Source organism: Pseudomonas sp. 91RF (assembly GCF_003576265.1).
Classification (GTDB): Bacteria; Pseudomonadota; Gammaproteobacteria; order Pseudomonadales; family Pseudomonadaceae; genus Aquipseudomonas; species Aquipseudomonas kribbensis.
On record NZ_QWFC01000023.1, the window covers coordinates 55375 to 111100 of the forward strand.

Genomic DNA, 55726 nt, shown 5'->3' on the forward strand with positions numbered 1-55726 from the left:
CGCACCGCCGAGGAAATCCACCGCCAGCCCCGAATCGTCGGCCAGCGCCGGCAGCCCGGAGATGCGTGCGGCATTGCGGGCCTTGAGGATCGCGTTCTCGACGAACGACAGACCGGTTTCTTCCGGCTCCACGCTGCTGAACTCGCCGATCGAGCGCAATTGCACCGATTCGCCGAGCATGGCCTGGAGTTCCTTGAGTTTGCCGGCGTTATGGCTGGCCAGTACGAGTTGCTTGAGGTTCATCATTCGCCGGGGAAAAGCTCTTGGTTGAAATTGATGGTGTTGATCTTGTCACCGTTCTGCACCTTGATTTCAAAGGTGCGGGTTTCCTGCTGTTCCACCGGGTACTGGGCGATGTAATAGATCGCGCCCTGTTCGGTGACCTGGCGGAAATTCAGGGTCACGGTCTGGCTGGTCAGATCTTTCACCGTGCCGGTGACATTGGCGATCAGCGGCTTGCCGTCCTTGATCACCGAGACATTGATCACGCCCTGATTCTTGCTGCGGATCAGCTCGGCAGCCTTGGCGATGTCCGGTTGCAGGTAGGTCGAGTTGAAAGTGTTGTAGTGCACCGTCACGTCGCCGAAGGTTTCCTGGCGCTCGCTCTTGATGGCATCGGCTGCCACGGCCGACAGGCTCAGGCAGGCGGCCAACAGCGTGGTAATCAGGCGTCCCATGTTCGTTCTCCTCGCAATGTCGTGGTTCAGACCGCGATTTTGTGATCCTGCAGCCCCGGGCTGCTGACGCGGTAGATACCGATCTCACCTAACAGATTAGGCCATAGCTTACTGGCCCACCCGTGGCGGTGCTGTTGATCCACGGCAAGCCGATCAATGACCTTCGCCTCACGTTCGCGACAAAGTTCTTCAAAGTCTTCGAAGGTGCAGAAGTGAATGTTCGGCGTGTTGTACCAGGTGTACGGCAGGAACTCGGACACCGGCATCCGGCCCTTGCTCGCCAGGTACCAGCGGCAGCGCCAGTGGCCGAAGTTGGGGAAGGTGATGATGCACTGGCGACCGACCCGCAGCATTTCGTCGAGGATCTTGTCCGGGTAGTGCACGGCCTGCAGGGCCTGGGTCATCACGACCACGTCGAAGCTGTTGCTGGCGAAGTTGCCCAGGCCCTTGTCCAGGTCCTGTTCGATGACGTTGATGCCATTGGCCACGCACTCGGCAATGTTGTCCGGGTCGTTTTCCAGGCCATAACCGGTGACCTGCTTGTGGTCGCGCAGCCAGGTCAGCAACTCGCCGTCACCGCAACCGAGGTCGAGCACGCGGCTGCCGGCGGGGATCCATTCCTGGATGATTTCCAGATCAGCTCTCATGGCTAGTTCACACCGTAATTCGGTTCATGTAATTGCCGAACGCCTGCAAATAACGCGGGATCGGAATCAGGAAGGCGTCGTGGCCCTGGGGTGCGTCGATTTCCAGGTAGCTGACGTCCTTGCGCGCAGCCATCAGTGCGTCCACCAGTTCCCGCGAGCGGGCCGGGGAGAAGCGCCAGTCGGTGGTGAACGACATCACGCAGAACTTGGCTTTCGCACCTTCGAAGGTTTTCGCCAGGTTATCGTCGAAGTTCGCCGCCGGATCGAAGTAGTCCAGCGCCTTGGTCATCAACAGATAGGTGTTGGCATCGAAGCGCCCGGAGAACTCTTCGCCCTGATAGCGCAGGTAACTTTCGACCTGGAACTCGACGCTGTGGAAGTCGTAGTTGAGTTTTTCGCTCTTCAGTCCACGGCCGAATTTCTCGCCCATGGAGTCGTCGGACAGGTAGGTGATGTGCCCGACCATCCGCGCCAGCATCAGACCGCGCTTGGGGATCACGCCTTGTTCCTGGAACGAGCCGCCGTGGAATTCCGGGTCGGTGAGAATCGCCTGGCGCGCCACTTCGTTGAAGGCGATGTTCTGCGCCGACAACTTGGGGGCCGAGGCGATGGCCAGGCAGTGGCGAACGCGATCCGGATAGGTGATGGTCCATTGCAGCGCCTGCATGCCGCCGAGGCTGCCGCCGATCACCGCGGCCCACTGGCCGATGCCGAGCAGGTCGGCGAGGCGCGCCTGGCTGTGCACCCAGTCTTCCACGGTCAGTACCGGGAAATCGGCGCCGAACGGCTTGCCGGTGTCCGGGTTGAGGCTGCTCGGGCCGGTGGAGCCGTTGCAACCACCGAGGTTGTTCAGGCTGACCACGAAGAACCTGTTGGTGTCGATCGGTTTGCCGGGGCCGATGCAGCTGTCCCACCAACCGGGCTTGCGGTCGTCGACGCTGTGATAACCAGCGGCATGGTGGTGGCCGGACAAGGCGTGGCAGATCAACACGGCGTTGCTCGCTTGCGCGTTCAGCGTGCCGTAGGTTTCGTAGATCAGGTCATAAGCGGCCAGCGAACGGCCGCAGGCCAGGGCCAGCGGTTCGCTGAAGTGCGCCGTTTGCGGCGTCACCAGACCAACAGAATCGGGGGGAAAGGCAGCTGGCATCGACCCTGCTCTCGTTGAAATGAGGCGTAAGTCTAAAGACCGCTGCCCCCAGCGGCAAGCAACGATCAGGCCTGATTGGTTCGCTCTTGATCGAGGTGCGGCCATTCGCGAGCAGGCTCGCTCCCACAGGGGATTTGTATTGAACACAGATCTAATGTGGGAGCGAGCCTGCTCGCGAATGAGACGACTCGGTGGATCAGGCTGGACGCGCCAAATCAGGCAAATCCGGCAACTTCTTCGGCGAGCAGATCTTCACCCGCTTCTGCCGGTTCAACTCACCACTGATCAGACTCACCTGACTCTTGGAAACCCCGAATGCCTTGGCCAGAAACCCCATCAGATAGGCATTGGCCTTGCCCTCGACCGGCGGCGCGGTCAGGCGGATTTTAAGGCGATCACCGTGCAGCCCGGCGAAGTCATCGCTGCGGGCTGCCGGTTGCAGGTGACACTCGAGGATCAGGTCGTCCCCGTCCCAACGGAACCAGCTCACATCAACAGGCGCAGGATTTCCGGCATCATCGTCATCGCCGCGAGGTTGTTGATCACCAGCATGTCGATCAGCTTCAGCGCGAGGAAGGCGAAGATCGGCGACAGGTCCAGGCCGCCCATGCTCGGCAGGAAGCGGCGGAACGGCGCCAGGGCCGGTTCGCAGATCTGGTTGACCAGTTCGGCACCCGGGTTATGGCTGCCCGGAGCGACCCACGACAGGATCACGCTGATGATCAGGGCGAAGAAGAAAATCTTCAGGAACAGCGCGGTCACGCCGATGATCGACCAGATGAACAGTTGCAGCGGGTTGCCGGTGGTGCCGTAGGTCAGCAGCAGGGTCAGTGCCATCAGTGCCAGTTGTACGAGGATTGCCAGCACCAGCGAGGACATGTCGAGGCCGAACAGGCTCGGGATGATCCGGCGCAGTGGCTTGAGCAACGGCTGGGTGGCCTTGACCACGAACTGGCACAGCGGGTTGTAGAAGTTCGCCCGTACCAGTTGCAGGACGAAACGCAGCAGCACGATCAGCAGGTACAGGCTGCCGAGGGTTTGCAGCACGTAGACCGCTGCGGTGTTCAATCCAATCATGTAAGGCTCCTTATTTGCCCAGTTGTTCGGCCATCTCGGCCGAGCGGTGCGCGGCGGCGCCGAGTGCTTTTTCCACCAGGGCTTCGAAGCCGCCGGCCTGGAACGATTTGATTGCGGCTTCCGTGGTGCCCGCTGGCGAGGTCACGCGGCGGCGCAGTTCGGCGGCGTCGACGTCGCTGGAAACCGCCATGTGCGCGGCGCCCAGCGCAGTTTGCAGGGTCAGTTGCTCGGCGGTTTCCTTCGGCAGGCCGAGTTTGACGCCGGCGGCGGTCATGGCTTCGATCAGCAGGAAGAAGTAGGCCGGGCCGGAACCGGAGACAGCGGTGACCGCGTCCAGTTGCTGCTCTTCGTTCAGCCACAGGGCGATGCCCACGGCGGACAGCAGCTCTTCAGCCTGCTGGCGCTGTTCGGCGCTGACTTCGCCGGTGGCGTACAGACCGCTGACGCCCTGACGCAGCAGCGCCGGGGTGTTGGGCATGCAACGCACGATCGGCTGCTCGCCAAGCCATGCAGTCATGCTGGCGCAGGTGATGCCGGCGGCGATGGACACCACCAGTTGATTCGGTTTCAGGCTCGGGCGAATCGCTTCGCACACGGCCTTCATGGCCTGCGGCTTGACTGCCAGCACGACAACGTCGGCGCCGTCGATGGCCTGGGCGTTGTCGGCGAAGGTTTCGATGCCGTGCTCGGCGCTGACCCGGTTGCGGGTCTCTTCGCCCGGATCGCTGGCGCGGATGTGTGCGGCTTCCAGGCCCTTGGCCCGCAGGCCGCCGATCAGGCTGGCGGCCATGTTGCCGGCACCGATAAAGGCAATACGCGTGTTGCTCATGTCAGGTCCTTATCTGGAAATCATCAAGATTGGGAGTAGTCGCGAGCGCCAAACAGGGCCGTACCGATACGGACCCAGGTGGCGCCCTGGGCAATGGCCGACTCGAGGTCGTGGCTCATGCCCATGGAAAGTGTGTCGAGCGGCAGATCGAGGCCGGCCTGCAATGTCTGGACGGCGGCGAATGCGGCATCCTGCTCGGCGCGATCTTCGGTCGGCTCGGGAATCGCCATCAGCCCGCGCAACTTCAAGCGCGGCAGGGCGCTGATGGCTTGGGCCAGCGCCGGCAGGTCGGCCGGGGTGCAGCCGGACTTGCTGGCCTCACCGCTGACATTGACCTGAATGCAGATGTTCAGTGGCGGCAGGTTCGCCGGGCGTTGTTCGGACAGGCGTTGGGCGATTTTCAGACGGTCCACGGAGTGCACCCAGGCGAAGTGCTCGGCAATCGAGCGGGTCTTGTTCGACTGAATGGGGCCGATGAAGTGCCAGATCAAGGGCAGGTCGGCCAGTTCGAGCTGTTTGCCCAAGGCTTCCTGCAGATAGTTCTCGCCAAAGTCGCGCAGGCCGGCCGCGTACGCTTCGCGCAGGGCTTCGGCGGGTTTGGTCTTGCTCACGGCCAGCAGCTGGACGCTGTTTTCATCGCGGCCGGCGGCAGCGGTGGCGGCATGAATGCGTGAACTAACGAGGGCAATGTTGTCTGCTATCGTGGACATCAAGAGGCGCCAGCGGTCTGAAGGTTCGCGGCATTCTACTGGAATTGAGGGACGCTATGGATATCACTGAACTGCTGGCCTTCAGCGCCAAACAGGGCGCTTCCGACCTGCACCTGTCGGCCGGACTGCCGCCGATGATCCGCGTGGATGGCGATGTGCGGCGGATCAATCTGCCGGCGCTGGATCACAAGCAGGTGCACGAACTGATTTACGACATCATGAACGACACCCAGCGGGTGGAGTTCGAGAAACATCTGGAAACCGACTTTTCCTTCGAAGTACCGGGTGTGGCGCGCTTCCGGGTCAACGCCTTCAACCAGAACCGTGGCGCCGGCGCCGTGTTCCGCACCATCCCGTCGAAAGTGCTGAGCATGGAAGACCTCGCCATGGGCGACGTCTTTCGCAAGATCACCGACGCCCCGCGCGGGCTGGTGCTGGTGACCGGGCCGACCGGTTCGGGGAAATCCACCACCCTGGCGGCGATGATCGATTACCTCAACACCCACCGTCATCACCACATCCTGACCATCGAAGACCCCATCGAATTCGTCCACGAATCGCGCAAATGCCTGATCAATCAGCGTGAAGTCCACCGCGATACCCGCAGTTTTGCCACGGCACTGCGTTCGGCGCTGCGGGAAGACCCGGACGTGATCCTGGTGGGTGAGATGCGCGACCTGGAAACCATCCGCCTGGCGCTGACCGCTGCGGAAACCGGGCATCTGGTGTTCGGCACGTTGCACACCACATCGGCGGCCAAGACCATCGATCGGGTGGTGGACGTGTTCCCGGGGGACGAGAAGTCCATGGTGCGCTCGATGTTGTCGGAGTCGTTACTGGCCGTGGTCTCGCAGACGCTGATCAAGAAGATCGGCGGCGGCCGGGTGGCGGCCCACGAGATCATGCTGGGAACGTCGGCGATCAGGAACCTGATCCGCGAGGACAAGGTGGCGCAGATGTATTCGGCGATTCAGACCGGCGGGTCGCTGGGGATGCAGACACTCGACATGTGCCTGAAGGATCTGGTGACCAAGGGCCTGATCAGCCGCGAGCATGCGCGGGAGAAGGCCCGAACGCCGGATAATTTCTAGTGTCGAAAAAAAACGCAGCCCGAGGGCTGCGTTTTTTGTGATCTGCAAGGATCAGCGCTGTACGACGCGCATCTGCTTGCCGCCCGGTTCTTTCGGCAGCACGCGCTTGGCAACCACGTAATGCTGTTCCCAATACGGCTTGTTCAGCGTATCGATGCTCACCGCTTTGCCACGGCGCGGTGCGTGGATGAAGCGGTCGTTGCCCAGGTAGATGGCAACGTGATTGACCCGACGGCTCTTGATGTTGAAGAAAATCAGGTCGCCAGGCTTCAGATCCTTGCGCTCGACTTTCTCGCCGTGACCGCTGGCCATGGCATTGGAGGTGCGCGGCAGGTCGAACGTGGCGTCGTTGAACGCGTATTTCACCAGACCGCTGCAGTCGAAGCCTTTACTCGGGCTGCTGCCGCCCCAACGGTAAGGTGTACCGAGGACGTTCACCGCACGACTGAGGACGTTGCTGCTTTCCTTGTTCGCCATCGGTGGAACCAGCTTGCCGTGACCTTTGCTGGCGAGCGTGGTGTGTTTCGTTTGTTTGCCTTTGTTCGAAGGAGCAGAGGCATGGGATTTGGGGGTGAAGCCGTTGACGTTGGGAAGACGTTGCTCACGATTGGTGGCGTGGGCGGCCAGTGGCATTAATAGGCAAATAGTTAGCCATGTCTTGAAAAATGGACGCATTAGGCAGGGCTCTTATGTGTTAGCGCGCAACTTTATAACAGCTTTTTTGTCCCTTCCGAGGCCGTTGGTCGATTCAAAAGGCGGGCAACGGAACCAAACAAGCGGCAAATAGACGCAATTGTCGGACAGAAGTCAGGTGCTATAAGGCTTTGACGGACCACAAGGTAGCATTTGCCGTACGTCGGGTACCTGTAAAAAAGTCACAAAGAATTAAAGAAAATTTATCTATCGCGTGTATCGAGGTCTTCATGAACCGCTATCAACTGCCCCGTGTGAAGGAAAAGGACACCCATAGCAAGGTGATCGGTTACCTGTTGTGGATCTTCGGTTTTACCGGGTCGCACCGCTTCTATTACGGCAAGCCGGTGACCGGCACGATCTGGTTTTTCACCTTCGGCCTGCTGGGGATTGGCTGGCTGATCGACGTGTTCCTGATCCCGGCAATGGACCGGGAAGCGGACCTGCGCTTTGCGGCGGGGCCGATCGAATACAACGTGGCGTGGATTCTGCTGACATTCCTCGGTGCGTTCGGCGTGCACCGGATGTATCAGGGCAAGTGGATCACAGGTTTGCTGTACCTGCTGACCGGCGGGTTGTTCTTTCTGGGCGTGCTGTATGACTTCTGGACGCTGAATGATCAGGTGTCGGTGCGTAATGCCGAAGGGCGGGGCGCTTTTCAGTAAGTGATGGCGAGGGGAGAACCGCCGGCGCAGTTCGTGCGCTGGCAGGCCCCCCTTCGACTTCCGGTTTTGCATCTGTGCTATTTCGATTGCGCGAAGGTTTGCATTTGGAAAGCGACAAACGTAACGGCAGTGACACCATAAAGTATTGCAATGACGGTGTGATGGGGCATGGACCAGTACACAATCCTGTCAACCAGAATCAATAGCGATAGTGTCGCTATCAAGTAGGCTGATATTTTTAATAACAGACCTCTGAGCGAGTTGGTGTGTGCCCAGCCTAATAGGAGAATCTGCAGTAGGTGCATTAGTGCAAGTGTCAGGAAAATTATCAGCGTCACACCAATGGGCAGGCTGATTGAATCCTGGCTTATGTCATAAGTTTCTGATTTGAGATTTTCTATTAGTACGAGCACTCCTGTGCCAGATGTAAGTACGAGAACGATCGGGTATAGATATCTCAATAATCTGCAGGTCCTGTCCATTCGCTCTCCATCGTTCGGATGTCTGTAAGAATGCTGAAACTTACTGGGCAGGATTAAACCCAGTTCCGCTTAGCCTTATTTTATGCTCACCAAAAATGTCGATTTCGTAATGTGTTCCAGAAAATACTCTGCCTGCTGTCGTTAATAACTCAAGGGCAGTTGGTCTGTTGCTTGCGTCGAAGTCATAAGTGTCAGTATATGCTCTGATAACGCCATCGAAAACCCAGGATCCTGTGTTGTCTCTGATGAAGTTTCCCTCCATCTTTATCGTTATTCTTCCTAGATAAGCTCCGGTGACGTTGCTGTCATTGATGGTAGCGTAAGGGATCCTGGGGTCGGACAAGTAATAAGTACCAGTTTCTCGAGTGCTTGCAATAGAGCTTGCCAGTAATGGCAGTTCATTGGCTCTGACGTTCAGGCCAATGTTGTTGATGTTGACCCTCATCCTCTCACCATTTCCCCAGAGATAATGAGCGAAGGCTTTGATCGGGCTGAAGGTACCTCCGGAAAGCTCGGTTGTGAGCGTTTCGTAATTCAGGTTGTACGGAGCCGTCGCTGCGACTTTGATCAGTGCTTCTATGGGGCTTAGTTTTTGCTGTGCCGCAAATGAGTCAGCCAAGCTGAAGTTAATGACTTTGTTCTTGAAGTAACCATGGCTGATAATGGTGGAACTGTTCAATAAGTAGTTGTCGCTTTCCGTGATCCTCCAGAGGTCGCGGATTCCACCCAGAGCATCGTTGTTAATTGCCTTGTTCACCATTTGCAGTTCATAGATGAAGGGATTCCGGATTTCATCTCAAGCCAGGCATGAAACATATCCATTTCTGCTGAGGTTATTACGGGACCATTGCTCAGTGGTAGTGAATAGGTTTGACCGTCATGGGTGATGATGGCCTCTCCTGCGCCCTGCCAATCTGCTGTTGCATAGGTCCCCCATCTGAATCCGGAGTCGACTGTAAAACCGCCAGAGTTTCCTGTTGTACCTCTGGTGATAATAGGGGGAAGCGTAAGTCCATTTTTCATGTGCTCATCCTTGTGGGTATTAGTTATCCTTCTGACGGTTTTATGTTAATGACTCTATGTAGATGTTACCTACGAGAACTTTGTAGGCTGTTTCTGATTGTTTCGCGGCTGTTTTTACAGGGTGGGTGTAAAACGTCGGAGATTTCTTTATGGCGGGTAGCCGCTTTCCTGCGCCACTTGGTGCAGATCTAACGGCAGAAGACCGGTGAGGGAGATTTGACGTTGCGAACAGTGACTTTGAGCGAAACTTTTCCAATAAGGATGTTTGTCGCTATCAAATGAAGTTCAAGAGGTAGCAGGCCATTGCAGCCTGCTACCTCCAGTCTTCATGCCTGATGGCTGATCCGGCCATCCACCAGGGTGTAACGCACTACACCCGGCAGGCTGTGACCGAGGAACGGGCAGTTCTCGCCCTTCGACAGCCAGCTCTCGCCGGCCACGGTCGAAGCCTTCGGATCGAACAGCACGATATCCGCCGCGCCGCCCACTGCCAGCTTGCCTGCCGGCAGGCGCAGGGCCTCGGCCGGGCCGGCGCTCAGACGTGCCAGCAGGGTCGGCAGGTCCAGCAGACCATCCTCGACCAGCGTCATCGCCAGCGGCAGCAGCAGTTCAACGCTGCTGATGCCCGGCTCGGTCGCGCCGAACGGTGCCAGTTTGGCATCGCGCTCATGGGGCTGGTGATGGCTGGAAATCGCCGAAACCACCCCGGACTTCACCGCTTCACGCAGGCCGTCGCGATCCGCGCGGGTGCGCAGCGGTGGTTGCACGTGATACAGGCTACTGAAGTCGATCAGCGCTTCATCCGTCAGGATCAGCTGATACAGGGCCACATCCGCCGTGACTTTCAGGCCACGGGCCTGGGCTTGGGCAATCAGCGCAACGCCACGAGCGCTGGTCAGCTGACTGAAGTGCGCACGCACGCCGGTCTGCTCGACCAGCAGCAGGTCCCGGGCCAGGGCCACGGTCTCAGCGGTTTCCGGGATACCCGGCAGGCCGAGGAAGCTGGCGGTGGCGCCTTCGTGGGCCAGGCCGCCGTCGGCGAGGTCGTGATCCTGGGAGTTGAAAATCACCGTCAGGTCGAAGGTTGCCGCGTAGTCCAACGCCCGGCACAGGGTACGGGTGTTGCGGAAGCTCTCCAGACCGTTGCCGAACGCCACGCAACCGGCGTCGCGCAAGGCAACGAGCTCGGCCAGCTGCTCGCCGTCCAGGCCTTTGCTCAGGGCGCCGATCGGGAATACTTTGGTGTTGCCGGCCTCGCGGGCGCGGTCGAGGATCAGCTCGGCCACGGCGGAGGTGTCGAGCACCGGTCTGGTCTTCGGCGGGCAGCACAGGCTGGTCACGCCACCGGCCGCAGCGGCGCGGGTTTCGCTGGCGATGGTGCCTTTGCGGCTGTAGCCCGGTTCGCGCAGGGCGACGTTCAGGTCGACGAGGCCCGGAGCGGCGACAAGGCCTTGGGCGTCGATGGTTTCGACGGCGGTAAAACCGGCCGGTGCCGCGCCGAGGGCGACGATCTTGCAGGCTTCAACGTGAATATCGGTGATTTGATCCAGGCCGCTGCTTGGATCGATGACGCGGGCGCCGAGAATGCTGAGCTTCACTGGGCGTTCTCCTGCTCGAATTGACGCTGCGCGGTTTGTCCGCTCATGGCCATGGACAGCACGGCCATACGGATCGCGATGCCGTAGGTGACTTGATTGAGGATCACCGAGTGCGGGCCGTCGGCCACCGCCGACTCGATCTCCACGCCACGGTTGATCGGACCCGGGTGCATGACGATGCAATCGGGCTTGGCGCCGGCCAGGCGCGCGGTGGTCAGGCCGAACAGGCGGTAGAACTCGCCCTCGCTCGGCAGCAGGCCGCCGGTCATGCGCTCGCGCTGCAGGCGCAGCATGATCACCACGTCGACGTCTTTCAGGCCTTCGGTCATGTCGGTGTAGACCTTAACGCCGTATTGCTCGATGCCGATCGGCAGTAGGGTTTTCGGCGCGATCACGCGGATGTCCTGGCAGCCGAGGGTCTTCAGGGCGAGCATGTTCGAGCGCGCCACCCGCGAGTGCAGGATGTCGCCGACGATGGCCACCGAGAGGTTTTCGAAGCTGCCCTTGTGCCGACGGATGGTCAGCATGTCGAGCATGCCCTGGGTCGGGTGGGCATGACGGCCGTCGCCGCCGTTGATGATCGCCACCTGCGGGCAGACATGCTCGGCGATGAAGTGCGCGGCGCCCGAGTCACCGTGGCGCACGACGAACATGTCGGCGGCCATGGCTTCGAGGTTGCGCAGGGTGTCGAGCAGGGTTTCGCCCTTGCTGGCCGACGAGGTCGACACGTTCAGGGTGATCACGTCCGCCGACAGCCGCTGGGCCGCCAGTTCGAAGGTGGTGCGGGTGCGGGTGGAGTTTTCGAAGAACACGTTGCACACGGTCTTGCCGCGCAGCAACGGGACCTTCTTCACGGCCCGGGCACCGACTTCGAGGAACGAGTCGGCGGTGTCGAGGATTTCCGTCAGCAACTCGCGGCGCAGGCCGTCGAGCGAGAGGAAGTGGCGCAGCTGGCCCTGATCATTGAGCTGCAGCGGGCGCTTGGTATCTAGAGGCGTCATCGCGAAGGGGACTCTCAATAGGGCGGATTAAAGGGCAAGGTCTTGCAGTTCGAGGGCCAGCTCCGGGCCGGACAGCTTGACCCGCTCGTGGGCGGCCAGCGACAGGGTCGCGCCGACCACGTTCGGGCGGATCGGCAGTTCGCCGGCGTCCAGGTCCAGCAGGCAGACCAGCGTCACGCTGGCCGGGCGGCCGTAGTCGAACAGTTCGTTCATGGCGGCGCGGATAGTCCGGCCGCTCATCAGTACGTCGTCGATCAGCACCAGATGCTGGCCTTCGATTTCGAAGGGCAGGGCGGACGGGCGCACTTGCGGGTGCAGGCCGTTCTGGCTGAAGTCGTCGCGGTAGAAGGAAACATCCAGCGTGCCCAGGGGCGCATCGCTGCCCAGCTCTTCGAGCAGGGCCTGGGCGACCCAGACGCCGCCGGTGCGGATGCCGATGTAACGCGGTTCGCTGATACCACGCTGGGCCAGGTGCGCCTTGAGGCGTGTCGCCATCTGGCTGATCAGATCGGCGGGATTGGGCAGGCTCATGGTTGCTCCTTCTCGGGGTCGAGCCGGTTCTCGCGAACCGGGGCTCGGGTTGTAGCCAAAAGAAAAGCGCCGTAGCGCTTGTCAGGATTCAAACAGTGCGGTGTTTTCATCGAGCCAACCCTGCAGCAGCAGGGCAGCAGCGATGGCATCCACCGGGTTGTCGCGGTAACTGCCCTTCTGTCCGCCGCGCACCAGTCGCTCGCCCTTGGCTTCGAAGGTCGTCAGGCGCTCGTCGTGGGTATAGAAGGGCAGGTTGTAGCGGCCGTTGAGGCGGCGGGCAAATTTTTCGGCGCGCACGCACATCTCGCTGGGCGTGCCGTCCATGTTCAGCGGCAGGCCGACCACCACGGCATCGGGTTTCCATTCCTTTATCAGGGCTTCGACCTGATTCCAGTCCGGCACGCCGTTTTGCGCCTTCAAGGTGCACAGTTCGCGGGCCTGGCCGGTAATCACCTGGCCGACCGCCACGCCGATCTGTTTGGTGCCGTAGTCGAAGCCGAGGATCAGGCGCAGGGCCATCAGGCGTGCCCTGCCTGGCTGGTCAGCAGGTTGAGGTTGATCCCCAAGTGCCTGGCCGCCGCTTCCAGGCGCAGTTCGCTGCTGGTGTTGAACAGGATGTCGGCGTCGTACGGGCAGGTCAGCCAGGCGTTGTCGGCCATTTCAGCCTCCAGTTGCCCGGCTTCCCAACCGGCGTAACCGAGGGTGATCAGGCTTTTTGCCGGGCCCACGCCGTCGGCGATGGCGAACAGCACGTCTTGCGAGGTGGACAGTGCAAGGTCACCCTCCAGCTCGACGGTGGCCTGGAAGGTCTTGCCCGCCGGATGCAGCACGAAACCGCGATCGGTCTGCACCGGGCCGCCGATGAAGATCGGTACATGCTGGCACAGCGCTGGCGGATCGATGTCCGGGCGCAGTTGCTCGAGGATGTCGGCCAGATTCAGTTCTTGCGGTCGGTTGACCACCAGCCCCATGGCCCCATTGGCCGTGTGCTCGACGATGTAGGTCAAGGTGTGGGCAAAGTTCGGGTCGGCCATGTGTGGCATGGCGATCAGGAAGTGATGCTTGAGGTAGCTGGGGCTGACGTTTTTCATGTGCGGTAGTGTGGCGTTCGGGGGGCGAACTGACAAGCTGGAGATGCAAGCAACACATCGATCCATCGTGGGAGCGAGCCTGCTCGCGAAAGCAGTGTGTCATTCAATATTCATGTAGCTGATCCACCGCATTCGCGAGCAGGCTCGCTCCCACAGGGGTTCCGCGGGGGTCAGTTACTGGAGAGCTTGTCGCCCCGGGCGAATTTCCAGGTGCGGATGATTTCCAGCCGGTCGATGTCCGACAGGTCGCCGGTAAACGGTGCGAAAGGCGCCGCCAGCCGCACGATGCGCTGCGCCGCCTGATCCAGCAGCGGCTGGCCGGAGGATTCCAGCACCAGCACTTCATACAGCGAGCCGTCGCGGTTGATCGACACCATCAGGCGCAAATTGCCGTAAATCTGCTGGCGCCGGGCTTCTTCGGGGTAATTGAGGTTGCCGATGCGCTCGACCTTCTTGCGCCATTCGTCCTTGTACCAGGCGCCCTTGTCGCGCATGGTCGAGGCCGCGCTCAGGCGGTGAATGCGCGGACGCTTGGCGTACAGCTGTTGTTCGTTGGCCAGTTCGGCTTCGAGGCTGGCGATGTCGCTGGAGAGCTGCGAACTGTCGAAAGTCGGGGCATCGACCGTCGGTTTGGTCTCGGTCTTGGCTTCTTCTTTCTTGGTCGGCGCCTTTTTCGGTTTCGGCGCGACGGTGGTCACCGCAGCCTTGGGCGCGGCTTCCTGCACTTCCGGCTTGGCGGCCGGCGGCGGGGTGACTTTCTTGACCTGATTGTCCTGGAACGGCGCGACCTCGGTGGTCTTGGGGATCGCCTTCTTGTCGAGGGTGCCGCTGCCTTCCTGGTTTTCCTGGGCGAGGAAATCGGCCTTCTTGGGCTTGGTTTCGCTCTTGAAGGTGGCGAGGGTGATTTCCAGGGTTTTGCTGATCTGCTTGGGCTCGACCATGGTGAAACCCACGCCGAGCAGCAGCGCCAGATGGATCAGCGCCGCGAGAAACAGGGTAAATCCGAGGCGATCGACCGGGCGCACGCCGCGGTGGGCGAGTTCAGCAGGCAGATCGGACGGAAGTGTCATGACAAGAAAACCAACATCGCGTTTTTCACAGGCCGCGCATGATAACGCAATGTTGGTTTCACGCCTTGGGCTTCAAGCATCAAGCGACAGGCTGCATGTGACACACATCAACCTTGCAGCTTTTTCTCGATGGCATCCATCAGCATTCCGCCGATGTCGGTGCCGAAAGCGTTGTCGATCTCGCGGATGCAGGTCGGGCTGGTGACGTTGATTTCGGTCAGGTGCTCGCCGATCACGTCGAGGCCGACGAACAGCAGGCCCTTCGCGCGCAAGGTCGGGCCGACCTGAGCAGCGATCCAGCGATCCTTGTCGGTCAACGGACGGGCTTCGCCACGGCCGCCGGCGGCGAGGTTGCCACGGGTTTCGCCCTGGGCCGGAATCCGCGCCAGGCAGTAATCCACCGGCTCGCCGTCGATCATCAGGATGCGCTTGTCGCCGTCCTTGATCGCAGGCAGGTAGGCCTGGCCCATGATCTGCTGGGTGCCGAGGGCGGTCAGGGTTTCGAGGATCACCGACAGGTTCGGATCGCCGACGCGGTGACGGAAGATCGACGTGCCGCCCATGCCGTCCAGCGGCTTGAGGATCACGTCGCCATGTTTGGCGGCGAACTCACGCAGCACGTCGGCCCGGCGGCTGACCACGGTCGGCGGCGTGCACTGCGGGAACAGCGTGGCGAACAGCTTTTCATTACAGTCGCGCAGACTCTGCGGCTTGTTGACCACCAGCACGCCGGCGGATTCGGCCTGTTCGAGCAGGTAGGTGGAGTAGACGAACTCCATGTCGAACGGCGGATCCTTGCGCATCAGGATCACGTTCAGGTCGCTCAGCAGGGAATCCTGTTCGGCGCCCAGTTCGAACCATTTTTCCGGGTTGGCGAAGACTTTCAGCGGCTTCATCCGTGCCCGTGCCTGACCTTCGCCCTGATAAAGGTCTTTCTGTTCCATGTAGAACAGTTCCCAGCCGCGCTTCTGCGCCGCCAGCAGCATGGCCAGCGAGCTATCCTTTTTATAGGAAATGCTGGCGATTGGGTCCATGACTATCCCGACGCGAACGCTCATTGGGTTTTCCTCGAAAATTGGCTACCGGATCGGTATGAAAAAAGTGCCGCCAGAGTGGCTCCGGGCGGGTTTTCGGTCAAGGAAAAACCCGTCGATAGATTGCGTCAGGAGACTGTGCTAAAAAGGCTGCCATATCGTGCTGGCCCTTGAGCATCAAGGGTTTCCGGCCATTACGCATCGCAAAACGGACAAATTGATTCGCAAAGGCGACGGTAGAACCCCCTTATGGAACAGCAGTCCAGCGCCTTGAAGGTCATGGTGATCGACGACTCGAAAACGATTCGTCGCACCGCCGAGACCCTGTTGAAAAATGCAGGGTGCGAAGTCATCACGGCGATCGACGGTTTCGACGCCCTGGCGAAGATCGCCGACAACCACCCCGGGATCATTTTTGTCGACATCATGATGCCGCGTCTGGATGGTTATCAGACCTGCGCTTTAATCAAGAACAACAGTGCCTTCAAGGCGACACCGGTGATCATGCTGTCGTCCCGCGACGGGCTGTTCGACAAGGCCAAGGGGCGGATTGTCGGTTCCGATCAATTTTTGACCAAACCTTTCAGCAAGGAAGAACTGCTCGACGCGATTGCGGCCCATGTTCCGGGCTTTGCCGCTGATTTGCCGCAGTAAGACACGCACAGTGACGCTCGGCCAGCGGGCCCGGTGTCGACAAGAAAAAATGGGGAAGACCATGGCACGTATTCTGATCGTCGATGACTCGCCGACCGAAATGTACAAACTGACCGGCATGCTGGAAAAGCACGGCCACGAAGTGTTGAAAGCCGAAAACGGCGCCGACGGCGTGGCCCTGGCCCGTCAGGAAAAACCCGATGCCGTGTTGATGGACATCGTCATGCCCGGCCTCAACGGTTTCCAGGCGACCCGCCAACTGACCAAGGACGCTGAAACCAGCCATATCCCGGTCATCATCATCACCACCAAGGATCAGGAAACCGACAAGGTCTGGGGCACCCGCCAGGGCGCCAGGGACTACCTGACCAAACCGGTCGACGAAGACACGCTGATCAAGACCCTGAACAACGTGCTGGCCGGTTGATCGCGCCGCCATGAGCGAGTCGCTGACCGCGTTCGAACTGTTGTGGCAGATCGACCAGCGCTGTCGCCTGCTGGCGGCGGACCTGCCGTCGCAACCGGCGCGCCAGGATCGCTGGAGCGGCATCGGCTTTCGCCTGGGCGAACACTGGTACGTCGCGCCGATGGGCGAGGTCAGCGAAGTGCTGCCCGAACCGCGCTTCACCCAGATGCCGGGGGTAAAGCCCTGGGTCAAGGGCGTCGCCAATCTGCGCGGGCGGTTGTTGCCGATCATGGACCTGTGCGGATTCTTCGGCCATGAGCTGTCACCGATGCGCAAGCAGCGGCGGGTATTGGTCGTGGAGCATCAGGACGTGTTTGCCGGTGTGCTGGTCGATGAGGTTTTCGGCTTGCAGCACTTCGAGCAGGACAGCTTCGAACCCGTCTCGATCCGCAAGCGGCAAGGCTCCAAGGGCGAGTTCGTCAAAGGCTATTTCCGGCGCGAGCAGAACTGGCGGGTTTTCAGCCTGTTTGCGCTGGCGCAGTCACCGAGTTTCATGCACGTCGCAATTTAGCAGCAACACCAGAGAACCCCCTGTGGGAGCGAGCCTGCTCGCGATTGAACGATAACGCGGTGAAACAGTGCCACCGCAGGGCCTGAATCGCGAGCAGGCTCGCTCCCACAGGTTCTTCGGCAAGTATTGGAAGGTGCGGATGATCAAAGCAAAAACCAGCAAGCCCGCAGAAGGCTCGCGCAGCCGCTCGCAGATCATCGTGCTGTTCATCGCGCTGATCGTGTTCATCATGCTGCTGTTCGCCAATTTCGCTTACCTCAACACCCAGGCCAACTACGACAAACAGTACATCGGTCACGCCGGCGAGCTGCGGGTGCTGTCGCAGCGGATCGCCAAGAACGCCACCGAAGCCGCCGCCGGCAAGGCTGCCGCGTTCAAGCTGCTCAGTGATGCGCGCAACGATTTCGCCCAGCGCTGGGGTTATCTGAAGAAGGGCGACCCGGCCACCGGCCTGCCGCCGGCACCGTCCACCGTGCGCCCGGAAATGCGCGCCGTGCAGCTGGACTGGGAACGCCTGCTGAAAAACACCGACGCCATCCTGTCCAGCGAACAGACCGTGCTATCGCTGCATCAGGTCGCCGCAACCCTGGCCGAAACCGTGCCGCAGTTGCAGATCGAATACGAAAAAGTCGTCGAGATCCTCCTGCAACGCGGCGCCCCGGCGGCGCAGGTGGCCATGGCCCAGCGTCAGTCGCTGCTGGCCGAGCGGATTCTCGGCGCGGTCAACACCGTGCTCTCCGGCGATGAAAACTCGCAACAGGCCGCCGATGCCTTCGGCCGTGACGCCACACGTTTTGGTCAGGTGCTCAACGGCATGCTGCAAGGCAACCCGACGCTGAAGATCAGCCAGGTCGAGGACCGTGATGCCCGTGCGCGCCTGAGCGAAATCGCCGAGCTGTTCCAGTTCGTTTCCGGCTCGGTGGATGAAATCCTCGAAACCTCGCCAGAGCTGTTCAAGGTCCGCGAGTCCGCCACCAATATCTTCAGCCTGTCGCAGACCCTGCTCGACGAAGCCTCGCACCTGGCCACCGGTTTCGAAAACCTTGCCGGCGGGCGCAGTACCGACACCATCGGCGGTTACGTGCTGGGCCTGCTGGCGCTGGCATCGATCATCCTGATCGGTATGGTCATGGTCCGGGAAACCAACCGTCAGTTGCGTGAAACCGCCGAGAAGAACGAGCGCAACCAGAACGCGATCATGCGTCTGCTGGACGAAATCGAAGACCTCGCCGACGGCGACCTGACGGTGACCGCCTCGGTGACCGAAGACTTCACCGGAACCATCGCCGACTCGATCAACTATTCCGTCGACCAGTTGCGCGACCTGGTGGCGACCATCAACCTCACCGCCGGCCAGGTCGCCGCCGCCGTGCAGGAAACCCAGGCCACCGCCATGCACCTGGCCCAGGCCTCGGAGCATCAGGCCCAGCAGATTTCCGAAGCCTCGACGGCGATCAACGAGATGGCCCAGTCCATCGATCAGGTGTCGGCCAACGCTGCCGAATCCTCGGCGGTGGCCGAGCGTTCGGTGGAGATCGCCAACAAGGGCAACGAGGTGGTGCACAACACCATCCACGGCATGGACAACATTCGCGAACAGATCCAGGACACCGCCAAACGCATCAAGCGCCTGGGTGAGTCGTCCCAGGAAATCGGCGACATCGTCAGCCTGATCGACGACATTGCCGACCAGACCAACATCCTCGCCCTCAACGCGGCGATTCAGGCATCGATGGCCGGTGACGCCGGGCGCGGTTTTGCCGTGGTGGCCGACGAAGTGCAACGGCTGGCCGAACGTTCGTCCGCCGCGACCCGGCAGATCGAGACGCTGGTGCGGGCGATCCAGACCGACACCAACGAAGCCGTGATTTCCATGGAACAGACCACCACCGAAGTGGTGCGCGGCGCGCGGCTGGCGCAGGATGCCGGTGTGGCCCTGGAAGAAATCGAAGGCGTGTCCAAGACCCTCGCGGCGCTGATCCAGAGCATTTCCAACGCGGCGCAGCAGCAGACGTCTTCGGCCGGGCAGATTTCCCTGACGATGAACGTGATCCAGCAGATCACCTCGCAGACCTCGTCCGGCTCCACGGCCACCGCCGAAAGCATCGGCAACCTGACGAAAATGGCCAGCCAGTTGCGGCGTTCGGTGTCCGGGTTCACCTTGCCGGCGGCGGCAACGCCCGCCACGGGCAAGGCGTGAGGCCTGCGGGCGAGATCATGTCGAGCGGAGTGGTTATGGGCGACCGGCACGACTACGTGGCCCTCGAATGGGTCAAGGGCGAAATTGCCGAAACGCTGAGGCAGGCGCATCAGGCCATCGAAGCCGTGCTCGACGATCCGCAGTCGGTGCCCGGCCTCGACGAGTGCCTGGCCTGTATCCATCAGGTCCACGGCAGTCTGCAGATGGTCGAGTTCTACGGCGCGGCCTTGCTCGCCGAAGAGATGGAACGTCTGGTCGAAGCCCTGCAAAACGACCGCGTCAGCCACCGCGACGAAGCCTTGCACCTGTTGTTGCAGGCCTTCGGCCAACTGCCGACCTACCTCGACCGCGTGCAAAGTGCACGCCGTGACTTGCCGCTGGTGGTGCTGCCGTTGATCAACGATCTGCGCAGCGCCCGGGGCGAAAGCCTGTTGTCCGAGACCAGCCTGTTCAGCCCGCAATTGCCGGAGTTGCCGCCGCTGAGTCAGGACACGCTGGCCCTGTTGGAACCGGCCGATTTACCCAATGTGCTGCGCAAGTTGCGGCAGATGTTGCAGATGGCGCTGGTGGGTTTGCTCCGCGAACAGGACGACCAGACGCACCTAGGTTACCTGAGCAAAGTCTTCACCCGCCTCGAAACCTTGAGCGGCGATTCACCCTTGAGTCCGCTGTGGCAGGTCGCTTCGGCACTGGTCGAAGGCATGCGCGAAGGCCGGATCGCCAACAGTCCGGCCCTGCGCAGCCTGTTCAAGGACGCCGACAAGGAACTCAAGCGCCTGCTCGAACAAGGCATGGCCGGCCTCAACCAGCCACCGCCACCCGAGCTGTTCAAAAGCCTGCTGTTCTATATTGCCAAAGCCGAACATCCCACCGGGCAGATGCTGACCATGAAAGATCGCTACTCTCTGGACGACGCGTTGCCCGACAGCGCGATGGTCGACGAAGAACGCGCACGTCTGGCCGGCCCCGACCGCGATGCCATGCGCTCGGTGCTTGCGGCGTTGTGTGAAGAGCTGGTGCGGGTCAAGGAACGCCTCGACCTGTTCGTGCGCAGCGACCGCCAGCACACCTCGGATCTGGACAGCCTGCTGGCGCCGTTGCGGCAGATCGCCGACACCCTCGCGGTGCTCGGTTTCGGCCAGCCGCGCAAGGTCATCATCGATCAACTGGCGGTGGTGCTCAGCCTCGCTCAGGGCCAGCGCGAACCGAACGACGCCACGCTGATGGACGTCGCCGGCGCCTTGCTCTACGTCGAAGCGACGCTGGCCGGGATGGTCGGCACGGTGGAACCGGAAAGCCCGGAAGACTCGCGCCTGCCCACCACCGACCTGACGCAGATCCATCAGATCGTGATCAAGGAGGCGCGCATCTGCCTGCAACAGGCCAAGGACATGATCGTCGACTACATCGACGCCGACTGGGATCGCCAGCAACTGCAACCGTTGCCGGCGCTGCTGACCCAGGTGCGCGGTGCGCTGGCGATGATCCCGTTGGCGCGTGCGGCAAGCCTGCTGGAAGCCTGCAACGGCTTCATCCGCGAGCATCTGTTGCTCGATCCCCACGAGCCGGGCTGGCAGCAACTGGACAACCTCGCGGATGTCATCACCAGCCTCGAGTATTACCTCGAACGCCTGACCGATGACCCGCAGGCACCGAGCGAGCAATTGCTGGATGTCGCGCAAAAGAGCCTGGCCCGTCTCGGCTACTTTCCTGACGAGCCGCCCAGCGATCAGCATGTGCCCGTGCTCGAGGATGTGCTCAGCCCCGGCGAAGCGCTGGTGATGCAGGACCTGCAGGAACTCGATGACCCGCAAATCGCCCAGTCGCTGGCCGATGTGCTGGCCAGTCCGGTGTCGGCGGTGAACCCGCCGGCACTGACTACGCCCGGCAGCTTGCTGCCGCCGCCCGCCGATGAAGAACCGGTGGACGATGAGTTGCGTGAAGTGTTCCTCGAAGAAACCGAGGAAGTGCTCGATGTCCTGCGCGACTACCTGCCGCGCTGGACTGCCGATCCGCAGGACCGTGCAGCCCTGAGCGAACTGCGTCGCGCCTTTCACACCCTGAAAGGCAGCGGACGCATGGTCCGTGCGCTGGTACTCGGCGAACTGGCCTGGGCGGTGGAAAACCTGCTCAACCGTGTGCTGGAACACAGCGTCGAACCATCGCCAGCGGTGCAGCAATTGCTCGCCGATACGCTGCTGTTGCTGCCGGACCTGATCGCCGAATTCGCCATCAATGGTCAGCGTCAGCGCCAGGACGTCGATCAGCTGGCGGCCCGCGCCCACGCCTTGGCCAAGGGCGACACGCCGCTGCCGGCCGAAGACGTGGAAGACGTTGCCGCGCTCGATCCGCTGTTGCTGGAGATTTTCCGCAACGAGGCCGAAACCCACCTCGCCAGCCTCAACCGCTTCCTCGATCAGGCCGCCGAACACGTGCCGTTGCAGGCCAGCGATGAATTGCAGCGAGCGCTGCACACCCTCAAGGGCAGTGCGTCGATGGCCGGCGTATTGCCGATCGCCGAACTGGCAGCGCCGCTGGACAAACTGGCCCGGGAGTTCAAGGCCCACCAACTGGCGCTAGACCTCGACGAAGTGGAGTTGCTACTGGAAGCCGAAGGCCTGTTCCGCGTCGGCCTGCGCCAGCTCAAGCACGACGCGCTGGCGCCGATTGTCGGTGCGCAGTCGCTGATCAAACGCACCGAAACCCTGCTGAGCGAACGCCTCGAATCCATCCTCAATGCCCCTAGCAGCAGTTTGCGGGTCAAGCGCGATCCGCAACTGATCAACAACTTCCTGGCCCAAGGCATGGACATCCTGCTCGACGCCGAGAACCTCTTGCAGCGCTGGCAGCAGCATCCCGGCGAGCGTCAGGAGCTCAGTGCGCTGCTGGATGAACTGACGACCCTCGGCGAGGCCGCGCACCTGGCGGATCTGCTGCCGGTGGACGTGTTGTGCGAAGCCTTGCTGGATCTGTATGGCGCGGTGGAAGAAAGCAGCCTGGCCGTCAGCGAGCGGTTTTTCCATGAGGCGCAGCAGGCCCACGAAGCGCTGATCAACATGCTCGACGAACTGGCCGCCGGCCAGGAAATCACCCCGCAACCCCAGCGCATCCGTGCGCTGCACGAACTGCTCGACGAAGGCCTCGACCCGTCGGCCATGGGCCTGATCCGCAGCGACGGCAGCCGTACCCTGAGCATTTCCGAACTGGGCAGCGCCACTGCCGAACTGCAAAAAAGCACCAGCGGAATCGGCGCGGATGACGAGATCGTCGAGATCTTCCTCGAAGAGGCGGTGGACATTCTCGACAGCGCCGGACAAGCCTTGCAGCGTTGGTTGAACGACCCGGAAAACGGCGCGCCGCTGTCGTCGCTGCAACGGGACCTGCACACCCTCAAGGGCGGTGCACGCATGGCCGAGGTCGAGGCGGTCGGCGACCTGGCCCAGGAGCTGGAAAATCTTTACGAAGGTCTGGTGGATCGCCGCTACAACCACAGCGACGCACTGGGCCGACTGTTGCTGCAAAGCCATGAGCGACTGGCGTTCTACCTCGATCAACTGCATGACCATCAACCGCTGAAACCGGCGCCGGACCTGATCGACGCGATCCGCCAGTTCCGTCAGGGCCAGGCCGGCAGTCCCGAGGCGCCGCCGGAGGCCGCCAGCCATGATGGCGCCGGACACGACCCGGAGCTGCTGGAAATCTTCCTCGAAGAAGGTTTCGACATCATCGAAAACTCCGGCGCCGCGCTGCTGCGCTGGCAGGCCGAACCCGGCAACCGCCAGGAAGTGGAAACCCTGCTGCGCGATCTGCACACCCTCAAGGGTGGCGCGCGGATGGTGGAAATCGGCCCGATTGGCGACCTCGCTCATGAGCTCGAATACCTTTACGAAAGCCTGTCCTCCGGCACCCTGCAAAGCAGCGCCGAACTGTTTGCCCTGTTGCAGCGCGGCCACGACCGGTTGGCGCAAATGCTCGATGCGGTGCGCGCCGGCCAGCCATGCCCGCCGGCGGATCGGCTGATCGGCGCGATCCAGAATTTCAGCCACCCGGTGGCGGTGGAAACGCCTGCGCCGATATTGCCGGTGCCCTTGAAGACCGAACCCGCCGTACCCGCTGCCGAGGCCGGTGCGGACATGGTCAAGGTCTCCGCCGAGCTGCTGGATGAACTGGTCAACCTTGCCGGCGAAACTTCGATTTTCCGTGGGCGTATCGAGCAGCAGGTCAGCGATGCACAGACCGCGCTGAACGAAATGGAAACCACCATCGAGCGTATGCGCGACCAGTTGCGTCGGCTCGACACCGAAACCCAGGGGCGGATTCTCAGTCGTCAGCAAGTGGACGCCGAACGCCTGGGCTACGAAGAATTCGATCCGCTGGAAATGGATCGCCATTCGCAGTTGCAGCAATTGTCCCGGGCCCTGTTCGAATCCGCTTCCGACCTGCTCGATCTCAAGGAAACCCTCGACCGCAGCACCCACGACGCCGAGAACCTGCTGCAACAGCAAGGCCGGATCAACACCGAACTGCAGGAAGGCCTGATGCGCACGCGCATGGTGCCGTTCGAGCGCATGCTGCCGCGACTCAAACGCATCGTCCGTCAGGTGGCCGAAGAGCTGAACAAGGACGTGGCCTTCACCGTCGGCAACGCTGAAGGCGAGATGGATCGCAACGTTCTCGAACGCATGGCGGCGCCGCTGGAACACATGCTGCGCAACGCCGTCGACCATGGTCTGGAACCCGCCGAGGTGCGACTCGCTGCCGGCAAGCCGGCTCAAGGTCAGATATCCCTCGACCTGTCCCGCGAGGGCGGCGACATCGTGTTCGACATCCGCGACGACGGCGCCGGGGTGCCGTTGGACGCCGTGCGACGCAAAGCGGTCAAGCGCGGTCTGCTGGCGCCGAACGCGGAAATCAGCGATCGCGAAGTGTTGCAGTTCATCCTTCAGCCGGGCTTCTCCACCGCCGAAAAAATCACCCAGATTTCCGGGCGCGGCGTGGGCATGGACGTGGTCCACGAAGAAGTACGGCAACTGGGCGGCACCATGAGCATCGACTCGGTGCCGGGGCAGGGCGTGCATTTTCGCATTCGCCTGCCGTTCACCGTGTCGGTCAACCGTGCGCTGATGGTGCAGTGCGGCGAGGATCAATACGCGATTCCGCTGAACACCATCGACGGCATCGTTCGCGTGTTGCCGAATGAACTCGACGGGCATTTCCGTCACGATCCGCCGCGCTACGAGTACGCCGGCCAGCGCTATGAACTGTGCTACCTGGGCGAGCTGCTGAAAACCGCGCCACGGCCGAAACTGCTCGGCCAGAGCCTGCCGCTGCCGGTGCTGCTGGTGCAATGCAACGAACGGCACATCGCGGTGCAGGTCGACGCCATGGCCGGCACCCGCGAGATCGTGGTCAAGAGCCTCGGCCCGCAGTTCGCGTCGGTGCAGGGCGTGTCCGGAGCGACGATTCTCGGCGATGGCCGGGTGGTGCTAATCCTCGATCTGCTGGCGCCGATCCGTGCGATGCAGGCGCGGTTGCCGCAGCGTCCGGCCGGTCACGAAATCGAGAGCGAGCCGCAAAAACCGCTGCTGGTGCTGGTGGTCGACGACTCGGTCACCGTCCGCAAAGTCACCAGCCGCCTGCTCGAACGCCATGGCATGAACGTGTTGACCGCCAAGGACGGGGTCGATGCGATGTTGCTGCTGGAAGAACACATGCCGGACCTGATGCTGCTCGACATCGAAATGCCGCGCATGGATGGCTTCGAAGTGGCGACCCAAGTGCGCCAAGATGAACGCCTGCAACACCTGCCGATCATCATGATCACCTCGCGCACCGGGCAGAAGCACCGCGACCGCGCCATGGCCATCGGCGTCAACGACTACCTCGGCAAGCCGTACCAGGAATCGGTGCTGCTCGAAAGCATTGCCCTGTGGAGCAAAAAACATGCATGAGCGGCGTCATAACCAGCGCAGCAGCCAGCTCACCGGGCTGTTGCTGCCGCTGGCCGACCGGAATCTGATCCTGCCCAACGTCGCCGTCGCCGAGTTGATCGACTACCAGTCCAGCGCCTTCGACCTCGATACACCGCCGTGGTATCTGGGCCGGGTGACCTGGCGCGAGCGGCAGATACCGCTGCTGAGTTTCGAGTCGGCGTGCGGCAACAAGATCGTCATCGGCGAACGGGCACGGATCGTCATCCTCAATGCCCTCGGGGGATTGCCGACGCTGCGTTTCATTGCCTTGCTGGTGCAGGGGATTCCGCGCTCGTACAAGCTCGACAGCCAGTTGAGTTATGTCGACGTGCCCCTGTGTGCGCTGGAGCAGGCAGCGGTGCAGGTGGGGGAACAGGTGGCGAAGGTGCCGGATCTGCTGGCGCTGGAGAAGTTGTTGGTCGACGCGGGACTAGTTCATTGATCCAGAGTCTGCAGTGTTCGGTTTGGCCTCATCGCGAGCAGGCTCGCTCCCACATTTGAAATGCGTTCCCCCTGTGGGAGCGAGCCTGCTCGCGATAGCGATTCCAACCATTACGCTGACCGTAATGATTCACCGCCGCGCTTGATTGATGCCCCCACCCGACACTCCTAAGGTAGCTCCACGACAGCGAACCCCGTGGAGTGAGCATGACAACAACAATTTCCCCCGACTCGCGCTGGACGCGGCGGCGCGACGAGAAACAGCGTCGCCTCGACAAGGTGCGCGGGCTGGCCGACGGTGCGGTGTTGCCCACCGACAGGATCGTCGCGGCGCTTGAGGCGCTGATCCTGCCCGGCGACCGTGTGGTGCTGGAGGGTAACAACCAGAAGCAGGCGGATTTTCTTTCCCGTGCTTTGGCCAAGGCCGATCCTGAAAAGCTCCACGACCTGCACATGATCATGCCCAGCGTCGGTCGCTCCGAGCATCTGGACCTGTTCGAACGCGGCATCGCCCGCAAGCTCGATTTCTCATTTGCCGGCACTCAGAGCCTGCGTATCAGCCAGTTGCTCGAAGACGGCCTGCTGGAGGTCGGCGCGATCCACACCTACATCGAACTCTACGCCCGGCTGGTGGTGGACCTGATCCCCAACGTCGTGCTTTCGGCCGGGTTCATGGCCGACCGGGCCGGCAACATCTACACCGGCCCGAGCACCGAAGACACTCCGGCGCTGATCGAGCCGGCTGCGTTCAGCGATGGCATCGTCATTGTCCAGGTCAATCAACTGGTGGACGACGTCAGCGAGCTGCCTCGCGTGGACATTCCCGCATCGTGGGTGGATTTCGTGGTGGTGGCGGACAAGCCGTTCTACATCGAGCCGCTGTTCACCCGCGACCCTCGGCACATTAAGCCTGTGCACGTGTTGATGGCGATGATGGCGATTCGCGGCATCTACGAAAAACACAATGTGCAGTCGCTGAACCACGGCATCGGTTTCAACACCGCGGCCATCGAACTGATCCTGCCGACCTACGGCGAAGCCCTCGGCCTCAAGGGCAAGATCTGCCGCAACTGGACCCTCAATCCGCACCCGACCCTTATTCCGGCCATCGAAAGCGGCTGGGTCGAAAGCGTGCATTGCTTCGGCACCGAACTGGGCATGGAAAACTACATCGCTGCCCGTCCCGACGTGTTCTTCACCGGCCGCGACGGCTCGCTGCGTTCCAACCGGATGTTCTGCCAACTGGCCGGGCAATACGCGGTGGACCTGTTCATCGGCGCTACCCTGCAAGTCGATGGCGATGGCCATTCCTCCACCGTTACCCGAGGCCGCCTCGCCGGTTTCGGCGGCGCACCGAACATGGGCCACGACCCGCGCGGCCGGCGTCACGGCACCCCGGCGTGGCTCGACATGCGTCATGACGATTCGCAGCAACCGATGCTCGAACGCGGCAAGAAACTCGTGGTGCAAATGGTCGAGACCTTCCAGGAGGGCGGCAAACCGACCTTCGTCGAAACCCTCGACGCGGTAGAGGTGGCGAAGAAAAGCGACATGCCGCTGGCGCCGATCATGATCTACGGTGACGACGTCACTCACCTGCTGACCGAAGAAGGCATCGCCTACCTGTACAAGGCGCGCTCGCTGGAAGAGCGTCAGGCGATGATCGCTGCGGTGGCGGGCGTCACCGCCATCGGCCTGCGCCACAACCCGAAAGACACTGAACGCATGCGCCGCGAAGGGCTGATCGCCTTGCCCGAAGACCTCGGCATCCGCCGCACCGACGCCACTCGCGAACTGCTCGCAGCGAAAAGCGTGGCCGATCTGGTCGAGTGGTCCGGCGGCCTCTACAACCCGCCCGCCAAGTTCAGGAGCTGGTAATGCACGCACTCAACCTGCAACCGAAAACCATCACCCTCGCGGAGCGGCTGGCGGATCTGGCGGTGGACGCGCTGATCGACGAAGCCGACCTGTCGCCGAAACCGGCGCTGGTCGACCGCCGTGGCAACGGTGCGCACACCGACCTGCACCTGGGATTGATGCACGCCTCGGCGCTGGCGTTGTGGCCAGCGTTCAAGGAAATGGCCGAGGCCGCGCTCGAATTCGGCGAGATCGACTCGCCGCTGCGCGAAGCGATCGGCCGTATCGGACGGGAAGGCGAGCAAGCGATGCTCGCTACCACCCACGGGGTGAACACCCATCGCGGTGCGATCTGGGCTTTGGGCCTGCTGGTTACGGCCGCTGCGCTGGAGACGAAATCCACCAGCGCCGGCGCCGTTACCCTGCGCGCTGCACGTCTGGCGTTGCTCGATGACCGTCATGCGCCGCGCCCGCTGAGCCACGGCGCGCAAGTTGCCCAACGCTACGGCGCTCGCGGTGCCCGGGAAGAAGCGCAGCTCGGCTTCCCCTCCGTGGTGCAGCGCGGACTGCCGCAGCTCAAGCGCAGCCGCGCCGCCGGCCATGGCGAACAGAACGCCCGGCTCGATGCCTTGCTGGCGATCATGACCGACCTCGCCGACACCTGCGTGCTGTACCGCGCCGGCGAACCGGGCCTGCACGCCATGCAGGACGGCGCCCGAGCGGTGCTCGACGCCGGTGGCAGTGCCAGCCTCACCGGTCGCCGCCGCCTGCACGAACTTGATCAACAACTCATCGCATTGAATGCCTCGCCCGGTGGCGCCGCCGACTTGCTCGCCGCCACGCTGCTGCTCGACCGGATCGAGCGCGACGGCATCCTTCAGGGAGCGTTTTGATGGAAACCTTATCCTTTGAATTCCCCGCCGGGCAGCCGCCACGGGGTCGGGCGCTGGTCGGTTGTGTCGGTTCGGGCGATCTGGAAGTGCTGATCGAACCGGGCCTCGCCGGCAAGCTGACCATCAATGTGCAGACCTCGGTCAACGGTGCGCAGCAGCGCTGGCAGCATCTGTTTGCGCGGATGTTCGACGGCACCACGCCACCGGCGATGGCCATCGATATCCACGACTTCGGCGCGACCCCGGGCGTGGTGCGCCTGCGGCTGGAACAAGGCTTCGAGGAGATCGGCCATGACTGACACCTCGGCACTTTTGCACAAACACAGCTTCGTCGAACTCGGCGCACGGCAGCGGGCGAAATCCTTGCTCGACGCCGGCACTTTCCGCGAACTGCTCGACCCGTTCCAACGCGTCATGTCGCCATGGCTGGAGCGTCAGGGCGTGGTGCCGCAGGCCGATGACGGTGTGGTGATCGCCAAGGGCAACCTCGACGGTTTGCCGGTGGTGATCGCGGCGATCGAAGGCGCGTTTCAGGGTGGCAGCCTCGGTGAAGTCGGCGGTGCGAAGATCGCCGGCGCGCTGGAACTGGCCGCCGAAGACAACCGCAAAGGCATTCCGACCCGCGCCATTCTGCTGCTGGAGACCGGCGGCGTGCGCTTGCAGGAAGCCAACCTCGGGCTGGCGGCGATTGCCGACATCCACGCGGCGATTGTCGACTTGCAGCAGTACCAACCGGTGGTCGGCGTGGTGGCCGGCAGCGTCGGTTGCTTTGGCGGCATGTCGATTGCCGCCGCCCTGTGCAGCTACTTGCTGGTGACCCAGGAAGCACGCCTCGGCCTGAATGGCCCGCAGGTGATCGAGCAGGAAGCCGGGATCGAGGAATACGACTCCCGCGACCGGCCGTTCATCTGGAGCCTGACCGGTGGCGAGCAACGTTTCGCCAGTGGTCTGGTGGATCGTTATGTCGCCGATGACGTGGCGCAGATTCGCCAGCAGGTCAGCGAGTTGTTGCAACAGGGCTTGCCGAAACAACCGCGCAGTCAGCGGGCCGAGTGGTATCTGCAACGGCTGGAGAGCCTGGACACTGACAAGCAAATCGAGCCTTCGGCGGTTCGCGATCTGTATCAAGGAGAGCGCTCATGAGTGGTTATTCCCTGCGCGGTTTGAACTGGTTCAACGCCTTGAGCGCCGGGGCGAATGCCGTTGAGGGTTTGCCGCCATCGTTGAAGGTCGCCGACGGTGAGCTCGGGCGTTTTATTGCGGTGGTCGCCGATCCGGACAACCGCTTCCCTCGCGCTCGCAACGGCGAAGTGGGATTGCTCGAAGGCTGGGGACTGGCCAAGGCTGTGGATGACGCGATCACCGCCGACCGCGACCAAACGCAAAAACGCCCACTGATCGCCATCGTCGATGTGCCGAGCCAGGCCTATGGTCGCCGCGAAGAAGCCCTCGGGATTCATCAAGCCTTGGCCGGTGCGGCGGACGCTTATGCCCGGGCTCGTCTGGCCGGGCATCCGGTGATTGCGCTGCTGGTGGGCAAGGCCATGTCCGGGGCGTTTCTGGCCCATGGTTATCAGGCCAATCGCTTGATCGCCCTGCGCGATCCGGGGGTGATGGTGCATGCGATGGGCAAGGCGTCGGCGGCGCGGGTGACTTTGCGCAGTGTCGAAGAACTGGAAGCCCTGGCCTCCAGCGTGCCGCCGATGGCCTATGACATCGACAGTTATGCCAGCCTCGGATTGCTCTGGGAAACCTTGTCGGTGCAGCAGATCGATCAGCCGACCGCGGAGGACCTGGCGCGGGTCGGCGAATGCCTGAAGCAAGCCATCGGCGATATTGACGCGACGGATTTGAGCAATCGTCTCGGCGCTAAAAACCGTGAAGCCTCCAGCCGGGTGCGTGAGCTGCTGAGGGCGCAGTGGTGAACAGCTTTCTCGCCCACGACCTGCTGTGGGGCATGACGCCTGAACAGTTGCCGGCGGATGCGCCGCAGTGGGCGATTGATTCGCTGGCGGCCGGGCAACCGGTGGTGGTGCGGCGGGCGGTGAGCACTGAAGGTCTGATCGCGGTGGGCGTACGCGGTGTGTTGCGCGAACAGCGGCTGGCGGCGTTCATGCCTGTCGATTCGATTGCCTGTCGGGTCACTCCCGAGGCGCTTTGTCATGTCGAGAGCGAACGTGATCTGCCGGTCATGCAGGCGCTCCGGCAACTGCGGCCGGTGCTCGATGATTGTGGTTGGATCTGGGGCGTCAGTGGCAGTGCCGGGTTTGAACTGGCGAGCGGGTTTGCAGCCATGCACGAGGCCAGCGATCTCGACTTGATCCTGCGTACACCGCAACTCATCACCCGTAATCAGGCACGCAAACTGGTTGCGGTTTTCGATCAGGCGATCTGCCGGGTCGACATGCAATTGCAGACGCCATTCGGTGCCGTCGCTCTGCGCGAATGGGCCGGAAACGCTTCGCGGGTGCTGCTGAAAAACGCCCATGAAGCCAGTCTGGTATCTGATCCGTGGAATCCGCAGGAGCAGGCAGCGTGAGCAGCCTGCTGGTGTTTCCCGGCCAGGGCGCGCAGCAGCCCGGCATGCTCCAGCGTTTGCCTCGGGAAACGCTGGTCGAGGCCAGCGACAGCCTCGGTGAGGATGTCTTGCGCCTGGATTCCAGCGAAGCGTTGCGCAGCACCCGGGCGGTTCAGCTTTGCTTGCTGATCGCCGGCGTCGCGGCCTCGCGGCAGTTGCTGCAGGACGGACTCGCCGCCGATTACGTCGCCGGCCTGTCCATCGGTGCCTACCCGGCAGCGGTGGTCGCCGGCGCGTTGAGCTTCAGCGATGCGTTGCATCTGGTCAGCCTGCGCGGCGAGTTGATGCAGCAGGCTTATCCACAGGGCTTCGGCATGACCGCGATCATCGGTCTGCAATTATCCACCGTCGAAACGCTGCTGGCGCAGGTGCACGGCGCAGAAACGCCGGTGTACCTGGCCAACATCAACGCCGATAACCAGGTGGTGATTGCCGGCAGCGACAAGGCAATGCAAGCGGTCGCCGAGCTGGCGCGCAGTCGTGGCGCCGGGCTGGCGAAACGTCTGGCGGTCAGCGTGCCGTCGCACTGCCCGCTGCTGGATGAACCTGCGCAGACACTCGCCGAAGCGTTCGCCAAAGTGGAAATGAAAACACCAAAAATCGCTTACCTGAGCGGCAGCCGCGCAAGGCCTGTGACCAAGATCGAAGCGCTGCGCGACGATCTCGCCTTCAACATGTGTCGCGTGGTGGACTGGCGCGGCACCGTGCAAAGCGCCTACGAGCGCGGCGTGCGACTACAGATCGAACTGCCGCCCGGTGCGGTGCTGACCGGGCTGGCGCGCCGGGTGTTCGAACAGGGGACCGTCACTGCCTTCGACAGTGCCCGGCTCGACACCTTGCAAGCGCTGTTGCGAGAGGAGGAGGGCCGACGACCCTAAATCACCGACTCAGGCTTCGAACAACAAAAACAACATTCGACGATGCACTTTGAGGACTACAACAATGATTATTTACGGTGTGGCGCTGCTGGCGATCTGTACGCTGGCAGGGGTGATCATGGGTGACCTGCTCGGCGTGTTGCTGGGGGTCAAATCCAATGTCGGCGGGGTCGGCATCGCGATGATCCTGTTGATCTGCGCGCGGCTGTGGATGCAAAAACGCGGCGGCATGACCAAGGACTGCGAGATGGGCGTCGGCTTCTGGGGCGCCATGTACATTCCGGTGGTGGTGGCGATGGCCGCGCAACAGAACGTCGTCACCGCCCTGCACGGCGGCCCGGTGGCGGTGCTGGCGGCAATCGGTTCGGTGGTGGTCTGTGGCTGCACCATTGCCCTGATCAGCCGCACCCACAAGGGTGAACCCTTGCCCGACGAGCCGGCAGAAGTCTCCCCGGTCGGCACACCCGTAGGAGGTCGCTGACATGTGGGATCTCATTGAAAAAGGTCTGGAACACAACGGTCTGATCACTGCGTTCGCCTTCGTCGGCGTGATCATGTGGGTCTCGGTGATTCTCTCCAAACGCCTGACGTTCGGGCGGATTCACGGCTCGGCGATTGCCATCGTCATTGGCCTGGTGCTGGCCTGGGTTGGCGGGACCATGACCGGCGGACAGAAAGGCCTGGCGGATCTGTCGCTGTTCTCCGGCATCGGTTTGATGGGCGGCGCGATGCTGCGGGATTTCGCCATCGTTGCCACGGCTTTCGAGGTGCAGGCGACCGAGGCGAAGAAGGCCGGTTTGATAGGCGTGATCGCGCTGCTGCTGGGCACGATCCTGCCGTTCATTGTCGGCGCGTGCATGGCTTACGCGTTCGGTTATCGCGATGCCGTGAGCATGACCACCATCGGCGCGGGGGCGGTGACTTACATCGTCGGCCCGGTGACCGGCGCGGCGATTGGCGCGACCTCGGATGTGATGGCGCTGTCGATTGCCACCGGGCTGATCAAGGCGATTCTGGTGATGGTCGGCACCCCGGTGGCGGCGCGCTGGATGGGCCTGGATAACCCGCGTTCGGCGATGGTGTTTGGCGGGCTGGCCGGGACCGTGAGTGGTGTGACGGCGGGGCTGGCGGCGACGGATCGGCGGTTGGTGCCTTATGGGGCGTTGACGGCTACGTTCCACACCGGATTGGGTTGTCTGCTTGGGCCTTCGTTGTTGTTCTTCGTTGTTCGCGGGATTGTGGGCTAGGTTCGGATATTGAGTTGTCTGGGCTGACGCTTTCGCGAGTAGGCGCGCTCCCACATTTGGAATGCATTTCCCTGTGGGAGCGAGCCTGCTCGCGAAGGGCGCGACGGGGTGTCAGGTCTGGCGATTGGCATACATCCGACACTCCGCCAACAACGCCAGCAGATTCGGATCCCGCTCCTTGGCCTTCAAAAACACCACGCCAATGTGCTGCTGCAACCGGTACTTCTCCTGCAACGGAATCAGCTTCACCCGGTTCTCGTACACCGCTGCAATCCTCCCCGGCAGCAACGCATAACCCACCCCCGAGCTGACCATGCTCAGCAGGGTGAAGATGTCGTTGACCTGCATCGCCACCTTCGGCTCGAACCCCGCCTGCCTGAACACCCGGATGCCGTCCTGGTGGGTGGCGAAGCCCTGGGTCAGGGTGATGAAGGTCTCATCGCGCACCTCCGCCAGATCCACTTCGTTGCGTTGAGCGAAGCGCGAATCAGCCGGAGTGGCGAGGAAGATGTCGTCGGAGAACAGTGGAATCTGCTCGCAGTCCGGGTCGTTGACGCTGTCGTCCAGCGACACCAGGATCGCGTCGACTTCCATGTTTTTCAGCTTGTAGAGCAGGTCGATGTTCGAACCGAGGATCAAGTCGATGTTGAGTTCGCTGCGGCGGATCTTCAAACCCATGATCAGCTGTGGCACGGTTTTCACCGTCAGTGAATACAGCGAACCGAGCTTGAAGCGTTCAGCCGAGAACCCGGCGGCTTCGCGGGTCAGGCGCACGCTTTCGACCACGTCCTGGATCAGCTTCTGCGCCCGCTCTTCGAGTACGTAGGCGCTCTCCAGCGGCGTCAGGTTGCGTCCTTCGTGCTTGAACAGCGGGCAGCGCAGGGCGCTTTCCAGCGAATGGATTGCGCGGTGCACGCTGACGTTGCTGGTCTGTAGCTCGGCGGCGGCGCGGGCGAGGTTGCCGGTGCGCATGAAGGCGAGGAACACCTCGAGTTTCTTCAGGGTCAATTCTTCGTCGATCAGCATGGCGCGGACTCTTCTTGGTATCGGTCGATTGTGCCCAAATATCAGGACAGGTGCAGGCCCGCGTTGAACGGAAACATTGCGCTTTTACGCTCAAGGCCCGAGCCTTGCGCGCTGCGGTAATGAAATCGAGGTGTGCGACACATGTATCACGGAGAAAAACTGAACGCCTGGACGCATCTGGTCGGGGCGGTGGCGGCGTTTGTCGGGGGCGTCTGGATGCTGGTGATTGCCAGCCTCGACGGCAGCCCCTGGAAGATCGTCAGCGTGGCGATTTACGCCTTCACCTTGCTGGTGCTCTACAGCGCATCCACCGTGTATCACAGCGTGCGCGGGCGCAAGAAAGCGATCATGAAGAAGGTCGATCACTTTTCGATCTACCTGCTGATCGCCGGCAGTTACACGCCGTTCTGTCTGGTGACCCTGCGCGGGCCGTGGGGCTGGACGCTGTTCGGGATTGTCTGGGGGCTGGCGCTGATCGGCATCCTGCAAGAGATCAAACCGCGCTCCGAGGCGCGGATCCTGTCGATCGTGATCTACGCGGTGATGGGCTGGATCGTGCTGGTGGCGGTCAAGCCGCTGATCGACGCGCTGGGGACGGCGGGGTTTGCCTGGCTGGCGTCGGGCGGCGTGCTGTACACCGTGGGGATCATCTTTTTTGCCCTTGATCACCGGTTGCGGCATGCCCACGGGATCTGGCATCTGTTCGTGATCGCCGGGAGCCTGCTGCACTTTGTGGCGATTCTGTTTTACGTCCTTTAAGGGCGCATCAGTCGGTCGAGTTGTTCCCGGGCGCGCTGACTGAAGATCTGCAGCAAATCATTCAAGGTGTGGGGCGGCGGTTCGGTGGCGCGAGTCACGGCGTACAGCGTGATCGGCAGCGGCGGGGCGAGCGGGCGAATCACGGTGCTGGTCGGCGAAGCACCGAGTGCCGTGAACGGGTCGATTACCGCCACGCCGGCCCCGGATTCAACCATCGCTCGCGCCAGCGAATACGTCTGCACGGCAATCCGCACCCGAGGCGGTGGCTCGACCGCTTCCAGATAACTGTCGAGGCGCGCAGCCAGCGGATCGGCGCTGGACAGCCCGATCAGCGGCGCTCCCGCCAACGCCATCAGTGGCAACGGCTGGCCGGCGTCTTCCTCCGGCCAATATCCTTTCGGCGCCAGCGCTACCAACACACCCGCTGCCAATGCCTGCGCTTTCAGCCCCGGATGATCCGGCAACTGCAACGTCAGGGCCACGTCCACTTCGCGCATCAGCAGGTTCTGCATCAGCTCGCGGCTGTGGGCGCTGGACAGTTCGCAGGCGATGTCCGGGAACTGCGCCGTCCATTGCCGGATCGCCGGCGGCAGCAACGACAGCGCCAGCGCCGGGGTCGCGCCGATCCGCAGACTGTGGCCGGGCTCGCGGCGCAGGCTCTGGGCCAGACGCCGCACGCCTTGCAGGCTTTCCGTGACCTTGTCGACTTCGCGCTCCAGCTCCAGCGCTTCCGGGGTCGCCTGCAACTTGCCGCGCACCCGCAGAAACAATGGAAAGCCCAACTGCTGCTCGGCGTGCTGCAGCACTTTGGTCACCGCCGGTTGCGAGACGTGCAGCAATTGCGCAGCGGCGCTGACCGAACCGGTCTGGCGAATGGCCTGGAAAATCTCGATGTGGCGAAGGCGCATGGCGAGTCCATAACCTTTGTTTATAGGTCTGGCATCTTTATTCATTGTTCGACGCCTGTCACCTCATCCTAACCTCAGCCCCGTCTTCAAATAGAAATAAGGACGGACATGGCTCAGCGTGTGTGCATCATCGGCGGCGGTGTGATTGGCCTGGCAACGGCCTACGCGCTGGTGCGCGACGGCTTCGAGGTGACGGTGGTCGAGGCGCGGCAGTCGCTGGGCAGCGAAACCAGTTTTGCCAACGGCGGTCAGTTGTCCTATCGCTATGTGGCGCCGCTGGCCGATGCCGGCGTGCCGTTGCAGGCCATCGGCTGGATGCTGCGCGGCGATTCACCGCTGAAGCTGCGCCCGCGTCTGGACCCGGCGCAGTGGCGCTGGATGGCGTCGTTTCTCACTGCGTGCCGTACCTCGGTCAACCGTGAAAATGCGGCGCATCTGTTGCGTCTGGCGCTGTTCAGCCAGAGCACATTGAAGCGCTGGCGTGAGGACGACGGACTCGCCGGCTTCAACTGGCGGCGCAACGGCAAACTGGTGACCTTCCGCAACATCGCCAGCTTCGATCATGCGCGCCAGGGCCTGGCCGATCCGCAGCAACAGCAGGTGTTGTCCGCCACCGAATGTGCGCAACTGGAACCGGCACTGGCCGATGCGCCGTTTGTGGGCGCGATCTACACGCCGGATGAAGAAGTCGGCGACTGTCACGGGTTCTGCCAACAGTTGGCGGCGCGATTGAAAGCGTCGGGCCACTGCGAGTTTCGCCTCGGTCAGGCAGTCACCGGCATTCGCCACAGTGACGGCGCTGTCGCCGCAATTGAGCTTGGCGACGAAGTTCTGCCGGTCGAACAACTGGTAATCGCCGCCGGCCATCGCAGTCCGTCGCTGGCGCTGCCTGGTCTGCGCCTGCCGCTGTATCCGCTGAAGGGCTACAGCCTGACCGTGCCGATCGGCAACGAGCACCGGGCGCCGGACGTGAGCATCACCGACTACGACCGCAAGATCGTCTACGCGTGCATCGGCGAACAACTGCGCGTGGCGGCGATGGTCGACATCGTCGGTTTCGACCCGGCAGTGGATCCCGAGCGGCTGGCACTGATCAAGCGTCAGGCCCGCGACACCTTTCCCGATGCCGGCAACTACGACGCCGCCGTTGAATGGGCCGGCATGCGCCCGGCCACCCCGACCGGTGTTCCGCTGCTGGGCGCCACGGCGTATCGCAATCTGTGGCTCAACCTCGGCCACGGCGCATTGGGTTTCACTCTGGCCTGCGGTAGCGGGCAGTTGCTCAGCGAGCTGATCGGCCAACAGCGCGCATCCATTGATCTGCACGGGTTCAATCCCCGTGCGGCGTGACGGTCTCTGCTAAAACACCTCACCCACAACGGAGAATAACAATGCAAAAAATCACGTTGCTCGGCTGCACACTGGCGCTGTTCATAGGCGCACAGGCTCAGGCCAATGAAGTGCCGCTGACCGGTACGCTCGGCAAGATCGCCAGCGCCAACAGCATCACCCTGGGTTATCGCGATGCGTCGGTGCCTTTCTCGTATGTGGGCGACCACACCGGGCAGCCGATGGGGTATTCGGTGGAGCTGGCGGGCAAGATTGTCGAGCGCATCAAGCAGCAGCTGGCGCTGCCGGAGCTGAAGGTGAAGTACAACCTGGTGACATCGCAGACGCGGATCCCGCTGGTGCAGAACGGCACGGTTGATCTTGAGTGCGGCTCCACCGGGGTGACCGCCGAGCGGCAGAAGCAGGTCGCGTTCTCCTACGGTTTCATCTACGTCAAAGGCCAGTTGTTGACCGCCAAGGACAGCGGCATCCACAGCTTCGACGATCTGCGCGGCAAGAACGTGGTGACCACCGCCGGCACTACCAACGAGCGCTATCTGAAGAGCTACAACCTCGACCACAAACTGAACATGTTCGTCATCAGCGCCAAGGATCACGGCGAGGCGTTCCAGATGCTGCAATCGGGGCGCGCGGCGGCGTTCTACATGGACGACGCATTGCTCTACGGCGAGCGGGCCAAGGCGCGGGATCCGCACAACTGGGTCGTGGTGGGGGAGGAGCAATCGCGGGAAATCTACAGCTGCATGGTGCGCAAGGATGATCCGCAATTCCTCGCGCTGGTGAACGGCGCGCTGGCCGATCTGTACAGTTCGGGGGCGATCAACGGGATCTACCGTAAGTGGTTCGAACAGCCGATCCCGCCGAAGGGTTTGAACCTTGAGTTCCCGATGACCAGCGAACTCAAGGCAATCATCGCCAGACCGATCAGTGATCCGGTGCAGTGATGGTTTAGAAATCCCCCCACAGTTGCTGCGCCACCGCCAGCGCCACAACCGGCGCCGTCTCGGTGCGCAGCACGCGCGGGCCGAGGCGGGCGGCGTGGAAACCGTTGGCCTTGGCTTGCTCGACTTCGGCGTCGGACAGGCCGCCCTCGGGGCCGATCAGGAACGCCAGGGTCGATGGCTTGGCATGGCTGACCAGCGGCTCGGCCACCGGATGCAGGACCAGTTTCAGTTCGGCTTCGGTCTGTTTCAGCCAGTCGGCCAGCAGCACCGGCGGATGAATCACCGGCACCCGTGAACGACCGCATTGCTCGCAAGCGCTGATCGCCACCTGACGCCAGTGCAGCAGGCGTTTGTCGGCGCGTTCGTCCTTGAGGCGGACTTCGCAGCGTTCGCTGAAGATCGGGGTGATTTCGTTGACACCCAGCTCGGTGGCTTTCTGGATCGCCCAGTCCATCCGCTCACCCCGTGACAGACCCTGGCCGAGATGGATATGCAACGGTGATTCGACCTGACCGGCAAACTGCTCGTCGATCTGCACCACGACACGCTTCTTGCCGACTTCCACCAGCGATCCGCGAAACTCGTGGCCGGAACCGTCGAACAACTGCACCGCATCGCCCTCGGCCATGCGCAGCACGCGGCTGATGTAATGCGCCTGGGCTTCCGGCAGTTCGTGTTCGCCGGTGCTGAGCGGGGCGTCGATAAAGAAGCGGGACAGTCTCATTCGGAGTCTCTGAAAAGGATCGTTGTTCGTTGTGCAACTTTGTGGGAGCGAGCCTGCTCGCGATTGGATCGGCGAGATATATCAGACAGTCCGCGGCATCCGCATCGCGAGCAGGCTCGCTCCCACATGAAAGCAATCAGCCCGGATCGCGGAATCCGGGATGGAAATCCTTCGGCACCGCTACGCTGACGCTGTCACGGGTGGCGATGTCGATGCCTTCGCTGGCGACTTCGGCGAGGAAGTCGATCTGCTCCGGGGTGATCACGTACGGCGGCAGGAAATACACCACGCTTCCCAGCGGACGCAGCAACGCGCCACGCTCCAGCGCATGCTGGAACACTTTCAGGCCGCGACGTTCCTGCCATGGGTAGGCCTCTTTCGTGGCCTTGTCCTTGACCATTTCGATGGCCAGCACCATGCCGGTCTGACGGACTTCCGAAACATTCGGATGATCCACCAGATGCGCGGTCGCAGACGCCATGCGTTGCGCCAGCGCCCGGTTGTTCTCGATCACGTTGTCCTGTTCGAAAATATCCAGGGTCGCCAGCGCCGCCGCACAGGCCAACGGGTTGCCGGTGTAGCTGTGCGAGTGCAGGAAGGCGCGCAGGGTCGGGTAATCGTCGTAGAACGCGCTGTATACCTCATCGGTGGTCAGGCACGCCGCGAGCGGCAGATAACCGCCGGTCAGGGCTTTGGACAGGCACAGGAAGTCCGGGCGGATGCCGGCCTGTTCGCAGGCGAACATGGTCCCGGTACGACCGAAGCCGACGGCGATTTCGTCGTGGATCAGGTGCACGCCGTAGCGGTCGCAGGCTTCGCGCAGCAGCTTGAGATACACCGGGTGATACATGCGCATGCCGCCGGCGCCCTGGATCAGCGGCTCGAGGATCACGGCCGCAACGCTGTCATGGTTTTCCGCCAGCGTCTGTTCCATGGCCGCGAACATGTTGCGCGAGTGTTCTTCCCAGCTCATTCCCTGCGGGCGCAGGTAGCAATCCGGGCTCGGCACTTTGATGGTGTCCATCAACAGGGCTTTGTAGGTTTCGGTGAACAGTGGCACGTCGCCGACCGCCATCGCCGCCATGGTTTCGCCGTGGTAGCTGTTGGTCAGAGTGACGAAGCGTTTCTTGTTCGGCTGGCCGCGGTTGAGCCAGTAGTGAAAGCTCATTTTCAGCGCGACTTCGATGCAGGACGAACCGTTATCGGCGTAGAACACCCGGTTCAGGCCTTCCGGCGTCATCTTCACCAGACGCTCGGACAGCTCGATCACCGGCTGATGGCTGAAACCGGCCAGAATCACGTGTTCCAGCTGATCGACCTGATCCTTGATGCGCTGATTGATGCGCGGATTGGCGTGGCCGAACACGTTGACCCACCAGGAACTGACGGCATCCAGGTAGCGCTTGCCTTCAAAGTCCTCAAGCCACACGCCTTCACCGCGCTTGATCGGGATCAGCGGCAGCTGTTCGTGGTCTTTCATCTGGGTGCAGGGATGCCACAGCACCGCGAGATCGCGTTGCATCCACTGGTTGTTCAGGCCCATGTTCAGTCTCCTCGAGGCGGCTCGCGTCAGGCGCGGGCAAACAATCGCGCAAGCCTATGCAATGCGTCGCGCCGGGACAACCCATTGCGTCGATTGAGCTACTTTGTATGGGCCGATAGACGTCGCTGGCGGCGTTTTGATGGCTGACGTATTCTTCGCGGTTCTTTGGGTCGTCTGACCCGCAAAACTGCTTTTTCCTACGTGTTTTTCCGGAGTTCGCTGAATGTCTGTCGGTTGGCTGCGCGCCTGTGCGCTTGTGGTGTTGGGGCTTTTCAGCGTTACGGCGCTGGCCAAGGATAAAACCGCGATCGTGATCGGCGGCGGCCTGTCGGGCCTGACCGCGGCTTACGAACTGCAGAACAAAGGCTGGCAGGTCACGCTGCTGGAAGCCAAACCGAGCCTGGGCGGTCGCTCGGGCATGGCCACCAGCGAGTGGATCGGCAACGACAAGGCTCAGCCTGTGCTGAACAAGTACGTCTCGACTTTCAAGCTGAGCACCACGCCGGCCCCTGAATTCGTGCGTACCCCGGGTTACCTGATCGATGGCGAGTATTTCTCCGCCGCCGACCTGGCCACCAAGCAACCGGCCACCGCGCAGGCGTTGAAAACCTTCGAGAAAACCCGTGACGATCTGGCGCGTTCGATCGACGATCCGCAGAACCCGGCGGCGACGAACACCCTGCACGCGTTGGACCAGATCAACGTGTCGAGCTGGCTCGACAAGCAGAACCTGCCCGCCACTGCGCGTCAGCTGATCAACCAGGATATCCGCACCCATTACGACGAACCGTCGCGTCTGTCGCTGCTGTACTACGCACAGCAGAGCCGCGTTTATCGCGGCGTATCCGACCGTGACATGCGCGCTTCGCGTCTGGTCGGTGGCAGTCCGGTGCTGGCCCAGGCCTTCGTCAAACAGCTGAAAACCATCAAGACCGGCTCGCCGGTTTCCGCGATCGTCCAGGACAAGGACGGCGTGACCGTCAAGGTCGGCGGCGTGGGCTATCAGGCAGACTACGTCGTGTTGGCGGTGCCATTGCGCGCCCTCGACAAGATTCAGCTGACCCCGGCCCTGGATGCCCAGCACCTGGCCGCGATCAAAGGCACCAACTACGGCTGGCGCGACCAGATCATGCTGAAGTTCAAGACGCCGGTCTGGGAAAGCAAGGCGCGGATGTCCGGCGAGATCTACAGCAACACCGGGCTGGGCATGTTGTGGATCGAGCCGGCCCTGAAGGGCGGCGCCAACGTGGTGATCAACCTGTCCGGCGACAACGCCCGCGTCATGCAGGCCTTCGGCGACAAGCAGATGGTCGATCAGGTGCTGATTCGTCTGCACGCGTTTTATCCACAGGCCCGTGGCGCGTTCACCGGTTATGAAATCCGTCGCTACAGCACCGACCCGTCGACTGGCGGTTCGTACCTGGCCTTCGGCCCGGGTCAGATCAGCAAATACTGGCGCCTGTGGGAGCGTCCGCTGCAGCGCGTAGCGTTCGCTGGCGAGCACACCGACACCCTGTATCCGGGCACCCTGGAGGGCGCGCTGCGCACCGGTCAGCGTGCGGCCAGTCAGGTTGAAGACCTGGCGGCAGGCAAATCCTTCGAACCGATCAAGGTCGGCCCGGCAGCGGCCTCCGCAGCAGCGGCGGCGGGTGCAGCGGGTGCGGCCACGGCGGCGAAGAAAGGTAACTTCTTCACCAACCTGTTCGGTGGTTCGGATGACGAGAAGAAACCAGAGCCAGTGAAAGCGCCAGAGCCGGCACCTGCTCCAGCCGCTCCGGCGCCTGCACCGACTCCGGCACCTGCGCCAGCCCCGGTGGAAGCGCCGAAGCCAGTGACTCCGGTGAAAGCCGAGCCAGCCAAGAAAGCGCCGGCCAAGCCGGCAGCGAAGAAACCTGCGGCCAAGACCGAGGCGAAAAAAGCCCCGGCCAAACCGGCAGCGAAAAAGGCTGAACCGGCCAAGAAGCCAGCCGCAAAACCGGCTGCGGCCCCGGCGGCAGCGAGCGACACCAAAGCGCAGTAAGGCTTTGCGGTGAATGAAAAAGCGCGGCTTTCAGGCCGCGCTTTTTTATGGATTAACCATTTTGGTCAATCTGCCCTAGGTCCGGCTTCAAGCTCCATTGGATGAGAGCCGGGAGATGGTTCAGCGCTTTTCTTTGTGCTGAGAAGATGGAGCTGATGAAGACGAATGCTGCTGAGGAGACGCTTTGAGTGCCTCTTGCTTCCAAGAAGGCCATTGCTCAACGGTACGGCGAGATTCCGCTAAATGGTTGAGAAACTCTTCTTTAGTGGGCGTCATTTTGGCTTTCCTCTAGGTACCTTGATAGAAGGGTTGCAGCTATGGTTTCGCGTTCAATGTACGAGCAAGGCAGCATTTGGGTGCGTAATTTAGCATCGGACTCATTCCAGTCAAGAGCCTGACCATCCTCGGATTTTCTGGTTACTGGATAGCCACTACCGAGGTTAGTGGAGAATAGGTTGAAAAAGCTGCGTGGGCCAACTCCGATAAACGGTGCAAATACAACGTTGCTGCTTCTTTGATTCAGTGATATGGAATCTGAGTGAAAGTCGAGTGCTTTGCTTTTCGGGTATGGCTCAACGTATACAACTCTCTTGATTCCAGCAGCCACAATGTGCTTTGCACAATTGTGACAGGGGAATGTCGTGCAGTATAAATCGCTACCATATGTACTAATTCCTAGCCTTGAGCTTGAAAGAAGTGCCTCCATTTCTGCATGAACAACTCTTCCATATTCGGTGATGTCTTTTATTTTGCTGCCCTTGATCAAGGGTTTTAGTTTTTCTTTGTATTCTTCTGGGATTACTTCAAGAATGCTGTCGATAATTAATTTTTTCTGTGTGGCGTTAGAGTCTTCTCCTCTCATGTAGTCGCGACCATCCTTTGCGTCAACGATTTCCTGAGTGACGTCGTCTACTTCCGGCCAGTACAGCCCTCCATGTGCTTTTGGTACATCGTTAGCACCTGTTGAGACGATGCATCTGTCTTTCGTTAGAACTGCACCCACCTGTCGAGAAAGATCAGCAGATCTTAATGACGCTGAGAATGCCATGAACATTGCGTATTCATCGAATGTTGGCGTTACGTATGGCTTGCCAAAAAGCAGATCAAAAACTCGCCATATCTGCTTTTTCAGTGAGTCGGAGTTGCCGTTGTAGTCGATGAAAAAGTCGGATAAATGATAGGTGTCCTTCGTGTGTTGGCCATAGTCATCGCGTTCGTCCGCGTCTCTGTCGATCAATTTAGAGGCTTGCTCCTCGGGGATCGATTTTTCTTTTGTTAAATAGTCATGCCGTCTTGTGTGGTCAGCGTGGACGCCAATTAAGAAAAACCCGTTCGAGTATATTTTTCGTAGCCTTTGTACTTCGGCAGGGTTCTTCAGTGAGTTGATAATAAAAGCTTTTCTGCGCAAGGCTTCTTGCTTGCCTCGTAGAAGGTTGATCCTGGCAGCAGCGCCGAGAGCAAGTATTGAATTGTCTTTGCTGTTTTTCCTAAGGTTGTTCCCTTCCTCCATGAAAGAACTGATCCTGCCAAATTCATCTGTGCTTGAAAGTGGGGAGCCTAATGTAGAGATTATATCCGTAGAGATTTTTATGTTTTCTGTTGTGTAGTTGAATTTGTAAAGCCGTTCCTCTATGAGTCTTGCAATTTCGTTTAGGTTGGTACCGATCGTGCCAACCAGGCCGATAACCAACTCAGAGTCTGAGTAGGAGTCATCGAGGAAATATGCGCCTGTCTCTGTCGAGCTTGTTGATAGTTCAGCGAAAGCAGTTTCTACCTCTATCGAAGTTTGTTCGATGTATGGGTGTTCAGAATCTGTGCCGCTGATCAGTAATCCTTCAACAAGTAGTCTTAATTGTTCGGCGGATCTCGGGTTTCCTTGAAATGTGATGCTCCCCGTTGAGGGGAACCAATTCATGATTCCTTTGCTATTGGCTCTGAATTGATATTGGTTTTGGTTGACGACTCTCCATTCTCCAGCATGCTGGAGAGAGTTTAATTTTTGCTTTAATTCTTCGAGTTCGCCGTCAAAACGCATCTGTTTTCCCTGTGTTGAATTGCGGTCCGTCAGGCACTGTTCCAACTGTTGGACAATGGACTTACGTTTGCCCCACCTGAGAGTAGTAGCCACTCTGTCATAGGTCCAGATGCGAAAGCCCCCTCAAGGTTTTTGTTCCGATGGTCAAAAAAACGCCTAGCTTCTGTCCTGCTATCCCACTCAAATCGCCTCGAATTCCTAAATGAATTGAAGAATTTTCTGATGAGCGACTACGTGAGTGGGTGCTGGATTTGTATGATTTTTCTCGCTAAGACGTGTGATTTTGCTATGGGTTAATCTTTCCTTAACGCGACAGTCAGAAGCTCTTGATCGTATTTCTCGATATTTCAAAGCGAAATTTTCCGCTTTAATTCGATAGATAACTCGCTAGTCTTGGTTCGCAGTTCTCACAGGATTTGGGCAATGCAGCTACGTAATTCTTCTTCGCGCTACGGTTGGGTCAGCATCTTCATGCACTGGGGTGTGGCGCTGGCAGTCTTCGGGCTGTTTGCGCTCGGTCTGTGGATGGTGGGGCTGGATTACTACAGCACCTGGCGCAAAGACGCGCCGGATCTGCACAAGAGCATCGGTCTGGTGCTGCTGGCTGTGATGGTGTTGCGGGTGCTGTGGCGCTTTGTCAGCCCACCGCCGCCAACGCTGCAGAGCTACAGCCGCATGACCCGCATCGGCGCCAGGTTCGGCCACGGGTTTCTGTACCTTGCGCTGTTCGCCGTGATGATTGCCGGTTACCTGATTTCCACCGCAGACGGTGTCGGGATTCCGGTGTTTGGCCTGTTTGAAGTTCCTGCACTGGTTTCCGGACTACCGGATCAGGCAGATACCGCCGGGGTGATTCATTTGTACCTGGCGTGGGCGCTGGTAATTTTTTCCGGCCTCCATGCGTTGGCAGCATTGAAGCACCACTTTATCGATCGTGATGCGACCCTCACTCGAATGCTCGGTCGCAAAGCCTGAAGCTCAACCTCGACTCAAAGGAAAAGAAAGCATGTTGAAAAAGACTCTGGCCGCTCTGGCAATCGGTTCCGCCGTGCTGTCCGCCAACGTAATGGCCGCTGACTACACCGTCGACAAGGAAGGCCAGCACGCCTTCGTCGACTTCAAGATCAGCCACCTGGGCTACAGCTACATCACCGGTACCTTCAAGGACATCAGCGGCAAGTTCAGCTTCGATGCTGCCAAGCCTGAAGACAGCAAGATCGAGTTCGACGTGAAGACCGCCAGCGTGTTCACCAACCACGCCGAGCGTGACAAGCACATCGCCAGCAAAGACTTCCTGGACGTGGGCAAATTCGCTGACGCCAAGTTCGTCTCCACCAGCGTCAAATCCACCGGCAAGAACGCCGATGGCAAAGACACTGCCGACGTGACCGGCGACCTGACCCTGCACGGCGTGACCAAGCCGATCGTGGTCAAGGCCACTTTCCTGGGTGAAGGCAAGGATCCATGGGGCGGCTACCGTGCCGGCTTCGAAGGCACCACCAGCATCAAGCGTTCTGATTTCGGCAAGATGATGGACCTGGGTCCACAGTCCGACAAAGTCGACCTGTACATCTCGTTCGAAGGTGTCAAAGCGAAGTAATTTTCGCCAGACATACAAAAACGCCCCCGGTCTTGCGACCGGGGGCGTTTTTTATTGCCTTGTCGAAACTCAGCGATTGCGGGTCAGCAAGGCCGGTTTCTCACCGCGTGGGCGGCTTGGCAGTTGATCGAGTTGCTCAGGCGTCGGGAAGCGGTCGGCTTTCGATTCCTTGTGCATGATCTTCGGGCCGCTGCTGCGCGGGTTCTGCACGGCCGGTTCGGCACGTTGCTGATCGTCACGGGCCGGACGGCGGTTGCGCGAGTTTTCGTCACGACGACCCTGGCCGTCACGCGGGGCTCCGTTGCGCGGGCCGTTGCGTTTGCCCGGCGGGGTGCCGGTGCTCGAACCGTTGCTGTTGCGCGGGCCGTTCTGACGACCTTGCGACTGACCACCGCGTGGAGCGCCCGAACCTGCGCCTTGCGCCGGAGCGCCCGGGCGACGGTTGCGACCACCGGCAGGTGCCTGCTTCGGCACGTAGTCAACGCGATTACCGAAGTTATCGATATCGTCGTCGAGGAACTCGTCCGGTGCACGATCAGCCGCAGCACGTGGCGGCTGGCTTGGCTGGCGCTGTTCGCGGGCCGGGGTGCCTTCGCGCGGTTTCTGTTGACGGGCTGGACGCTCACCGCGTTCGCCGGCAGGTTTTTCCTTGCCCTTGTCCTTGCCTTTGTCTTTACGACCGCCGCCACCGCCGCCGCCATTCGGGCCGTCGCCGCGCGGGCCACGACCGTTGCGCGGGTTGCGCATGTCCGGACGCTCGCGCACTTCAGGCTTCTCGGCCTCGATGGTGCTGGCATCGAAGCCCATCAGGTCGCCGTCGGCGATTTTCTGCTTGGTCATGCGTTCGATGCTTTTCAGCAGTTTTTCTTCGTCCGGCGCGACCAGCGAGATCGCCTCGCCCGAACGACCGGCACGACCGGTACGACCGATACGGTGCACGTAGTCTTCATCGACGTTCGGCAGTTCGAAGTTGACTACGTGTGGCAACTGGTCGATGTCCAGGCCGCGCGCCGCGATGTCGGTGGCAACCAGAATGCGTACCTGGTTGGCCTTGAAGTCGGCCAGGGCTTTGGTGCGGGCGTTCTGGCTCTTGTTGCCGTGGATCGCCACAGCCGGCAGGCCGTGTTTGTCCAGGTACTCGGCCAGACGGTTGGCGCCGTGCTTGGTGCGGGTGAACACCAGCACCTGTTCCCACGCGCCGGCGGTGATCAGGTGGGCCAGCAGCGTACGCTTGTGGCTGGCCGGCAGGCGGAAGACGCGTTGTTCGATGCGCTCGACCGTGGTGTTCGGCGGCGTCACTTCGATGCGTTCCGGGTTGTGCAGCAGCTTGCCGGCAAGGTCGGTGATGTCTTTGGAGAAGGTCGCCGAGAACAGCAGGTTCTGGCGCTTGGCCGGCAGGCGGGCGAGGACTTTCTTCACGTCATGGACGAAGCCCATGTCGAGCATGCGGTCGGCTTCGTCCAGCACGAGGATTTCAACGTGGGACAGATCGATGCTGCCCTGGCCGCACAGGTCGAGCAGACGGCCCGGGCAGGCAACCAGTACGTCCACACCGCGGGACATGGCCTGAACCTGCGGGTTCATGCCGACGCCGCCGAAGATGCAGGCGCTGACGAATTTCAGGTCACGGGCGTAGATCTTGAAGCTGTCGTGTACCTGGGCCGCGAGTTCGCGGGTCGGGGTCAGGACCAGGACGCGCGGCTGGCGCGGGCCGTGGCGCTGGGATTTGTCCGGGTGACCGTTGGGGAACAGCCGCTCCAGGATCGGAAGGGCGAAACCGCCGGTTTTACCGGTACCTGTCTGTGCCGCAACCATCAGGTCGCGACCTTGCAACACGGCGGGAATGGCCCGCTGTTGCACCGGAGTAGGCTCGGTATAGCCCGCGTCTTCGATAGCGCGGACCAAAGCCTCGGAGAGACCGAGGGAAGCAAAGGACATGAGTAATCCTGTTTTAGTTAGGGCTTGGCCCAATGGGAGTCTTGCCTGGCGCGAATGGCGTTTAAGAGGACGCAATCCCGTCCGGTCCTGCTGCGGTTCCGAAGGCACGTCCGGAGCGCTCGCGCGGGCTGAAAAGCTGCGCTGTAGCGGGTCGGGAGGCCTGTTACGGTTCCGGGCGTCCGGGCGTGAGCCTGGCGGGAACGCCGGAGTATAACAGAGCAATCACCGCGCGCCGCTTTCCTGCTGCTCAACGGTTTTGCCGCTGGCGGTGGCGCTGCTCAAGGGTTTTTCCGAAACCGGGGCTGCACCGTAGCGCGCGCTCAGCTCGGCATAGGCCGGTTCGCGCTTGAAACGCTTGAGCTCGGCGCCGAAGCGTTGCACCAGCAAATCCATCCCCGCATTGCGCCGCACGGCCAGAAACTGGCTCTGGCGGCTGATGACGGTGGGGTTTTCGGTGATCTGATCGCGGATATTCAGCTCATCCAGCAAATGCTGACCCACGCGGCGATCGGTGATCAGCAGGTCGATGCGCCCGCGCACCAGTTTGCCGAAATTGGCTTCGTGGGTTGGGGCCGGTTCCCGGTTGAACAGGGGCGATTCACTGAAGTCCGGGCTGTACAGATAACCCGGAGAGGTGCCGATGGTCAGGCCCTTGAGATCTTGCAGGGTGCGGAACGGGTGCGGTCGTTCGTTGGCGTAGAACATCACGAACTCGACGTCCGACAGCGGTTCGCTCGGGTAGAGCAGGGTGGCGTCGCGTTCGTCGCTGTGAAAGATGTCCAGCGCACCGTCGGCCTGGCCGGTTTCGAGCATCGACAGGCAACGCTTCCACGGCAGGAACTGCCACTCGACATCGATGCCGAGGCGTTTGAACACGATGGCAGTGGTTTCGTAGTCCAGCCCGAGGTTCTTGCCGTTCTCTTCGTAAACGTATGGCGCCCACGGTTCGGTGACGATACGCAGCTTCTCGCCTCGAGCCGCAAAGCTCAGGCAAGCAAAAACCAGCACGGCGAATAACTGCGTGATCAAAGGCATGACTTGAGATTACGACGAGAAACGCCAAAGAGCCAGAAACTGCCTGCAGAAGCTCTGTTTCGGGCCTTAAAAGCAAAAGATCGCAGTTGCGACAACCCACCAGGAGCTGTCGAAACTTGCGATCTTCTGTTGTTGCATGAAGCCTTCAGCTTGAAGCGTACAGCGGTCTCAGCGTGGCAACTTCAGGTTGTTCCAGATCGCCAGGCTAGGTTCGGCCTGGTTCATGGAATAGAAGTGCAGGCCGGGCGCACCGCCTTGCAGCAGGCGTTCGCACATTTCGCTGACGACTTGCTCGCCGAAGCGCTGAATGCTTTGGCTGTCATCGCCGTAGGCTTCCAGTTGCTTGCGGATCCAGCGCGGGATTTCCGCACCGCAGGCATCGGAGAAACGCGCGAGTTTGCTGTAGTTGGTGATCGGCATGATCCCCGGCACGACCGGAATGTCCACGCCCAGCGCCTGCAAACGGTCGACGAAGTAGAAGTAGCTGTCGGCGTTGAAGAAGTACTGGGTGATCGCGCTGTCGGCGCCGGCACGGGCCTTGCGCACGAAATTGGCGAGATCGTCTTCGTAGTTGCGCGCTTGCGGATGCATCTCCGGGTAAGCGGCGACTTCGATGTGGAAATGATTGCCGGTTTCTTCACGAATGAATTCAACCAGTTCATTGGCGTGACGCAGCTCGCCGCTGGTCATGCCCATGCCGGACGGCAGGTCGCCGCGCAAAGCGACGATGCGCTTGATGCCGGCAGCCTTGTACTCGTTCAGCAGGCCGCGCAGGTCGTCCTTGCTGTCGCCGACGCACGACAGGTGCGGTGCGGCGGGTACTTTGACTTCGCTTTCCAGCTGCAACACGGTGTTCAGCGTGCGGTCACGGGTCGAGCCGCCCGCGCCGTAGGTGCAGGAAAAGAAATCCGGATTGTAGGTGGCCAGCTGACGTGCAGTGGCGAGCAGTTTTTCATGCCCGGCATCGGTCTTGGTCGGGAAGAACTCGAAGCTGTAGCGACGGTCTTGGGACATCGAGGGGACCTCCAGCTACAAGCTGCAAACTTCAAGCTGCAAGAGCAGCGGAGGTGCGCCGGTCTCTTGTGCCTGAAGCTTGCGGCCTGACACTGTTTTGACAAATAGGGGCGGAGCTTTCGGGCTTCGCGCGGCAAGCCCGGCTTGTGGCCTTGCTTGCCGCTTGAAGCTTGAAGCTCGCAGCTGCTCTTAGTAGCGGTAAGCGTGCGGCTTGAACGGGCCTTCGACGGTCACGCCGATGTAGTCAGCCTGTTGCTTGGTCAGTTGAGTGACCACGCCACCGAAGCCGCGAACCATTTCCAGGGCCACTTCTTCGTCGAGTTTCTTCGGCAGTACTTCAACGGTCAGACGCTCGGCTTTCTGGGCTGGCGACAGGTCGGCGTACTTCTGGCCGAACAGGAAGATCTGCGCCAGAACCTGGTTGGCGAACGAACCGTCCATGATGCGGCTTGGGTGACCAGTAGCGTTGCCCAGGTTCACCAGACGGCCTTCGGCCAGCAGGATCAGGTAGTCGTCGTTCTGCGCGTCGAAAGCGCCCGGGCCGGTACGGTGGATCTTGTGTACCTGTGGCTTCACTTCTTCCCATGCCCAGTTCTTGCGCATGAAAGCGGTGTCGATTTCGTTGTCGAAGTGACCGATGTTGCAGACAACGGCGCGCTTCTTCAGGGCTTTGAGCATGTTTGCGTCGCAAACGTTGACGTTACCGGTGGTGGTCACGATCAGGTCGATCTTGCCCAGCAGCGCTTTGTCGATGCTGGCTTCGGTGCCGTCGTTGATACCGTCGATGAACGGCGAAACCAGTTCGAAACCGTCCATGCAGGCCTGCATGGCGCAGATCGGGTCAACTTCGGAAACCTTGACGATCATGCCTTCCTGACGCAGGGACTGGGCCGAACCCTTGCCCACGTCACCGTAGCCGATGACCAGCGCTTGCTTGCCGGACAGCAGGTGGTCGGTACCGCGCTTGATGGCATCGTTCAGGCTGTGACGGCAGCCGTACTTGTTGTCGTTCTTGGACTTGGTCACCGAGTCGTTGACGTTGATGGCCGGGATGCGCAGTTCGCCCTTGGCCAGCATGTCCAGCAGACGGTGTACGCCGGTGGTGGTTTCTTCGGTCACGCCGTGAACGCGGTCCAGAACCTGTGGGTATTTCTTGTGCAGCAGCTCGGTCAGGTCGCCGCCGTCGTCGAGGATCATGTTGGCGTCCCATGGCTGGCCATCTTTCAGGATGGTCTGCTCCAGGCACCACTCGTACTCTTCTTCAGTCTCGCCTTTCCAGGCGAAAACCGGGATGCCGGCAGCGGCGATGGACGCAGCAGCCTGATCCTGAGTCGAGAAGATGTTGCAGGACGACCAGCGTACTTCGGCACCCAGGGCAACCAGGGTTTCGATCAGCACGGCGGTCTGAATGGTCATGTGGATGCAGCCGAGGATTTTTGCGCCTTTCAGCGGCTGCTCGGAAGCGTATTTGCGACGCAGACCCATCAGGGCCGGCATTTCCGACTCGGCGATGATGGTTTCGCGACGGCCCCAGGCAGCCAGGGACATGTCGGCAACTTTGTAATCGTTAAAATCTGCAGGCGTGATAACAGCGCTCATGAGAGCCTCCATTCGTAATGTATGCGAATGGGCGCCGTTGTGCGTTTAGTGTCCGGCCTGAGCCAGTCAACGCCCCATCCGAGCCTGACAGGTTGAACCTGCTGCAGCGCCCCTCGGACAGGTGGCGGGAAAACGGTATCAAGCGAACGTTACCGTTTTGAAACGGGGGCGATTATAGCCGTCTAGACTGATCTTCCAAAGGGTTTCTGTCGGCCAGATGAAGATCGCCAATCGCGACCATAGTAGAAGCCTCATGGAGCATGACCGCTCAGTCTGCCAAGATGGCCCCATCATTCGGCAAGACGCTCAGGAGTGAAGATGAATTTCCACACCCGCAAGTGGGTAAAACCCGAAGACCTCAACCCCAACGGCACCCTGTTCGGCGGCAGCCTGCTGCGCTGGATCGACGAAGAAGCGGCGATCTACGCCATCGTTCAACTGGGCAACCAGCGCGTGGTGACCAAGTACATTTCCGAGATCAACTTCGTCAGCGCCTCGCGCCAGGGCGACATCATCGAACTGGGCATCACCGCCACCGAGTTCGGCCGCACCTCGATCACCCTGACCTGCGAAGTGCGCAACAAAATCACCCGCAAGAGCATCCTGACCGTCGAGAAGATGGTCTTCGTCAACCTCGGCGAAGACGGCCTGCCGGCGCCGCACGGGCGGACCGAGATCAAGTACGTCAAAGACCAGTTCAAGGAAGACGAACTCGTTACCAAGTGACATTGGCGGTGGCTTCATCGCGAGCAGGCTCGCTCCCACATGGATTGCGTTTTACCTGTGGGAGCGAGCCTGCTCGCGAAAGCGATGTGGCAGGCAATGAAGATTTATCTGGCTACTGAACAGCCATGAACCGCAGGGGTCGTAGCTAAAAGCCCCCCTCGGTTGCCAAGCCATGACCACGCCAACAGACGGCAAGACCCCTGACCTCTCGGCCAAGGAACAACACGAAGTCGAGAAAAGCCAGCCGCCCCGGGCGGCGGTCCTGCATGAAATCATCCGCACCCAGGGCGACCAGGAACTGGAGCGCAGCATCGCCGCGTTGTGGTGGTCGGCGTTGGCGGCCGGGCTGACCATGGGCCTGTCGCTGATGGGCATGGGCCTGCTCAATTCGCGGTTGCCCGAGGGCGACGAGTTCAAGGTGATCGCCAGCTTCGGTTATTGCGCCGGTTTCCTCGCGGTGATCCTCGCACGCCAGCAGTTGTTCACCGAAAACACCCTGACCGCTGTTCTGCCAGTCATGACCAAACCGACGCTCGGCAATTTCGGCCGATTGATCCGGCTCTGGACAGTCGTGCTGTTCGGCAACCTGTGCGGCACGATTCTGGTGGCGTATGTGATGCTCGAACTGCCGATCTTCGACAGCAAGACCGACGCCGCCTTCCTCGAAATCGGCCGCAAGGTCATGGAAAACCACGCAAGCCAGATGTTCGCCAAGGGCATCGTTTCCGGCTGGATGATCGCCACCATGGTCTGGATGATCCCGTCCATGGAGAGCGCGAAGATGTGGATCATCATCCTCATCACCTACCTCATGGCGCTGGGCGACTTCACGCATATCGTGGTGGGTTCGGCGGAAGTATCGTATCTGGTGTTTGCCGGCGAGTTGCCGTGGAGCGATTTCTGGGCGGTGTTTGCCGGGCCGACCCTGGCGGGGAACATCATCGGCGGCAGTTTCATCTTCGCTCTGATCAGCCATGCGCAGATCCGCAGCGAAAGCGGCAAACCGAAGGAGTCTGCGGATCAGGCGGAAAAGCCCGACCCGCAGCGGATCAGGAAATGATCAGTGGTGCGCAGGTTCGGCAGCGGTTGCCGGCTCATCGCGGGTGGCGTGCTTGACCAGTTTGCCAATCGTCAGACCCTGCAACAGGATCGACGACAGCACCACGATGTAGGTGATGCTCAGCAGCAGATCGCGTTCCGCGCCCAGCGGCAGGGCCAGGGCCAACGCCACCGAAACGCCGCCGCGCAAACCGCCCCAGGTCAGGATGCGAATGGTGCCGCGCGGCACCGTGCGCCAGCGCCGCAACAGAACGATGGCCGGGGCCACGGTGAGCAGGCGCGACAGCAGAATCGCCAGCGCCAGCAGGCTTGCCGCCGCCACGTGCAGCCAGTTGAACGGCAGCAGCAACAGCTCCATGCCGATCAGCGCGAACAGCAGGGCGTTGAGCATGTCGTCGAGCAATTCCCAGAAACCGTCCAGGTATTTGCGCGTCATGTCGTTCATCGCCAGGTTGCGCCCCAGGTTACCGATGATCAGACCGGCGACCACCATCGCAATCGGCGCCGAAACGTGCAGCTCGGTGGCCATTGCCGAGCCGCCGATCACCAGCGCCAGGGTCAGCATGACTTCGATCTGGTGCTGCTCGATGCTCTTGATCATCAGGTACACCAGATAACCGATCAGCCCGCCAAACAGCACGCCACCGATGGCCTCATGGGCAAACAGCATGGCGGTGGCGCCGATGGTCGGGGTTTCGCCCAGTTGCGCGATGCCCAGCAACACGGTGAACACCACCACGGCGGTACCGTCATTGAACAGCGATTCGCCGACGATGGTGGTCTTCAACGGTTTCGAGGCATTGGCGGTACGCAACACGCCGAGTACCGCGATCGGGTCGGTCGGGGAAATCAGCGCGCCGAACAACAGGCAGTAAAGGAAGCTCACGTGCCAGCCGAACAGGGCGAAGATGTAGTAGGCGAGGCTGCCGATCACGGCGGTGGCGATCAGTACGCCGAAGGTTGCCAGCAGGCCGATCGGCCAGCGGTAGCTGCGCAGGTCGTTCAGGTTGACGTGCAGGGCGCCGGCGAACAGCAGGAACGACAGCATCCAGTTCATCAGCAGATCACCGAAGTCGATCTGGCCGATCAGTTGCTGCACGCGCTCTTCGAGGCCGGGATAGCCGAGCAGGCTCAGGCCTTGCAGCAACAGGGAAAACATCAGTGCGGTAACCATCACGCCGATGGTCGGAGGCAAACCGATGAAGCGGAAATTCACGAAAGTGAGAAGGGTGGTGAGGCAGATGAAAGCGGCGACAAGTTCAAGCATCCGGGGTCCTTTGGATGGGGGGTGAAAAGACAGCGCGCCTGTTCATGGGCGCAAGGGTTGGATGGGTAGACACTGGGTGGGGGCACAATTGTGTGTCCCGGACAGGATTTTTTTGGCATTTGTCTGTGCGCAACCGGGTGTGGCGAGGTCGCTTGACGTATAAACAGCGCCTGACACATCGCGAAGCAAAGACCTGATCAAATGGCTCGGGTTCAAAAACAAGAATGAAGGAGTGACACGTGCTGGCGACAGCTCTGGTGTTGGTGGCGGCGCTGTTGCACGCCGCGTGGAATACCCTGATCAAATTCAGCGCCGAGCGGTTGCTGGTGGTGGCCTGCATGGACACCGTGGCGCTGTTGTTCGTCGCGCTGGCGTTTCCTTTCATCAGCCTGCCGCCGCCGGAAATCTGGCCGTGGATTCTGGCGTCGGCGGCGTTCGAGCTGCTTTATCGCTATCTGTTGATCCAGGCTTATCGCGTCGGCGACCTGGGGCTGGTCTATCCGTTGATGCGTGGATTGTCGCCGCTGGTGGTACTGGCGCTGACCCTGATCTTCGCCGGCGAAGTGCTGACCACTCAGCAGATCTTCGGGATCATGCTGATCCCGCTGGGCATGGCCTGCCTGCTCTGGCAGGGCGGCGGCGGGAAACATCTGCCGTGGTCGATGCTGCCAGTGGTGGCGCTGATCGGCTTGTGCATCGGCTGCTACACCTACATCGATGGGCAGGCCTTGCGGCGCTGGTCGCATCCGCTGGATTACCTGGTCTGGGTCACGCTGCTCAGCGCCTGGCCGTTCCCGCTGCTGGCGTGTGTGGCCAAACGGCCGGCATTCCTGCAGTTCTGGCGCGAACAATGGAAGCTGGGACTGGCGGTCGGGTTCTGCGTGTTGTTCAGCTACGCTCTGGTGCTGTGGGCGATGCAACTGGGGTCGATTGCCGAAGCGGCGGCGTTGCGCGAGATCAGCGTGATTCTGGTGGTGCTGTTCGGCATGCGCTACCTGAAAGAACCTTTTGGCCGGCCACGGCTCTTAGCCTGTGGGCTGGTGCTGATCGGCATGCTGGTGATGAAGTTCTGACCCGCCAACTCTAAAAACTGAAAAAGGACGGCGTTATGACGGT

Annotated in this window: 55 protein-coding genes and 1 riboswitch (2 of these 56 running past the window's edge); of the genes, 27 read left to right on the forward strand and 28 right to left on the reverse strand. The window is 61.3% G+C overall.

Features of this window, described 5'->3' with window-relative positions:
- The 8 genes from rdgB to DXT77_RS10150 all read right to left on the reverse strand — a co-directional run.
- Nucleotides 1-246, reverse strand: the 5' portion of a protein-coding gene (gene rdgB / locus DXT77_RS10115; RefSeq protein WP_085709065.1) for an RdgB/HAM1 family non-canonical purine NTP pyrophosphatase. 351 nt of this gene lie to the left of the window's left edge; only the first 246 of its 597 coding nucleotides appear in the window; its start codon is at nucleotides 244-246; its stop codon lies off the left edge, out of view.
- The gene (locus DXT77_RS10120; RefSeq protein WP_085580861.1) at nucleotides 243-677 is read right to left on the reverse strand and encodes a DUF4426 domain-containing protein; all 435 of its coding nucleotides are present in this window, start codon (nucleotides 675-677) and stop codon (nucleotides 243-245) included. Before DXT77_RS10120 ends, rdgB begins: the two co-directional genes overlap by 4 nt.
- A gap of 26 nt (nucleotides 678-703) precedes the next feature.
- A complete protein-coding gene (gene metW, locus DXT77_RS10125; protein ID WP_119427535.1) occupies nucleotides 704-1324 on the reverse strand; it encodes a methionine biosynthesis protein MetW in 621 nt (206 codons plus the stop codon).
- Nucleotides 1325-1331: 7 nt separating this feature from the next.
- Complete coding sequence (locus DXT77_RS10130; protein ID WP_119427536.1) at nucleotides 1332-2471, reverse strand: homoserine O-acetyltransferase; 1140 nt, start codon at nucleotides 2469-2471, stop codon at nucleotides 1332-1334.
- Between the two features lie 196 nt (nucleotides 2472-2667).
- Nucleotides 2668-2961, reverse strand: a complete 294-nt coding sequence (locus DXT77_RS10135) for a DUF167 domain-containing protein (protein ID WP_119427537.1) — start codon at nucleotides 2959-2961, stop codon at nucleotides 2668-2670.
- A complete protein-coding gene (locus DXT77_RS10140) occupies nucleotides 2958-3548 on the reverse strand; it encodes a YggT family protein (protein ID WP_085709070.1) in 591 nt (196 codons plus the stop codon). The genes DXT77_RS10135 and DXT77_RS10140 overlap by 4 nt, the downstream gene beginning before the upstream one ends.
- A gap of 10 nt (nucleotides 3549-3558) precedes the next feature.
- Entirely contained in the window at nucleotides 3559-4377 is an 819-nt protein-coding gene (proC, locus tag DXT77_RS10145; protein ID WP_085731569.1) for a pyrroline-5-carboxylate reductase, read from the reverse strand.
- Between the two features lie 23 nt (nucleotides 4378-4400).
- On the reverse strand, nucleotides 4401-5087 hold the full coding sequence (locus DXT77_RS10150; RefSeq protein WP_119427538.1) for a YggS family pyridoxal phosphate-dependent enzyme: 687 nt from the start codon (nucleotides 5085-5087) through the stop codon (nucleotides 4401-4403).
- Between the two features lie 56 nt (nucleotides 5088-5143).
- Here DXT77_RS10150 and DXT77_RS10155 point away from each other — a divergent pair, with 56 nt between their 5' ends.
- A complete protein-coding gene (locus DXT77_RS10155; protein ID WP_114886090.1) occupies nucleotides 5144-6178 on the forward strand; it encodes a type IV pilus twitching motility protein PilT in 1035 nt (344 codons plus the stop codon).
- A 51-nt stretch (nucleotides 6179-6229) separates the two neighbouring features.
- Here DXT77_RS10155 and DXT77_RS10160 read toward each other — a convergent pair whose 3' ends face one another.
- On the reverse strand, nucleotides 6230-6853 hold the full coding sequence (locus DXT77_RS10160) for a C40 family peptidase (RefSeq protein WP_085709074.1): 624 nt from the start codon (nucleotides 6851-6853) through the stop codon (nucleotides 6230-6232).
- Between the two features lie 248 nt (nucleotides 6854-7101).
- Here DXT77_RS10160 and DXT77_RS10165 point away from each other — a divergent pair, with 248 nt between their 5' ends.
- Entirely contained in the window at nucleotides 7102-7536 is a 435-nt protein-coding gene (locus DXT77_RS10165) for a TM2 domain-containing protein (protein ID WP_119427539.1), read from the forward strand.
- Nucleotides 7537-8058: 522 nt separating this feature from the next.
- Here the strand turns inward: DXT77_RS10165 and DXT77_RS10175 are convergent.
- The 9 genes from DXT77_RS10175 to gshB form a co-directional block, all read right to left on the reverse strand.
- Nucleotides 8059-8778 (reverse strand): lipid II-degrading bacteriocin, encoded by a 720-nt coding sequence (locus tag DXT77_RS10175; RefSeq protein ID WP_256662931.1) that lies wholly within the window; start codon nucleotides 8776-8778, stop codon nucleotides 8059-8061.
- A complete protein-coding gene (locus DXT77_RS30080) occupies nucleotides 8772-9041 on the reverse strand; it encodes a hypothetical protein (protein ID WP_256662932.1) in 270 nt (89 codons plus the stop codon). Before DXT77_RS30080 ends, DXT77_RS10175 begins: the two co-directional genes overlap by 7 nt.
- A 326-nt stretch (nucleotides 9042-9367) precedes the next feature.
- Entirely contained in the window at nucleotides 9368-10639 is a 1272-nt protein-coding gene (locus tag DXT77_RS10180) for a dihydroorotase (protein ID WP_119427541.1), read from the reverse strand.
- Nucleotides 10636-11640, reverse strand: coding sequence for an aspartate carbamoyltransferase catalytic subunit (locus DXT77_RS10185; protein WP_025109148.1), 1005 nt, complete (start codon nucleotides 11638-11640; stop codon nucleotides 10636-10638). Before DXT77_RS10185 ends, DXT77_RS10180 begins: the two co-directional genes overlap by 4 nt.
- A gap of 27 nt (nucleotides 11641-11667) precedes the next feature.
- A complete protein-coding gene (gene pyrR, locus DXT77_RS10190; RefSeq protein ID WP_114886085.1) occupies nucleotides 11668-12171 on the reverse strand; it encodes a bifunctional pyr operon transcriptional regulator/uracil phosphoribosyltransferase PyrR in 504 nt (167 codons plus the stop codon).
- Nucleotides 12172-12252: 81 nt separating this feature from the next.
- Entirely contained in the window at nucleotides 12253-12690 is a 438-nt protein-coding gene (ruvX, locus tag DXT77_RS10195; protein WP_119427542.1) for a Holliday junction resolvase RuvX, read from the reverse strand.
- On the reverse strand, nucleotides 12690-13262 hold the full coding sequence (locus tag DXT77_RS10200; protein ID WP_119427543.1) for a YqgE/AlgH family protein: 573 nt from the start codon (nucleotides 13260-13262) through the stop codon (nucleotides 12690-12692). The genes ruvX and DXT77_RS10200 overlap by 1 nt, the downstream gene beginning before the upstream one ends.
- Nucleotides 13263-13432: 170 nt before the next feature.
- Nucleotides 13433-14332 (reverse strand): energy transducer TonB, encoded by a 900-nt coding sequence (locus tag DXT77_RS10205; RefSeq protein ID WP_114886083.1) that lies wholly within the window; start codon nucleotides 14330-14332, stop codon nucleotides 13433-13435.
- A 107-nt stretch (nucleotides 14333-14439) separates the two neighbouring features.
- The gene (gshB, locus tag DXT77_RS10210) at nucleotides 14440-15390 is read right to left on the reverse strand and encodes a glutathione synthase (RefSeq protein ID WP_085709082.1); all 951 of its coding nucleotides are present in this window, start codon (nucleotides 15388-15390) and stop codon (nucleotides 14440-14442) included.
- A 225-nt stretch (nucleotides 15391-15615) separates the two neighbouring features.
- On the opposite strand from gshB, the gene pilG reads away from it, so the two are divergent.
- From pilG to madM, 15 genes are all read left to right on the forward strand, one after another.
- On the forward strand, nucleotides 15616-16020 hold the full coding sequence (pilG, locus tag DXT77_RS10215) for a twitching motility response regulator PilG (protein ID WP_085709083.1): 405 nt from the start codon (nucleotides 15616-15618) through the stop codon (nucleotides 16018-16020).
- A gap of 61 nt (nucleotides 16021-16081) precedes the next feature.
- Entirely contained in the window at nucleotides 16082-16447 is a 366-nt protein-coding gene (gene pilH / locus DXT77_RS10220; protein ID WP_011336365.1) for a twitching motility response regulator PilH, read from the forward strand.
- Nucleotides 16448-16457: 10 nt separating this feature from the next.
- Nucleotides 16458-16997: a chemotaxis protein CheW gene (locus DXT77_RS10225; protein ID WP_119427544.1), complete on the forward strand. Its 540-nt coding sequence runs from the start codon at nucleotides 16458-16460 to the stop codon at nucleotides 16995-16997.
- A 139-nt stretch (nucleotides 16998-17136) separates the two neighbouring features.
- Nucleotides 17137-19197: a methyl-accepting chemotaxis protein gene (locus DXT77_RS10230; RefSeq protein ID WP_119427545.1), complete on the forward strand. Its 2061-nt coding sequence runs from the start codon at nucleotides 17137-17139 to the stop codon at nucleotides 19195-19197.
- 35 nt (nucleotides 19198-19232) lie between these two features.
- Nucleotides 19233-25148, forward strand: coding sequence for an Hpt domain-containing protein (locus DXT77_RS10235; protein WP_119427546.1), 5916 nt, complete (start codon nucleotides 19233-19235; stop codon nucleotides 25146-25148).
- Nucleotides 25141-25611: a chemotaxis protein CheW gene (locus DXT77_RS10240; RefSeq protein WP_085709087.1), complete on the forward strand. Its 471-nt coding sequence runs from the start codon at nucleotides 25141-25143 to the stop codon at nucleotides 25609-25611. Before DXT77_RS10235 ends, DXT77_RS10240 begins: the two co-directional genes overlap by 8 nt.
- Nucleotides 25612-25817: 206 nt before the next feature.
- On the forward strand, nucleotides 25818-27488 hold the full coding sequence (gene mdcA / locus DXT77_RS10245; RefSeq protein WP_119427547.1) for a malonate decarboxylase subunit alpha: 1671 nt from the start codon (nucleotides 25818-25820) through the stop codon (nucleotides 27486-27488).
- Nucleotides 27488-28360 (forward strand): triphosphoribosyl-dephospho-CoA synthase, encoded by an 873-nt coding sequence (locus tag DXT77_RS10250; RefSeq protein ID WP_119427548.1) that lies wholly within the window; start codon nucleotides 27488-27490, stop codon nucleotides 28358-28360. Before mdcA ends, DXT77_RS10250 begins: the two co-directional genes overlap by 1 nt.
- The gene (locus DXT77_RS10255; RefSeq protein WP_003229075.1) at nucleotides 28360-28659 is read left to right on the forward strand and encodes a malonate decarboxylase subunit delta; all 300 of its coding nucleotides are present in this window, start codon (nucleotides 28360-28362) and stop codon (nucleotides 28657-28659) included. The genes DXT77_RS10250 and DXT77_RS10255 overlap by 1 nt, the downstream gene beginning before the upstream one ends.
- Nucleotides 28652-29503 carry a biotin-independent malonate decarboxylase subunit beta gene (locus DXT77_RS10260; protein WP_119427549.1) on the forward strand — a complete coding sequence of 284 codons (852 nt, stop codon included), beginning with the start codon at nucleotides 28652-28654 and terminating at the stop codon, nucleotides 29501-29503. The genes DXT77_RS10255 and DXT77_RS10260 overlap by 8 nt, the downstream gene beginning before the upstream one ends.
- Nucleotides 29500-30285: a biotin-independent malonate decarboxylase subunit gamma gene (mdcE, locus tag DXT77_RS10265; protein WP_119427550.1), complete on the forward strand. Its 786-nt coding sequence runs from the start codon at nucleotides 29500-29502 to the stop codon at nucleotides 30283-30285. Before DXT77_RS10260 ends, mdcE begins: the two co-directional genes overlap by 4 nt.
- Nucleotides 30279-30899 carry a malonate decarboxylase holo-ACP synthase gene (locus tag DXT77_RS10270; RefSeq protein ID WP_119427551.1) on the forward strand — a complete coding sequence of 207 codons (621 nt, stop codon included), beginning with the start codon at nucleotides 30279-30281 and terminating at the stop codon, nucleotides 30897-30899. Before mdcE ends, DXT77_RS10270 begins: the two co-directional genes overlap by 7 nt.
- A complete protein-coding gene (mdcH, locus tag DXT77_RS10275; RefSeq protein WP_119427552.1) occupies nucleotides 30896-31816 on the forward strand; it encodes a malonate decarboxylase subunit epsilon in 921 nt (306 codons plus the stop codon). Before DXT77_RS10270 ends, mdcH begins: the two co-directional genes overlap by 4 nt.
- 64 nt (nucleotides 31817-31880) lie before the next feature.
- Nucleotides 31881-32297: a malonate transporter subunit MadL gene (gene madL, locus DXT77_RS10280; protein WP_085709094.1), complete on the forward strand. Its 417-nt coding sequence runs from the start codon at nucleotides 31881-31883 to the stop codon at nucleotides 32295-32297.
- A 1-nt stretch (nucleotide 32298) separates the two neighbouring features.
- The gene (gene madM / locus DXT77_RS10285; protein WP_119427553.1) at nucleotides 32299-33063 is read left to right on the forward strand and encodes a malonate transporter subunit MadM; all 765 of its coding nucleotides are present in this window, start codon (nucleotides 32299-32301) and stop codon (nucleotides 33061-33063) included.
- A 111-nt stretch (nucleotides 33064-33174) separates the two neighbouring features.
- Here the strand turns inward: madM and DXT77_RS10290 are convergent, their stop codons facing one another.
- The gene (locus DXT77_RS10290; protein WP_119427554.1) at nucleotides 33175-34089 is read right to left on the reverse strand and encodes a LysR substrate-binding domain-containing protein; all 915 of its coding nucleotides are present in this window, start codon (nucleotides 34087-34089) and stop codon (nucleotides 33175-33177) included.
- 141 nt (nucleotides 34090-34230) lie between these two features.
- On the opposite strand from DXT77_RS10290, the gene DXT77_RS10295 reads away from it, so the two are divergent.
- On the forward strand, nucleotides 34231-34848 hold the full coding sequence (locus DXT77_RS10295; protein ID WP_114886061.1) for a hemolysin III family protein: 618 nt from the start codon (nucleotides 34231-34233) through the stop codon (nucleotides 34846-34848).
- Here DXT77_RS10295 and DXT77_RS10300 read toward each other — a convergent pair.
- Nucleotides 34845-35756, reverse strand: coding sequence for a LysR family transcriptional regulator (locus DXT77_RS10300; RefSeq protein ID WP_119427555.1), 912 nt, complete (start codon nucleotides 35754-35756; stop codon nucleotides 34845-34847). The two genes, DXT77_RS10295 and DXT77_RS10300, sit on opposite strands and share 4 nt — an antisense overlap.
- Nucleotides 35757-35864: 108 nt before the next feature.
- Here DXT77_RS10300 and DXT77_RS10305 point away from each other — a divergent pair, with 108 nt between their 5' ends.
- Nucleotides 35865-37106 (forward strand): D-amino acid dehydrogenase, encoded by a 1242-nt coding sequence (locus DXT77_RS10305; protein WP_119427556.1) that lies wholly within the window; start codon nucleotides 35865-35867, stop codon nucleotides 37104-37106.
- Nucleotides 37107-37147: 41 nt separating this feature from the next.
- The gene (locus DXT77_RS10310; RefSeq protein ID WP_119427557.1) at nucleotides 37148-38050 is read left to right on the forward strand and encodes a transporter substrate-binding domain-containing protein; all 903 of its coding nucleotides are present in this window, start codon (nucleotides 37148-37150) and stop codon (nucleotides 38048-38050) included.
- Between the two features lie 4 nt (nucleotides 38051-38054).
- Here the strand turns inward: DXT77_RS10310 and DXT77_RS10315 are convergent, their stop codons facing one another.
- Together DXT77_RS10315 and DXT77_RS10325 are read right to left on the reverse strand one after the other, a co-directional pair.
- Nucleotides 38055-38774: a 16S rRNA (uracil(1498)-N(3))-methyltransferase gene (locus DXT77_RS10315; RefSeq protein ID WP_114886056.1), complete on the reverse strand. Its 720-nt coding sequence runs from the start codon at nucleotides 38772-38774 to the stop codon at nucleotides 38055-38057.
- Nucleotides 38775-38910: 136 nt separating this feature from the next.
- Nucleotides 38911-40317 (reverse strand): adenosylmethionine--8-amino-7-oxononanoate transaminase, encoded by a 1407-nt coding sequence (locus DXT77_RS10325; protein ID WP_114886054.1) that lies wholly within the window; start codon nucleotides 40315-40317, stop codon nucleotides 38911-38913.
- Between the two features lie 223 nt (nucleotides 40318-40540).
- On the opposite strand from DXT77_RS10325, the gene DXT77_RS10330 reads away from it, so the two are divergent.
- Nucleotides 40541-42337, forward strand: coding sequence for a flavin monoamine oxidase family protein (locus DXT77_RS10330; protein ID WP_119427559.1), 1797 nt, complete (start codon nucleotides 40541-40543; stop codon nucleotides 42335-42337).
- Nucleotides 42338-42599: 262 nt separating this feature from the next.
- Here the strand turns inward: DXT77_RS10330 and DXT77_RS10335 are convergent, their stop codons facing one another.
- The gene (locus tag DXT77_RS10335) at nucleotides 42600-44372 is read right to left on the reverse strand and encodes an anti-phage dCTP deaminase (protein WP_218568652.1); all 1773 of its coding nucleotides are present in this window, start codon (nucleotides 44370-44372) and stop codon (nucleotides 42600-42602) included.
- A 423-nt stretch (nucleotides 44373-44795) separates the two neighbouring features.
- Here DXT77_RS10335 and DXT77_RS10340 point away from each other — a divergent pair, with 423 nt between their 5' ends.
- Nucleotides 44796-45347, forward strand: a complete 552-nt coding sequence (locus DXT77_RS10340; RefSeq protein WP_119427560.1) for a cytochrome b — start codon at nucleotides 44796-44798, stop codon at nucleotides 45345-45347.
- Nucleotides 45348-45378: 31 nt separating this feature from the next.
- A complete protein-coding gene (locus tag DXT77_RS10345; RefSeq protein ID WP_085731599.1) occupies nucleotides 45379-45972 on the forward strand; it encodes a YceI family protein in 594 nt (197 codons plus the stop codon).
- Nucleotides 45973-46041: 69 nt separating this feature from the next.
- Here DXT77_RS10345 and DXT77_RS10350 read toward each other — a convergent pair whose 3' ends face one another.
- From DXT77_RS10350 to ahcY, 4 genes are all read right to left on the reverse strand, one after another.
- Entirely contained in the window at nucleotides 46042-47910 is a 1869-nt protein-coding gene (locus DXT77_RS10350; protein ID WP_119427561.1) for a DEAD/DEAH box helicase, read from the reverse strand.
- A 222-nt stretch (nucleotides 47911-48132) separates the two neighbouring features.
- The gene (locus tag DXT77_RS10355; RefSeq protein ID WP_119427562.1) at nucleotides 48133-48945 is read right to left on the reverse strand and encodes an ABC transporter substrate-binding protein; all 813 of its coding nucleotides are present in this window, start codon (nucleotides 48943-48945) and stop codon (nucleotides 48133-48135) included.
- Between the two features lie 168 nt (nucleotides 48946-49113).
- Nucleotides 49114-49959 (reverse strand): methylenetetrahydrofolate reductase [NAD(P)H], encoded by an 846-nt coding sequence (gene metF / locus DXT77_RS10360; protein ID WP_114886047.1) that lies wholly within the window; start codon nucleotides 49957-49959, stop codon nucleotides 49114-49116.
- A 189-nt stretch (nucleotides 49960-50148) separates the two neighbouring features.
- Complete coding sequence (ahcY, locus tag DXT77_RS10365) at nucleotides 50149-51558, reverse strand: adenosylhomocysteinase (protein ID WP_085709106.1); 1410 nt, start codon at nucleotides 51556-51558, stop codon at nucleotides 50149-50151.
- Nucleotides 51559-51580: 22 nt separating this feature from the next.
- Nucleotides 51581-51679: riboswitch (S-adenosyl-L-homocysteine riboswitch) on the reverse strand.
- 197 nt (nucleotides 51680-51876) lie between these two features.
- Between ahcY and DXT77_RS10370 the strand changes: the two genes are divergently transcribed.
- Both DXT77_RS10370 and DXT77_RS10375 read left to right on the forward strand, forming a co-directional pair.
- Nucleotides 51877-52284: an acyl-CoA thioesterase gene (locus DXT77_RS10370; RefSeq protein ID WP_003229043.1), complete on the forward strand. Its 408-nt coding sequence runs from the start codon at nucleotides 51877-51879 to the stop codon at nucleotides 52282-52284.
- 172 nt (nucleotides 52285-52456) lie between these two features.
- Nucleotides 52457-53344 (forward strand): formate/nitrite transporter family protein, encoded by an 888-nt coding sequence (locus DXT77_RS10375; protein WP_119427563.1) that lies wholly within the window; start codon nucleotides 52457-52459, stop codon nucleotides 53342-53344.
- On the opposite strand, the gene DXT77_RS10380 is transcribed toward DXT77_RS10375, so the two are convergent.
- Nucleotides 53345-54610: a sodium:proton antiporter gene (locus DXT77_RS10380; protein WP_119427564.1), complete on the reverse strand. Its 1266-nt coding sequence runs from the start codon at nucleotides 54608-54610 to the stop codon at nucleotides 53345-53347.
- Nucleotides 54611-54849: 239 nt separating this feature from the next.
- Between DXT77_RS10380 and DXT77_RS10385 the strand changes: the two genes are divergently transcribed.
- Together DXT77_RS10385 and DXT77_RS10390 are read left to right on the forward strand one after the other, a co-directional pair.
- Nucleotides 54850-55683 carry an EamA family transporter gene (locus tag DXT77_RS10385; protein WP_119427565.1) on the forward strand — a complete coding sequence of 278 codons (834 nt, stop codon included), beginning with the start codon at nucleotides 54850-54852 and terminating at the stop codon, nucleotides 55681-55683.
- 35 nt (nucleotides 55684-55718) lie between these two features.
- A protein-coding gene (locus DXT77_RS10390; RefSeq protein ID WP_119427566.1) for an MAPEG family protein crosses the window boundary here: on the forward strand, nucleotides 55719-55726 show its 5' portion. The gene runs 376 nt beyond the window's last position; 8 of the gene's 384 nt are visible here — the first part of the coding sequence; the start codon lies at nucleotides 55719-55721; the stop codon falls past the right edge of the window.

Excerpts from the sequence above, each read along its gene's own strand:
- pilH (WP_011336365.1), top strand. The coding sequence starts at position 16,082 with ATGGCACGTATTCTGATCGTCGATGACTCGCCGACCGAAATGTACAAA.
- DXT77_RS10340 (WP_119427560.1), top strand. The coding sequence starts at position 44,796 with ATGCAGCTACGTAATTCTTCTTCGCGCTACGGTTGGGTCAGCATCTTC.
- DXT77_RS10375 (WP_119427563.1), top strand. The coding sequence starts at position 52,457 with ATGACCACGCCAACAGACGGCAAGACCCCTGACCTCTCGGCCAAGGAA.
- metF (WP_114886047.1), bottom strand. The coding sequence starts at position 49,959 with ATGTCCCAAGACCGTCGCTACAGCTTCGAGTTCTTCCCGACCAAGACC.
- DXT77_RS10205 (WP_114886083.1), bottom strand. The coding sequence starts at position 14,332 with ATGACACTTCCGTCCGATCTGCCTGCTGAACTCGCCCACCGCGGCGTG.
- DXT77_RS10260 (WP_119427549.1), top strand. The coding sequence starts at position 28,652 with ATGACTGACACCTCGGCACTTTTGCACAAACACAGCTTCGTCGAACTC.
- DXT77_RS10155 (WP_114886090.1), top strand. The coding sequence starts at position 5,144 with ATGGATATCACTGAACTGCTGGCCTTCAGCGCCAAACAGGGCGCTTCC.
- DXT77_RS10160 (WP_085709074.1), bottom strand. The coding sequence starts at position 6,853 with ATGCGTCCATTTTTCAAGACATGGCTAACTATTTGCCTATTAATGCCA.
- DXT77_RS10165 (WP_119427539.1), top strand. The coding sequence starts at position 7,102 with ATGAACCGCTATCAACTGCCCCGTGTGAAGGAAAAGGACACCCATAGC.
- DXT77_RS30080 (WP_256662932.1), bottom strand. The coding sequence starts at position 9,041 with ATGAAAAATGGACTTACGCTTCCCCCTATTATCACCAGAGGTACAACA.
- pyrR (WP_114886085.1), bottom strand. The coding sequence starts at position 12,171 with ATGAGCCTGCCCAATCCCGCCGATCTGATCAGCCAGATGGCGACACGC.
- DXT77_RS10355 (WP_119427562.1), bottom strand. The coding sequence starts at position 48,945 with ATGCCTTTGATCACGCAGTTATTCGCCGTGCTGGTTTTTGCTTGCCTG.
- DXT77_RS10150 (WP_119427538.1), bottom strand. The coding sequence starts at position 5,087 with ATGTCCACGATAGCAGACAACATTGCCCTCGTTAGTTCACGCATTCAT.
- DXT77_RS10290 (WP_119427554.1), bottom strand. The coding sequence starts at position 34,089 with ATGCTGATCGACGAAGAATTGACCCTGAAGAAACTCGAGGTGTTCCTC.
- DXT77_RS10225 (WP_119427544.1), top strand. The coding sequence starts at position 16,458 with ATGAGCGAGTCGCTGACCGCGTTCGAACTGTTGTGGCAGATCGACCAG.
- ruvX (WP_119427542.1), bottom strand. The coding sequence starts at position 12,690 with ATGGCCCTGCGCCTGATCCTCGGCTTCGACTACGGCACCAAACAGATC.
- DXT77_RS10305 (WP_119427556.1), top strand. The coding sequence starts at position 35,865 with ATGGCTCAGCGTGTGTGCATCATCGGCGGCGGTGTGATTGGCCTGGCA.
- metW (WP_119427535.1), bottom strand. The coding sequence starts at position 1,324 with ATGAGAGCTGATCTGGAAATCATCCAGGAATGGATCCCCGCCGGCAGC.
- gshB (WP_085709082.1), bottom strand. The coding sequence starts at position 15,390 with ATGAGCGTTCGCGTCGGGATAGTCATGGACCCAATCGCCAGCATTTCC.
- madL (WP_085709094.1), top strand. The coding sequence starts at position 31,881 with ATGATTATTTACGGTGTGGCGCTGCTGGCGATCTGTACGCTGGCAGGG.
- DXT77_RS10175 (WP_256662931.1), bottom strand. The coding sequence starts at position 8,778 with ATGGTGAACAAGGCAATTAACAACGATGCTCTGGGTGGAATCCGCGAC.
- DXT77_RS10255 (WP_003229075.1), top strand. The coding sequence starts at position 28,360 with ATGGAAACCTTATCCTTTGAATTCCCCGCCGGGCAGCCGCCACGGGGT.
- proC (WP_085731569.1), bottom strand. The coding sequence starts at position 4,377 with ATGAGCAACACGCGTATTGCCTTTATCGGTGCCGGCAACATGGCCGCC.
- mdcE (WP_119427550.1), top strand. The coding sequence starts at position 29,500 with ATGAGTGGTTATTCCCTGCGCGGTTTGAACTGGTTCAACGCCTTGAGC.
- DXT77_RS10370 (WP_003229043.1), top strand. The coding sequence starts at position 51,877 with ATGAATTTCCACACCCGCAAGTGGGTAAAACCCGAAGACCTCAACCCC.
- pilG (WP_085709083.1), top strand. The coding sequence starts at position 15,616 with ATGGAACAGCAGTCCAGCGCCTTGAAGGTCATGGTGATCGACGACTCG.
- DXT77_RS10330 (WP_119427559.1), top strand. The coding sequence starts at position 40,541 with ATGTCTGTCGGTTGGCTGCGCGCCTGTGCGCTTGTGGTGTTGGGGCTT.
- DXT77_RS10130 (WP_119427536.1), bottom strand. The coding sequence starts at position 2,471 with ATGCCAGCTGCCTTTCCCCCCGATTCTGTTGGTCTGGTGACGCCGCAA.
- mdcA (WP_119427547.1), top strand. The coding sequence starts at position 25,818 with ATGACAACAACAATTTCCCCCGACTCGCGCTGGACGCGGCGGCGCGAC.
- DXT77_RS10185 (WP_025109148.1), bottom strand. The coding sequence starts at position 11,640 with ATGACGCCTCTAGATACCAAGCGCCCGCTGCAGCTCAATGATCAGGGC.
- madM (WP_119427553.1), top strand. The coding sequence starts at position 32,299 with ATGTGGGATCTCATTGAAAAAGGTCTGGAACACAACGGTCTGATCACT.
- DXT77_RS10295 (WP_114886061.1), top strand. The coding sequence starts at position 34,231 with ATGTATCACGGAGAAAAACTGAACGCCTGGACGCATCTGGTCGGGGCG.
- DXT77_RS10235 (WP_119427546.1), top strand. The coding sequence starts at position 19,233 with ATGGGCGACCGGCACGACTACGTGGCCCTCGAATGGGTCAAGGGCGAA.
- DXT77_RS10250 (WP_119427548.1), top strand. The coding sequence starts at position 27,488 with ATGCACGCACTCAACCTGCAACCGAAAACCATCACCCTCGCGGAGCGG.
- DXT77_RS10240 (WP_085709087.1), top strand. The coding sequence starts at position 25,141 with ATGCATGAGCGGCGTCATAACCAGCGCAGCAGCCAGCTCACCGGGCTG.
- DXT77_RS10310 (WP_119427557.1), top strand. The coding sequence starts at position 37,148 with ATGCAAAAAATCACGTTGCTCGGCTGCACACTGGCGCTGTTCATAGGC.
- DXT77_RS10200 (WP_119427543.1), bottom strand. The coding sequence starts at position 13,262 with ATGAAAAACGTCAGCCCCAGCTACCTCAAGCATCACTTCCTGATCGCC.
- DXT77_RS10120 (WP_085580861.1), bottom strand. The coding sequence starts at position 677 with ATGGGACGCCTGATTACCACGCTGTTGGCCGCCTGCCTGAGCCTGTCG.
- DXT77_RS10350 (WP_119427561.1), bottom strand. The coding sequence starts at position 47,910 with ATGTCCTTTGCTTCCCTCGGTCTCTCCGAGGCTTTGGTCCGCGCTATC.
- DXT77_RS10335 (WP_218568652.1), bottom strand. The coding sequence starts at position 44,372 with ATGCGTTTTGACGGCGAACTCGAAGAATTAAAGCAAAAATTAAACTCT.
- DXT77_RS10300 (WP_119427555.1), bottom strand. The coding sequence starts at position 35,756 with ATGCGCCTTCGCCACATCGAGATTTTCCAGGCCATTCGCCAGACCGGT.
- DXT77_RS10315 (WP_114886056.1), bottom strand. The coding sequence starts at position 38,774 with ATGAGACTGTCCCGCTTCTTTATCGACGCCCCGCTCAGCACCGGCGAA.
- DXT77_RS10325 (WP_114886054.1), bottom strand. The coding sequence starts at position 40,317 with ATGGGCCTGAACAACCAGTGGATGCAACGCGATCTCGCGGTGCTGTGG.
- DXT77_RS10380 (WP_119427564.1), bottom strand. The coding sequence starts at position 54,610 with ATGCTTGAACTTGTCGCCGCTTTCATCTGCCTCACCACCCTTCTCACT.
- ahcY (WP_085709106.1), bottom strand. The coding sequence starts at position 51,558 with ATGAGCGCTGTTATCACGCCTGCAGATTTTAACGATTACAAAGTTGCC.
- DXT77_RS10140 (WP_085709070.1), bottom strand. The coding sequence starts at position 3,548 with ATGATTGGATTGAACACCGCAGCGGTCTACGTGCTGCAAACCCTCGGC.
- DXT77_RS10345 (WP_085731599.1), top strand. The coding sequence starts at position 45,379 with ATGTTGAAAAAGACTCTGGCCGCTCTGGCAATCGGTTCCGCCGTGCTG.
- DXT77_RS10230 (WP_119427545.1), top strand. The coding sequence starts at position 17,137 with ATGATCAAAGCAAAAACCAGCAAGCCCGCAGAAGGCTCGCGCAGCCGC.